At 65.0% G+C, this 56,135-nt stretch carries 52 protein-coding genes and 1 pseudogene (2 of these 53 cut by a window edge); 30 read left to right on the top strand and 23 right to left on the bottom strand.

Translation table 11 applies throughout. From position 1 onward, the window contains the following. Nucleotides 1–1,964: the 5' portion of a c-type heme family protein gene (locus DSAT_RS10115; protein WP_020887416.1), read on the bottom strand. Its footprint begins 481 nt before the window's first position; only the first 1,964 of its 2,445 coding nucleotides appear in the window; the start codon lies at nucleotides 1,962–1,964; its stop codon lies beyond the left edge, outside the window. 288 nt (nucleotides 1,965–2,252) lie between these two features. Here DSAT_RS10115 and DSAT_RS10110 point away from each other — a divergent pair, with 288 nt between their 5' ends. Together DSAT_RS10110 and DSAT_RS10105 are read left to right on the top strand one after the other, a co-directional pair. Beyond that, entirely contained in the window at nucleotides 2,253–2,606 is a 354-nt protein-coding gene (locus DSAT_RS10110; RefSeq protein WP_020887415.1) for a hypothetical protein, read from the top strand. Between the two features lie 175 nt (nucleotides 2,607–2,781). Further along, nucleotides 2,782–3,378, top strand: a complete 597-nt coding sequence (locus DSAT_RS10105) for an NF038143 family protein (protein WP_020887414.1) — start codon at nucleotides 2,782–2,784, stop codon at nucleotides 3,376–3,378. Between the two features lie 341 nt (nucleotides 3,379–3,719). Here the strand turns inward: DSAT_RS10105 and DSAT_RS10100 are convergent, their stop codons facing one another. The 6 genes from DSAT_RS10100 to DSAT_RS10075 form a co-directional block, all read right to left on the bottom strand. Next, entirely contained in the window at nucleotides 3,720–3,992 is a 273-nt protein-coding gene (locus DSAT_RS10100) for a hypothetical protein (protein ID WP_020887413.1), read from the bottom strand. Between the two features lie 10 nt (nucleotides 3,993–4,002). Next, nucleotides 4,003–5,748, bottom strand: coding sequence for a YeiH family protein (locus DSAT_RS10095; protein WP_020887412.1), 1,746 nt, complete (start codon nucleotides 5,746–5,748; stop codon nucleotides 4,003–4,005). Nucleotides 5,749–6,127: 379 nt separating this feature from the next. After that, the gene (locus tag DSAT_RS10090; protein WP_020887411.1) at nucleotides 6,128–6,400 is read right to left on the bottom strand and encodes a hypothetical protein; all 273 of its coding nucleotides are present in this window, start codon (nucleotides 6,398–6,400) and stop codon (nucleotides 6,128–6,130) included. Nucleotides 6,401–6,410: 10 nt separating this feature from the next. Beyond that, complete coding sequence (locus DSAT_RS10085; protein ID WP_020887410.1) at nucleotides 6,411–8,156, bottom strand: YeiH family protein; 1,746 nt, start codon at nucleotides 8,154–8,156, stop codon at nucleotides 6,411–6,413. Between the two features lie 429 nt (nucleotides 8,157–8,585). Further along, nucleotides 8,586–9,263, bottom strand: coding sequence for a DUF47 domain-containing protein (locus tag DSAT_RS10080; protein WP_020887409.1), 678 nt, complete (start codon nucleotides 9,261–9,263; stop codon nucleotides 8,586–8,588). 28 nt (nucleotides 9,264–9,291) lie between these two features. Then, nucleotides 9,292–10,527 (bottom strand): inorganic phosphate transporter, encoded by a 1,236-nt coding sequence (locus DSAT_RS10075; protein ID WP_020887408.1) that lies wholly within the window; start codon nucleotides 10,525–10,527, stop codon nucleotides 9,292–9,294. Between the two features lie 159 nt (nucleotides 10,528–10,686). On the opposite strand from DSAT_RS10075, the gene DSAT_RS10070 reads away from it, so the two are divergent. Next, nucleotides 10,687–12,465 (top strand): HAMP domain-containing sensor histidine kinase, encoded by a 1,779-nt coding sequence (locus tag DSAT_RS10070; RefSeq protein WP_020887407.1) that lies wholly within the window; start codon nucleotides 10,687–10,689, stop codon nucleotides 12,463–12,465. Nucleotides 12,466–12,615: 150 nt separating this feature from the next. Here the strand turns inward: DSAT_RS10070 and DSAT_RS10065 are convergent, their stop codons facing one another. The 3 genes from DSAT_RS10065 to ercA are packed head-to-tail and all read right to left on the bottom strand — an operon-like array spanning nucleotide 12,616 to nucleotide 16,461. Next, complete coding sequence (locus DSAT_RS10065) at nucleotides 12,616–13,914, bottom strand: O-acetylhomoserine aminocarboxypropyltransferase/cysteine synthase family protein (RefSeq protein WP_020887406.1); 1,299 nt, start codon at nucleotides 13,912–13,914, stop codon at nucleotides 12,616–12,618. After that, on the bottom strand, nucleotides 13,911–15,305 hold the full coding sequence (locus DSAT_RS10060; RefSeq protein ID WP_020887405.1) for a PAS domain-containing sensor histidine kinase: 1,395 nt from the start codon (nucleotides 15,303–15,305) through the stop codon (nucleotides 13,911–13,913). Before DSAT_RS10060 ends, DSAT_RS10065 begins: the two co-directional genes overlap by 4 nt. Next, a complete protein-coding gene (gene ercA / locus DSAT_RS10055; protein WP_020887404.1) occupies nucleotides 15,289–16,461 on the bottom strand; it encodes an alcohol dehydrogenase-like regulatory protein ErcA in 1,173 nt (390 codons plus the stop codon). Before ercA ends, DSAT_RS10060 begins: the two co-directional genes overlap by 17 nt. Before the next feature lie 189 nt (nucleotides 16,462–16,650). Between ercA and DSAT_RS10050 the strand changes: the two genes are divergently transcribed. Then, nucleotides 16,651–17,790 (top strand): PAS domain-containing sensor histidine kinase, encoded by a 1,140-nt coding sequence (locus DSAT_RS10050; RefSeq protein WP_020887403.1) that lies wholly within the window; start codon nucleotides 16,651–16,653, stop codon nucleotides 17,788–17,790. A gap of 110 nt (nucleotides 17,791–17,900) precedes the next feature. Here the strand turns inward: DSAT_RS10050 and DSAT_RS10045 are convergent, their stop codons facing one another. Further along, nucleotides 17,901–19,664, bottom strand: coding sequence for a methyl-accepting chemotaxis protein (locus DSAT_RS10045; RefSeq protein WP_020887402.1), 1,764 nt, complete (start codon nucleotides 19,662–19,664; stop codon nucleotides 17,901–17,903). A gap of 626 nt (nucleotides 19,665–20,290) precedes the next feature. Here DSAT_RS10045 and DSAT_RS10040 point away from each other — a divergent pair. From DSAT_RS10040 to DSAT_RS10010, 7 genes are all read left to right on the top strand, one after another. Beyond that, nucleotides 20,291–21,547 carry an amidohydrolase family protein gene (locus DSAT_RS10040; protein ID WP_020887401.1) on the top strand — a complete coding sequence of 419 codons (1,257 nt, stop codon included), beginning with the start codon at nucleotides 20,291–20,293 and terminating at the stop codon, nucleotides 21,545–21,547. A gap of 92 nt (nucleotides 21,548–21,639) precedes the next feature. Further along, nucleotides 21,640–21,927 (top strand): nucleotidyltransferase family protein, encoded by a 288-nt coding sequence (locus tag DSAT_RS10035; protein ID WP_020887400.1) that lies wholly within the window; start codon nucleotides 21,640–21,642, stop codon nucleotides 21,925–21,927. Further along, the gene (locus DSAT_RS10030; protein ID WP_020887399.1) at nucleotides 21,924–22,265 is read left to right on the top strand and encodes a HepT-like ribonuclease domain-containing protein; all 342 of its coding nucleotides are present in this window, start codon (nucleotides 21,924–21,926) and stop codon (nucleotides 22,263–22,265) included. Before DSAT_RS10035 ends, DSAT_RS10030 begins: the two co-directional genes overlap by 4 nt. Before the next feature lie 113 nt (nucleotides 22,266–22,378). Further along, nucleotides 22,379–22,900, top strand: coding sequence for an adenine phosphoribosyltransferase (locus tag DSAT_RS10025; protein ID WP_020887398.1), 522 nt, complete (start codon nucleotides 22,379–22,381; stop codon nucleotides 22,898–22,900). A 168-nt stretch (nucleotides 22,901–23,068) separates the two neighbouring features. Beyond that, nucleotides 23,069–23,815, top strand: a complete 747-nt coding sequence (gene mtnP, locus DSAT_RS10020) for an S-methyl-5'-thioadenosine phosphorylase (RefSeq protein ID WP_020887397.1) — start codon at nucleotides 23,069–23,071, stop codon at nucleotides 23,813–23,815. A 114-nt stretch (nucleotides 23,816–23,929) separates the two neighbouring features. Beyond that, nucleotides 23,930–24,169, top strand: coding sequence for a GlsB/YeaQ/YmgE family stress response membrane protein (locus tag DSAT_RS10015; protein WP_020887396.1), 240 nt, complete (start codon nucleotides 23,930–23,932; stop codon nucleotides 24,167–24,169). 133 nt (nucleotides 24,170–24,302) lie between these two features. Further along, the gene (locus tag DSAT_RS10010; RefSeq protein WP_020887395.1) at nucleotides 24,303–25,298 is read left to right on the top strand and encodes an NAD(P)H-dependent glycerol-3-phosphate dehydrogenase; all 996 of its coding nucleotides are present in this window, start codon (nucleotides 24,303–24,305) and stop codon (nucleotides 25,296–25,298) included. Nucleotides 25,299–25,400: 102 nt separating this feature from the next. Here the strand turns inward: DSAT_RS10010 and DSAT_RS10005 are convergent, their stop codons facing one another. Further along, nucleotides 25,401–26,546 (bottom strand): LeuA family protein, encoded by a 1,146-nt coding sequence (locus tag DSAT_RS10005; protein ID WP_020887394.1) that lies wholly within the window; start codon nucleotides 26,544–26,546, stop codon nucleotides 25,401–25,403. A gap of 298 nt (nucleotides 26,547–26,844) precedes the next feature. On the opposite strand from DSAT_RS10005, the gene nifH reads away from it, so the two are divergent. From nifH to DSAT_RS09965, 8 genes are all read left to right on the top strand, one after another. After that, on the top strand, nucleotides 26,845–27,669 hold the full coding sequence (gene nifH / locus DSAT_RS10000; RefSeq protein WP_020887393.1) for a nitrogenase iron protein: 825 nt from the start codon (nucleotides 26,845–26,847) through the stop codon (nucleotides 27,667–27,669). 60 nt (nucleotides 27,670–27,729) lie between these two features. Beyond that, nucleotides 27,730–28,080: a P-II family nitrogen regulator gene (locus tag DSAT_RS09995; protein WP_020887392.1), complete on the top strand. Its 351-nt coding sequence runs from the start codon at nucleotides 27,730–27,732 to the stop codon at nucleotides 28,078–28,080. 4 nt (nucleotides 28,081–28,084) lie between these two features. After that, the gene (locus tag DSAT_RS09990; protein ID WP_020887391.1) at nucleotides 28,085–28,459 is read left to right on the top strand and encodes a P-II family nitrogen regulator; all 375 of its coding nucleotides are present in this window, start codon (nucleotides 28,085–28,087) and stop codon (nucleotides 28,457–28,459) included. Between the two features lie 52 nt (nucleotides 28,460–28,511). After that, on the top strand, nucleotides 28,512–30,167 hold the full coding sequence (gene nifD, locus DSAT_RS09985; protein WP_020887390.1) for a nitrogenase molybdenum-iron protein alpha chain: 1,656 nt from the start codon (nucleotides 28,512–28,514) through the stop codon (nucleotides 30,165–30,167). Between the two features lie 12 nt (nucleotides 30,168–30,179). Then, entirely contained in the window at nucleotides 30,180–31,565 is a 1,386-nt protein-coding gene (nifK, locus tag DSAT_RS09980) for a nitrogenase molybdenum-iron protein subunit beta (protein WP_020887389.1), read from the top strand. Between the two features lie 67 nt (nucleotides 31,566–31,632). Beyond that, nucleotides 31,633–32,739, top strand: coding sequence for a NifB/NifX family molybdenum-iron cluster-binding protein (locus tag DSAT_RS09975; protein ID WP_020887388.1), 1,107 nt, complete (start codon nucleotides 31,633–31,635; stop codon nucleotides 32,737–32,739). Nucleotides 32,740–32,807: 68 nt separating this feature from the next. Further along, a complete protein-coding gene (locus tag DSAT_RS09970; protein WP_020887387.1) occupies nucleotides 32,808–33,122 on the top strand; it encodes a (2Fe-2S) ferredoxin domain-containing protein in 315 nt (104 codons plus the stop codon). Between the two features lie 222 nt (nucleotides 33,123–33,344). After that, nucleotides 33,345–34,355: a lipid A deacylase LpxR family protein gene (locus DSAT_RS09965; protein WP_020887386.1), complete on the top strand. Its 1,011-nt coding sequence runs from the start codon at nucleotides 33,345–33,347 to the stop codon at nucleotides 34,353–34,355. Nucleotides 34,356–34,419: 64 nt separating this feature from the next. Here the strand turns inward: DSAT_RS09965 and DSAT_RS09960 are convergent, their stop codons facing one another. After that, the gene (locus DSAT_RS09960; RefSeq protein WP_328285316.1) at nucleotides 34,420–36,255 is read right to left on the bottom strand and encodes an N-acetylmuramoyl-L-alanine amidase; all 1,836 of its coding nucleotides are present in this window, start codon (nucleotides 36,253–36,255) and stop codon (nucleotides 34,420–34,422) included. A 201-nt stretch (nucleotides 36,256–36,456) separates the two neighbouring features. Between DSAT_RS09960 and DSAT_RS09955 the strand changes: the two genes are divergently transcribed. Both DSAT_RS09955 and DSAT_RS09950 read left to right on the top strand, forming a co-directional pair. After that, entirely contained in the window at nucleotides 36,457–36,945 is a 489-nt protein-coding gene (locus tag DSAT_RS09955; protein WP_020887384.1) for a Fur family transcriptional regulator, read from the top strand. Between the two features lie 281 nt (nucleotides 36,946–37,226). After that, nucleotides 37,227–38,744: a catalase gene (locus DSAT_RS09950; protein ID WP_020887383.1), complete on the top strand. Its 1,518-nt coding sequence runs from the start codon at nucleotides 37,227–37,229 to the stop codon at nucleotides 38,742–38,744. A gap of 322 nt (nucleotides 38,745–39,066) precedes the next feature. Here the strand turns inward: DSAT_RS09950 and DSAT_RS09945 are convergent, their stop codons facing one another. Further along, nucleotides 39,067–40,728, bottom strand: coding sequence for an FmdE family protein (locus DSAT_RS09945; RefSeq protein WP_020887382.1), 1,662 nt, complete (start codon nucleotides 40,726–40,728; stop codon nucleotides 39,067–39,069). Beyond that, nucleotides 40,725–41,093: a winged helix-turn-helix domain-containing protein gene (locus DSAT_RS09940; RefSeq protein WP_020887381.1), complete on the bottom strand. Its 369-nt coding sequence runs from the start codon at nucleotides 41,091–41,093 to the stop codon at nucleotides 40,725–40,727. Before DSAT_RS09940 ends, DSAT_RS09945 begins: the two co-directional genes overlap by 4 nt. 417 nt (nucleotides 41,094–41,510) lie before the next feature. Here DSAT_RS09940 and DSAT_RS09935 point away from each other — a divergent pair, with 417 nt between their 5' ends. From DSAT_RS09935 to DSAT_RS15780, 5 genes are all read left to right on the top strand, one after another. Then, nucleotides 41,511–42,935 (top strand): MATE family efflux transporter, encoded by a 1,425-nt coding sequence (locus DSAT_RS09935; protein ID WP_020887380.1) that lies wholly within the window; start codon nucleotides 41,511–41,513, stop codon nucleotides 42,933–42,935. Continuing rightward, the gene (locus DSAT_RS09930; RefSeq protein ID WP_020887379.1) at nucleotides 42,925–43,785 is read left to right on the top strand and encodes a DUF2156 domain-containing protein; all 861 of its coding nucleotides are present in this window, start codon (nucleotides 42,925–42,927) and stop codon (nucleotides 43,783–43,785) included. Before DSAT_RS09935 ends, DSAT_RS09930 begins: the two co-directional genes overlap by 11 nt. Nucleotides 43,786–43,846: 61 nt before the next feature. Beyond that, nucleotides 43,847–44,035: a type II toxin-antitoxin system HicA family toxin gene (locus DSAT_RS09925; RefSeq protein ID WP_020887378.1), complete on the top strand. Its 189-nt coding sequence runs from the start codon at nucleotides 43,847–43,849 to the stop codon at nucleotides 44,033–44,035. A gap of 8 nt (nucleotides 44,036–44,043) precedes the next feature. Then, on the top strand, nucleotides 44,044–44,463 hold the full coding sequence (locus DSAT_RS09920) for a type II toxin-antitoxin system HicB family antitoxin (RefSeq protein ID WP_020887377.1): 420 nt from the start codon (nucleotides 44,044–44,046) through the stop codon (nucleotides 44,461–44,463). A gap of 67 nt (nucleotides 44,464–44,530) precedes the next feature. Continuing rightward, nucleotides 44,531–44,704 (top strand): helix-turn-helix domain-containing protein, encoded by a 174-nt coding sequence (locus DSAT_RS15780; RefSeq protein ID WP_268870177.1) that lies wholly within the window; start codon nucleotides 44,531–44,533, stop codon nucleotides 44,702–44,704. 91 nt (nucleotides 44,705–44,795) lie between these two features. Here the strand turns inward: DSAT_RS15780 and DSAT_RS09910 are convergent, their stop codons facing one another. The 4 genes from DSAT_RS09910 to DSAT_RS09895 form a co-directional block, all read right to left on the bottom strand. Beyond that, the gene (locus DSAT_RS09910) at nucleotides 44,796–45,227 is read right to left on the bottom strand and encodes an arsenate reductase ArsC (protein WP_020887375.1); all 432 of its coding nucleotides are present in this window, start codon (nucleotides 45,225–45,227) and stop codon (nucleotides 44,796–44,798) included. A 36-nt stretch (nucleotides 45,228–45,263) separates the two neighbouring features. Next, nucleotides 45,264–45,734 carry an arsenate reductase ArsC gene (locus DSAT_RS09905; protein ID WP_020887374.1) on the bottom strand — a complete coding sequence of 157 codons (471 nt, stop codon included), beginning with the start codon at nucleotides 45,732–45,734 and terminating at the stop codon, nucleotides 45,264–45,266. Between the two features lie 90 nt (nucleotides 45,735–45,824). After that, nucleotides 45,825–46,919, bottom strand: a complete 1,095-nt coding sequence (gene arsB / locus DSAT_RS09900; protein WP_020887373.1) for an ACR3 family arsenite efflux transporter — start codon at nucleotides 46,917–46,919, stop codon at nucleotides 45,825–45,827. Nucleotides 46,920–46,963: 44 nt separating this feature from the next. Further along, on the bottom strand, nucleotides 46,964–47,311 hold the full coding sequence (locus tag DSAT_RS09895; protein ID WP_020887372.1) for an ArsR/SmtB family transcription factor: 348 nt from the start codon (nucleotides 47,309–47,311) through the stop codon (nucleotides 46,964–46,966). Between the two features lie 307 nt (nucleotides 47,312–47,618). On the opposite strand from DSAT_RS09895, the gene sqr reads away from it, so the two are divergent. Next, nucleotides 47,619–48,863: a type III sulfide quinone reductase, selenoprotein subtype gene (gene sqr, locus DSAT_RS09890; protein WP_020887371.1), complete on the top strand. Its 1,245-nt coding sequence runs from the start codon at nucleotides 47,619–47,621 to the stop codon at nucleotides 48,861–48,863. A gap of 13 nt (nucleotides 48,864–48,876) precedes the next feature. Beyond that, nucleotides 48,877–49,554 carry a DUF1641 domain-containing protein gene (locus DSAT_RS09885; protein WP_020887370.1) on the top strand — a complete coding sequence of 226 codons (678 nt, stop codon included), beginning with the start codon at nucleotides 48,877–48,879 and terminating at the stop codon, nucleotides 49,552–49,554. 103 nt (nucleotides 49,555–49,657) lie between these two features. Here DSAT_RS09885 and DSAT_RS09880 read toward each other — a convergent pair whose 3' ends face one another. Next, the gene (locus DSAT_RS09880) at nucleotides 49,658–51,127 is read right to left on the bottom strand and encodes a DEAD/DEAH box helicase (protein ID WP_020887369.1); all 1,470 of its coding nucleotides are present in this window, start codon (nucleotides 51,125–51,127) and stop codon (nucleotides 49,658–49,660) included. Nucleotides 51,128–51,612: 485 nt separating this feature from the next. On the opposite strand from DSAT_RS09880, the gene DSAT_RS14925 reads away from it, so the two are divergent. Continuing rightward, nucleotides 51,613–52,107 carry a hypothetical protein gene (locus DSAT_RS14925; RefSeq protein WP_020887368.1) on the top strand — a complete coding sequence of 165 codons (495 nt, stop codon included), beginning with the start codon at nucleotides 51,613–51,615 and terminating at the stop codon, nucleotides 52,105–52,107. Nucleotides 52,108–52,193: 86 nt separating this feature from the next. Beyond that, complete coding sequence (locus DSAT_RS14920) at nucleotides 52,194–53,732, top strand: PAS domain-containing protein (RefSeq protein ID WP_020887367.1); 1,539 nt, start codon at nucleotides 52,194–52,196, stop codon at nucleotides 53,730–53,732. 45 nt (nucleotides 53,733–53,777) lie between these two features. Here the strand turns inward: DSAT_RS14920 and DSAT_RS14915 are convergent, their stop codons facing one another. The 3 genes and pseudogenes from DSAT_RS14915 to DSAT_RS14910 all read right to left on the bottom strand — a co-directional run. Continuing rightward, nucleotides 53,778–54,344, bottom strand: coding sequence for a response regulator (locus DSAT_RS14915; RefSeq protein WP_020887366.1), 567 nt, complete (start codon nucleotides 54,342–54,344; stop codon nucleotides 53,778–53,780). Between the two features lie 55 nt (nucleotides 54,345–54,399). Then, nucleotides 54,400–54,471, bottom strand: a pseudogene (locus DSAT_RS15940) (hypothetical protein); the annotation flags it as partial. Between the two features lie 28 nt (nucleotides 54,472–54,499). After that, nucleotides 54,500–56,135, bottom strand: the 3' portion of a protein-coding gene (locus DSAT_RS14910; protein ID WP_152490295.1) for a two-component regulator propeller domain-containing protein. It continues 2,102 nt past the right edge of the window; 1,636 of the gene's 3,738 nt are visible here — the last part of the coding sequence; its start codon lies beyond the right edge, outside the window; the stop codon is at nucleotides 54,500–54,502.

Raw genomic sequence — 56,135 nt, 5'->3', positions numbered from 1 at the left:
ATGTCGGTATTCTTGTCCGTGGCGATCTTGGGCCGGGCGAAGTTGAGGAGGTTTTTCAGGACCTCGCGGGCTTGGCGCGTGTGGCGGCTGATGACCTCCAGGTCCTCCTTCTGGCCGTCATCGGCGCTCTTCTTGAGCAGTTCGGAGTAGCAGAGGATGACGCCCAGGGGGTTGTTGATCTCATGGGCCAGACCAGCGGCCAGTTTGCCCACGGTGGCCATCTTCTCGGACTGCGTGACTTGGTCGAGCATCTGCCGTTCGGCCGTGACCTCGCGCACGTGCACGACCACGCGATTGCCGCCGCCGCCCGCCACGGGGTGCAGGCCGAGCACGAAGACCCGGCCGCCTGAAAGACGCACCTCGCGCGCCTCGAAGACGCCCTTGGCGGCGGTCAGCCGGATGTCGCACGAGCCGTCGCCGCCCTGGTTGGCGCACAGCAGCGGGATGACGTTGCCGTCGTCGCGCAGCCCCTCGGAGAGCTCGCGGGTCAGCTTTCTGGCCGCCTCGTTGGTGACGATGGCCGAGCCCTGGTCGTCCATGAGCAGCAGCGGGTCGGAGATGCCCTCGAAGATGGACTGCAGTTTCTCGGAGTGGCGCACGATGTTGTCCAGCGCTCCCAGGTATTCGGCGGCGATGCCCAGGAGGCGGCCCAGGGCGCGCAAGAGTTCGTGCTCGTCGTCGCGGAAGACTTCGCCGGGCGCCCGGGTCAGGAAGAGCAGGCCCTCGGTGTTGCCTTCGGTGGATTCCACGGGGATCACGGCCTCGCTTCCGGTGACCAGCAGGCGCGATTCGGTGAGCAGATTGATCCAGTTGTCGGGCATTTCGGGCCGTGGTGCGCCCTGGGGCCAGACGTGGAAGTTTTGTGAGGAGTAGGTGCAAACGTAGGCCGAGCGGGCCAGGCCGAAGCGTCCCGCGATGAGCGGCAGGGCCCGTCGCCAGAGCTGCTGCCGGGTCTGGCTGCGGTGCAGGCTGCGCAACAGCTTGACGAAAAGGTCCACGTCCGCCTTGCGTTCGCCTGTCTCGCGGGCCAGCTCGGCGGTGCGCGCGCGCACCTTGTCTTCAAGGGTCGCGGCGTACTCTTCGAGCTTGTGCCGTGATTCCGAGATGTGCTGGCCAAGCATCTCCACGCCGTCGATCATTTCGCCCAACTCGTCGCGTGACTGCACGTCGCGCAGAAGTTCGTGCCCCTTGTCGTCGCGCACCTGACCGCGCAGCATGCGGGTCAGCACGCGCACGTTGTTGACCACCACGCGCTTGAAGATCAGGTGGGTGGCCAGGAAGAAGAGGATCGCGGTGAGCGAGAAGATGATCAGGTAGGTCATGACCTTTTGCTGCACCATTCCGGTCTGGGCCGAGATGGGCAGCCCCACGAAGTCCAGGCCACCCACGCTGCCCTCTTCGCGGCCGAAGCCGCGAAATCCGTATTTGGCGATGAGTTCGGGCGGCGCGGTCTCGGGGTCGCCGTGGCAATACATGCAACTCGATTCGAAGCGCACCGGCCGGGCCATGACGAAGTGGTCCGTGCCGCCGATCATAAGGCGTCCCTGCCAGACCTGGATGCTCGGATGCTCGGTGAAGAACTGCATGAGCTCGCGTTCCTTCTCCCTGGCCTCGAAATCCGGGTTTCGGGCGTCCACGGCCACGCGGCGATAGAGCAGGTGCCCTGCGGACTCGGGCGTGCCTTCCATGATGGAGCGCGAGATGAAGGACGAGGACATGGCCTCGATGACGAACTTGTCGGGCATCTCCTGATACATGCGCGGACGAAGGGTCTTGCGCACGTAGTTTTGCACCGACTCCACCTGGAAGAAGATGAGTTCGGCCTTTTCGCGCACCTCTTTTTCCAAGACGCTCTGCATCTGGAAATAGAAGCCAGCGGCGAAGAGCGCGCCGATGACGATGGCGGCCACCGTGAGACCGGCCAGGAACTGGCTTTGAAGAGTATATGGACGGGGTATTCGCATCGTTTCCGTGTCGCCGGGCCGCGTTCGTCCGGCCCCCTGCTGGCATATCTCACTGGGAGGGCAAAGTAAAAAACTTTACGCTCCCGCGATTTCGCCGCTCAAGTCCGTCTTTTTGGGGCCGTATTGATAGCCCGGTGCACCTAGGCACAGCATGGTTTCTGTTCCGGATAATAGGCCCGCGTCCCGCGTTGGCAAGAGAAACGACCCCACGGCTTGCCTAAAATACCCGCCTTGGGTATGTCATGATGCAGAGTACCATCCTCCATCCTTTGCAGCGAGGACTGGCGCATGGAAGCGCTTTTGTTTCTGGCCATTGCCGCGGCACTCGGCGCGGTATCGGTGGACCTCTTCGGTCGGTTCTGGCTGCGCGTGCTCGGCATCATCGCCGCTTGCATCCTGCTCGCCAAAGGAGCGCTCATGGGCCTGCCGTTCTGGAGCAGGATGCACGACCATCTCGCCTGGGGGCTTCTGCACGGGAGCGTGCTCATCCTGTCCTTCAGGGTCGCCCTCGACGTGATCGGGATCGGGACGACGGCCGGGGAATGTCTGGCGTATTTTCTCGGCTGCCTGCCCCGCCAGTGGGCGTTTTTCAAGACCGTCTCGGCGCGCATCGACGCCCTCTTCAAGACAGACAGGAAATGACGTCGGCCCGCAAGGGAACGGCGCACGCCATGGCCCGCGAAATATCGGGGAAAATCAGCTCCCGAGGAGGGCTTTGGAGTGTTTACCCCCAGGGCGGCATGAGGTATCAGTCTTGTCGCGAACGGGCGGCGAAATCGCCTCGCTTGTTCGATCTCACGCACAAGGAGCGCAATACGTGCAAAACGACCTGGACACGAAATTCGAACTTCTCCGCATGAACGCGGAGCATTTCGCCTACGACCTGGGCAAGAGCGTCATCATCAAGCCCAAGGCCTCCATCTGGATCATTTTCATGCCCATCTTCTTCGTCTTCTACGCCCAGAAGCTTCAGAAGTACAAAAAGGACATTCAGGACTTCGCCAGGGGCTACCAGTTCACCAAGACGCTGGCGCTGGGCGCCGCGCGCGAGGAGAAGATCACCGGCGAGCCCGCCGAGATATTCTTCGCCGACCCCCCGAAGGAGGTGGGCACTCCGGAGATATGGGAGGTCGTTCGCGCCGTGCAGCGCGAGGAGGTGGACATCCTCAGGCGGCACTATCTGAAGCTCATGGACAAGGATGGCGAGACTCACGCCGATCTCGTGCGCGCCGCCTACACCACGGCCGGAGCCTACCGCTCCTTCCTGAACCGCCTGCACAAGGCCGAGGAGGCCGTGAACGAGGCGGTGCTCACCCACCTGCAGACGACGCCCGAGGCGCGGGCCACCACCAAGGCCATCGAGAAGCGGGCCGAGGAGATGCGCCTACAGGAAATGGACACGATCTTTTCCTGAACCTTTTTTCGGAGCGGCGTCCGGCTGAACGGGCGTCGCTCCAGCCCTTTTGTTCCGTCCCCATGCCTCCGCATCTTCTTTCCCCTTCGCCTTCGATTTTGGCTTTGCGCCCGCCTTCACTGGCGGTTTCGTTGCGCTGACCCGTCCCCCGAGTCTCCTCTGCTGCATTGCGGCGAAGAGTACATAGCCCTCGCGCAAGCGAGCGTCGCATCGGTATTGGGCTCTTGTTGCGCCGTGCTTCCGAGGCTTTCTGAACGGCCTGCAAAGCGGAAGGTCGGTAAAGAAAAAGCGCCGCCCGGACGAATCCGGACGGCGCTTTTGGGTGAGTGTGGGTCGTCTGGCTACTTGCGCTGTTCCAGGGCGACCAGGGTATTCTTGATGTACATGGCGCCGACAGCCGTCTCCTCGGACTGGGTGTACCAGTACGACCCGGCGTCCACATCCTCGGCGATGAGCACGTCCATCACCGGCTTGACCACGGGCAGCTTTTGCCCGGCTGGCAGAACCACGTAGGTCAGGAGCCAGAAGGCGAAGATGCCGAGGCCGAGACCCATGAGGCCGCGCGCTTTGCTGGATGGGCCATTGGGCGCTTGGGAGATGGTGCCGGTATGCATCGTGTGCTCCTTACTCCATCAGGCCGGCGGTGATTTCCGGGAAGACCAGGAAGAACATCACGTAGGCCATGGTCAGCGTCAGGATCAGGTTCAAGCTCTGGCCGCAGACGTACAGGATGGCAGGCTTGCCGCCCTTGAAGTGGTGGGCCATCTCACGGAAGTTGGAGGACAGGCCGATGCTGGCGAAGGCCAGGATGAAGAACCACTCGCGCAGGGGACGGCTGAAGCCGCGCAGCACGCCCTGGTCGATCATCACGTCGCCCGCGCTGCCCATGGAGGCGATAATCAGCGAGAAGATGATCGAGGCAGCGATGAAGCCGAGCACGAACTTGGGGAAGCGGTACCAGATCTCCATCTTGGAGACCTGCTGGCCCGGGGCGCAATCCACCTTCATGCACCAGAACACGGCCACGCCGAAGGCGATCATGCCGATCATCACGTTCTGGATCATCTTGATGGTCGCGGCCACGAACATGCCGGTCTGGCCCAGGAACGCGCCAGCCGCGACGACCGCGCCGGTGGCGTCGATGGTGCCGCCGATCCAGGCGCCGCCAAGCACCGGGTGCATGCCCACGGAGACGATGAAGGTCGGCAGGGCGATCATCATCACGGCCGTGAAGAGCATGGACAGGCCGATGGCGATGGTCAGTTCTTCCTTGGTGGCGCGGCAGGCGGCGGCCGTGGCGATGGCCGCGGAGACGCCGCACACGGACATGTCGGCCGAGACAGTCATGTTCAGGGTCTTGGACTCCATCTTCAGCACCTTCTGACCGAACATGTAGGTCAGGACAAGCACTGTGGGGGTGACCACCCAGGCCACAAAGATGCCCGGGATACCGATGGCCACGATTTTGCTGAAGAGGATCTCGGCGCCCAGCAGCACGAGGCCGGTCTTGATGAAATACTCGGTTTGCAGGGCGGGCATCACGAACTTAGGCGTGCCCACGGTGTTGGAGATGAGCATGCCGCCGAGGATTGCCCAAATGATGGGGCCGAAACCGTAGCTGCGCAGCGTGCTTTGGCCGCCGATGATTTCGGCGACAATAGCCATGGCGAAGACGAAGACGAAGCCCACCAGGAATTGGCCGGTGTTGATGTTCATGAATTTGGTGCCGATGGCGAAGAACAGGCCCAGGACGACCATCAGGCCGAGCAGCTGGGGAATCTTGTTGTAGGCCTTGACCGAAGCTGCCGTCTTTGCCTTGGATTCGTCGCCGCGCGCTTTGCGCCAGGCGGCGATGGAGGCTTCGGCCTGCTCGTTCAGCGTGGAGCTTTGGAAGTTGGCCTCGGCCGCGGCGGCCTCGGCGGCCTGAGCTTGGGCGAAGGCCGCCTTGGTCTTTTCCTGAGCGGCCGCAAACTTGGGCGCGGCCGCTTCACGACGTTCGGCAGCGACCGATTCGCTCAAGTACAAGGCCGTCAGCGGGTTGTCCTTCCAGCGGGCCGGAGTGGCAAGCCAAGAGGCAAGAGTTTTGCCATGAGGTTCGCTACGCCCGCGCAGGCCGGACTTGGCGTCGTTGGCCTGGTGCCAGGCGATGGTCTGGAAGGGCGCGCGGGCCGCTTCGGAGGACATGGTGGCCTCGGCTTTGGTGAGTCTGGCGTCGAGGTCGGCCGGGGGGCGGGGCAGGAAGATCATGCAGCCCACGGCGAGGATGACGAATCCAAGCCAGATGGCCCACCAGTCTTCCTTTTTCCACATCTCAGACCATTCCCACTTCCCACGATCGACGACAATTTCGCTTTTCGAATCGGCAGCCATGAGGCCCCTCCTGTACGTTTGTTAAGACGTTGACGAATCCTGATCCCGTGCCGGTGAAGCGTCCATGTCGGCGGGCCGCCGGGCCGCTGCCCGGGAACCTTTTGGCCGTGCGGCCGGTCGACATTTCACTTCGCTGTTTCGCGCCTTGCAAGGTAGCGGTCCGAACCGAACTTCGCGGTCGCGCGTGTGGCTGCATGGGGCAAGATGCGTTCCAGATTGGATATTTTTATAACACGCCGAATTATGGTAACTTTTCAGGGAAGGGGGGTGGAAGGTTATGTAAACCTGTGTTGGCCGGCATGTAAACAAAAGTATGCAAAAAGTGAGCGCCGCCCGGACGAATCCGGACGGCGCTCTGGGTGAGTGGCTGGCCGTCTGACTAGTTACGCTTTTCGAGGCTGGCCAGCGTGTTTTTGACGTACATGGCGCCGACAGCCGTCTCTTCGGACTGGGTGTACCAGTAGGCTGCGGAGTTGACCTGCTCCGCGATGAGCACGTCCATGACAGGCTTGGCCAGGGGCAGCTTCTGTCCGGCGGGCAGAATCACGTAGGTCAGTATCCACAGGCACAGGATGCCCAGGCCAAGTCCCGCCAGGCCGCGCGCCTTGCTGCGCGCGCCTTGGGGCATTCGGGAGGCGGTGTCGATGCGCATCGTTCGCTCCTTAGTTCATCAGGCCGGCGGTGATTTCCGGGAAGACCAGGAAGAACATCACGTAGGCCATGGCCAGGGTCAGGATCAGGTTCAGGGTCTGGCCGCAGACGTACAGGATGGCAGGCTTGCCGCCCTTGAAGTGGTGGGCCATCTCACGGAAGTTGGAGGACAGGCCGATGCTGGCGAAGGCCAGGATGAAGAACCACTCGCGCAGCGGACGGCTGAAGCCGCGCAGCACGCCGTGGTCGACCATGGCGTCGCCCGCGCTGCCCATGGAGTTGATCATCAGCGAGAAGATGATCGAGGCGGCGATGAAGCCGAGCACGAACTTGGGGAAGCGGTACCAGATCTCCATCTTGGAGACCTGCTGGCCCGGGGCGCAATCGACCTTGGTGCACCAGTACACGGCCACGCCGAAGGCGATCATGCCGATCATGATGTTCTGGATCATCTTGACGGTCGCGGCCACGAACATGCCGGTCTGGCCCAGGAACGCGCCAGCCGCGACGACCGCGCCGGTGGCGTCGATGGTGCCGCCGATCCAGGCGCCGCCGAGCACCGGGTGCATGCCCACGGAGACGATGAAGGTGGGCAGGGCGATCATCATCACGGCCGTGAAGAGCATGGACAGGCCGATGGCGATGGTCAGTTCTTCCTTGGTGGCGCGGCAGGCGGCGGCCGTGGCGATGGCCGCGGAGACGCCGCACACGGACATGTCGGCCGAGACGGTGATGTTCAGGGTCTTGGACTCCATCTTCAGCACGCGCTGGCCGAACATGAAGGTCAGGACGAGCACGGTGGGGGTGACAACCCAGGCCACGAAGACGCCCGGGATACCGATGGCCACGATCTTGCTGAAGAGGATCTCGGCGCCCAGCAACACCAGGCCGGTCTTGATGAAATACTCGGTCTGCAGGGCGGGCATCATGAACTTGGGCGTGCCCACGGTGTTGGAGATGAGCATGCCGCCGAAAATGGCCCAGATGATGGAGCCGAAGCCGTATTCGGACAGGGTGGATTGTCTGCCGATGACCTCAGCGACGACGGCCAAGGCGAAAACGAAGCCGAAGCCGACCAGGAACTTGCCGGTGTCGATGTTCATGAACAGGGTGCCAATGGCGAAGAACAGGCCCAGGATGACCATCAGGCCGAGAAGGTAGGGGATCTTGTTGTAGGCCTTGACGCTGGCCGCGGTGCGGGCCTTGGATTCGTCGCCGCGCGCCTTGCGCCAGGCGGCGATGGCGGCTTCGGCCTTGTCGTTCAGTTCGGCGCTTTGGAAGTTGGCCTCGGCGGCGGCTTCCTCGGCGGCCTTGGCCTCGGCCAGCGTTGCCTTGGTCTTTTCCTTGGCGGCCTCATGCTTGGGCTCGGCGGCCTCGCGACGCTTGGCGGCATCGGCCTCGCTCAGGTAGAGCGCTTCAACGATGTTGGATTTCCACTTGCTGGGGGTGTCGAGCCACGTCTTCAGGGTCCGGCCGTGCGGCTCGCTGGTGGCGCGGACGCCGGACTTGGAGTCGTTGGCCTGGTGCCAGGCCACGGTCTGGAAGGGCGCACGGCTCGCCTCGGAGGCCATGGTGGCCTCGGCCTTGGCGAGCTTGGCGTCCATGTCGGCCGGGGGACGGGGCAGGAAGATCATGCAGCCCACGGCAAGGATGATGAATCCAAGCCAGATGGCCCACCAGTCTTCCTTCTTCCACATTTCGGACCATTCCCATTTCCCGCGATCGACGACGATCTCTTTGTTCGAATCGGTAGCCATTGGGCCTCCTCCTGATACATGGTTTTTCACGTGTTGCGCCTCGAATGCCTGACGCATTCCGACACCACGATTAAGCAAAGTTCAGGCCAGGGTTTGTTCCGCATTAATTGATTGAATTTAAATATTATTTACATAATTCATTACGGGCTTTCTGCATACTTTTATTAACAACTTGTAAGTTTCTGTTGGCAATGAGTTGGTAAGGAAAACCAGGGCGGGGTATGCGTGCGCTGCCACCGGACCAGGCTGGGCGGCGTTCGACCCTGCGACCGCAGGTCGCGGGCGGCCCGGGCAGGCACGTGAAGGCGGGGGGGGGCGGAAGGCCGCCAGCGCGGAAGAAAAGAAGGCCCCGGTCCTCTGCGCGGCGGAATGCGCAGGGGATCGGGGCCGTTGCGGCGACGACGCGAGCGATGCTTTTGGGGCGGCCTGCTAGCGGGCGATCATGGCCCTGAGGATATCGGCGCAATTCTCCGCGTTGTGGCTCATGGAGTGCATGCCGTCGAAGAAATGCAGGAGCTGGTAGATCGCCTTGAATTCGAGGTCCGATTCGTACACGGCGCGCGACAAGGCGGCCTTGGCGAGGCGGACCTTTTTGTGCTGGTCGCGCACAGCCTGGTAGGTTTCCTTGGTGGCTTTGCGGTCGTAGATGTCCGAATGCACGAGCCTGACCGTGCTCTCCAGCGCGGGCTTGAGCGTTTCCACGGTCTTCACGGCTTCGTCCACGAGGTCCAGCGTCTGGGCGCGAAACTCCTCGGGCACGGACACGGTGCGCATGCTCAGCCAGTCAAGAGCGTCCTGCGCCTCGTCCAGGATGTTGTCCTGAGCGCGCGTGTAGTTCAGGAACAAGGTCTTGTCCACGGCCATGAACAGCCCGCGCGGCAGGTGGTTGCGGATGCGGCGCTTGATCTTGTCGGCCGCCTCCTCGAGTTGGTCCACCTCGGCCTTGAGGGACTGGAAGTCCTTGCAGGCCCTGCCGCCGCCGATATAGCACAGCAGCGACTCCTGGATCAGCGACATGGCCGCCTCGATCTGTCCGTAGTGGTCGAGCAGGCCCGCCATGGGCGAGCGTTCCGCGACGAGTCCGAAAAAGGGTATGCGCATGCGCATGGCTGTATCCTCCCGATGCCTCCGGCCGCTACAGCAGCGTCCACCGGAGCAGTTGGAAAATGACGATGCAAGTGAAGGCCGCGATGGGCACCGTGAGCACCCAGTACATCACGATCTTGCCGAGCACGCGAAAATCAACGGCCGCGAAGCCGCGCGCCAAGCCGACGCCGACCACCGAACCCACGGCCGCGTGGGTCGTGGAGACCGGCATGCCCAGGTTCGAGGCCATGAGCACGGTCGTGGCCGCGCCGAAGTCCACGGCGAAGCCGCGCGTGTTGGTCAGCGTGGTGATCTTCTCGCCCACCGTGGCCATGACCTTGTGGCCGAGGAGGGTGATGCCCGCCGCAATGCCCAGGCCGCCGAAGATGAGCATCCACAGCGGCATCTCGGCCGTGGAGATCAGGGAATGGTCCTGCGCGATGATCCAGATGGCAGCCACCGGGCCGATGGCGTTGGCCACGTCGTTGGCTCCCTGGGCCAGGGCCACGTAGCACGAGGTGCCGATCTGCATGCGGCGGAACAATTCCTCCACGGCCTCGGGGCCGCGCTCCACGTCGGGCAGGAGCCGTCTCGTCACGTAGCGCCCCACGGCCCACACGCCGAGCGCGACCGTGAAGGTCAGGCCGAGCGAGCTTGCCAGCGACAACCCCAGGTTTTTGCCGAAGGGGGTCTTGTAGAGGAACGACAACCCGACCAGGGACACTGTCAGGGCCAGCCAGATGGGAGCCCATTTGCGGGCCTGGGCTATGAAGTGCGGCAGGCCCAGGATATACTTGCGAATGTGAGAGAAGATCAGGAAGGCGATCAGCCCGCCGAAGAAGGGCGAGATGATCCAGGACATGACGATGCCGACCATCTTCACCCAGTTTACCACGTCCGGTCCTCCGGCCACGAAGCCGAATCCCATGATGCTGCCCACGATGGAGTGGGTGGAGGAGACTGGCAAGGCCGTGAGCGTGGCCGTGAGCATCCATAGCCCTGCCGAGATCAGGGCGGCAAGCATGCCGAGCATGAGCACGCGTTCGTCGTGGATCATGTCCGGGTTGATGATCCCGCGCGATATGGTGGCCGTGACGTTGGAACCGAGAAAAACCGCGCCCACGAAGTTGAGCGCGGCCGCGATGAAGACGGCCTGCTTGACCGTGATGGCCTTCGACCCCACGGCCGAGGCCATGGAGTTGGCCACGTCGTTGGCCCCGAGATTGAAGGCCATGAGCAGCCCGCCGCCAAGGGCGAGAATCAGGACAAGGGTGGAAAGTTCCATGTATTGTGCCGGGTTACAGGGTTGCCGGGTTGCCCTCCCGCCGGGCGAGCCCGGCGGTCGGCCTTCTCTAGAGACTTTTCACGCGACTGTCAAAATCGTAACCTGATCGTAACAAATGACTTGTACTCATCGTTACTTTAACCGTTCCAGGTGCGAACCATGCCCACGATGTCCTTGCGTCTTCGCCTCCTGCTCTGGTTCTGGGGCCTCCTTCTGGCCGGTCTGGCACCGCTGTATCTGTCCATGGGCGGAGCCATCCAGTCCGACTTGCACAAGAACGCGCGCGAGCGCGCCCTGCTCCTGCTCGACGCCTCCTGCTGGCTTGTGGAGACACAGCCGTCCTTTTCTTCCGAGGACCGGTTCGACGAATGGCTGACGGGCCTGGGCGGCCGACTGGGCGTCCGCCTGACCTATGTCGCGCAGGGTCGCGTGGTCGCGGACAGCGAAGTGGTCTTTTCCGATTTGCCGTCCCTGGAGCATCACGGCTCCCGGCCCGAAATACTGGCCGCGACGCGCGGCGAAACCGGCGAGGACACCCGCCGCAGCGCCACAGTAGCCCGCGACCTGATCTACGTGGCCCGCGCCTGCGCCGTGCCTGGCGTGGCCGAGGGCGGCACCCTGCGCGTGGCCCTGCCCGTGGCCGAACTCTCGGACCGCGTGGCCGCGCTCAAACAGCGCCTGTTGCTCATCCTTTTTGGCGGGCTCGTGATTTCGGCCCTGCTCGCGCTGCTGGCCACGCGCGGTCTCATGGTCTCCATCCGTGAGCTTTCGGACATGGTCACGGCCATCGGGCGCGGGGCCTATGATCGTCGTGTGCGCGTCTACTCGGGCCGCGAGTTCGCGCCCCTGGTCGAGGCGGTCAACGCCATGGCAGCCGACATCGAGCGCCATGTCGGGGTTGTGGAGGAGCAGGGCGCGCAGTTGCAGGCGCTCTTCAACGGCCTCTCCGAGGGCGTGATGACCGTGGACGCCAAGGGCCGGGTGGTTTCCGTGAATCCGGCCTTCCTGCAGATGTTTCCCGAGGCGCGGGAGGCCCAGGGCAAGGCCGTGATCGAGGTCACGCTGCAGGCCGAACTCGGCCGTGCCGTGACCAATATCCTGGCCCGCGAGCCTGGCGGCAGGCCTGCGCGTCTTCTCATGAACGTGAACAGCCGCGAACTGGAGGCGCGCATCGAGGCCTACGTCGACGCACGGGGCGAGCGCCGAGCCGTGGTCGTGGTCCAGGACCAAAGCCGCCTGCGCCGCCTGGAGCAGATGCGCCGCGACTTCGTGGCCAACGTCAGCCACGAGTTGCGTACTCCCCTGACCTCGATCAGGGGCTACGCCGAGACCCTTGCGGACCTCCCGCCCGAGCGGGAGGCCGAGCGCGGACGTTTTCTGTCCATCATCCAGAAGAACGCGGACCACATGAGCCGCATGGTGGAGAGCCTGCTGGCCCTGGCGCGCTGGGAAAACAGCCAGCCCGGCGCGCGCGCTGTGCCCGTGGATGCGCGGACCCTGATCGACGAGGCGTTGGCCATGCTCAGGCCCGAGGCCGAGAAGAAGGGCGTGCGGCTGCTGGCCGACGTGCCCGCCGACCTGCCCCGGCCGCTGGCCGACGCGGCAGGGCTGGCCGACGTGCTGCGAAACGTCCTGGACAACGCGGTCAAGTACAGTCCCAGGGACGGCGAGGTCCGCATCTCGGCGCGCGGCTCCGAGGACCGTGTGGTCTTCCGTGTCGAGGACCAGGGGCCGGGCATCCCCGCCCATGCCAGGGACAGGGTTTTTGAACGATTCTACCGCGTGGGCGACGGGCCGGGGAAAAAGGATGGCGGCGCGGGTCTGGGGCTGGCCATCTGCCGCAACATCCTGGCGGCGCTTGGCGGAACCATCCGCGCGGAGAGCCCCCTGTCCGACGGCAAGGGCACGGCCTTCGTCTTCGACTTGCCGCGCGCCTAGCCAAACTGGGCGTGCGCGGCGTGAAAATTCCGCGATGGCGGCGTTGCCGCGAAGAATCCAGATCCTCGCGTATTTCAAATACTCGAGGATCCGGCGCTTTCGCGGTAACGCGGCAGATGACGTCTTTTCAGCGGTCCAAAGTCCCCCGAATCAGGCTTTCAGCGCCTGATCGAGATCAGCCAGGATGTCGTCCACGCTCTCAAGCCCCACGGAGATGCGGATCATGTCCGCTGACACGCCCGCCTTGGCCAGTTCGGCCTCGTTGAGTTGCGAGTGCGTGGTGCTGGCCGGATGAATGACCAGGGTCTTGGCGTCCAGGATGTTGGCCAGGTGCGAACAGAGCTTGACCGACTCGATGAAGCGCACGCCCGCCTCGCGGCCGCCCGAAAGCCCGAAGCCGAAGACCGCGCCCGGACCGAGCGGAAAATACCGCCCGGCGCGCTCGAAATCCGGATGCGAGGGCAGCCCCGCGTAGCGCACCCAGGACACGGCCGGGTGCTTCTCCAGAAATTCAGCGACCTTCTGGGCGTTTGCCGTGTGCGTGCGGGCACGCATGGGCAGGGTCTCCACCCCTTGCAACACCAGGAAGCTGTTCATGGGCGCGATGCACGCGCCCACGTCGCGCAGCATGCTGGTGCGCAGCTTGAGGATGAAGGCCGGGCAGCCCGTTGAGCCGTCGGGCAGATCGCAGAAGGTCGTGGTGAAGACCAGCCCGTGGTAGGCGGGATCGGGTTCGCTCAACTCCGGGTAGCGGCCCGAGGTCCAGTCGAAGCGGCCCGAATCGACGACCACGCCGCCGATCGCCGTGCCGTGGCCGCCGATCATCTTGGTCAACGAATAGACCGCGATGTCCGCGCCGTGCTCGAAGGGATTGAAGAGCGGCGGCGGGCTCACGGTGTTGTCCACCATGAAGGGCAGCCCGTGGTCGTGGGCCACGGCCGCGATGGCCGCGAGGTCGTCCACGTTGCAACTCGGGTTGCCGATGGATTCGGTGTAGAGGAAGCGTGTCTTGTCGTCGATGGCCTTGGCGAAATTCGCCGGGTCCGAGGAGTCCACGAAACGGGCCTCGATGCCGAAACGCCTGAGCGTGTTGGCGAAGAGAGTGTGCGTGCCGCCGTAGAGGTTCGAGCCGGTGACGAAATTCTGGCCCGAGGCGGCGATGGTGCACACGGCGTTGAAGATCGCGGCCATGCCCGAGGAGGCGCAGCAGGCTCCTGCCGCGCCGTGCATGGCTGATAGCCGGTTCTCCAAGACCTCGGTGGTCGGGTTCATGATCCGCGTATAGATGTATCCCGGCGTCTTCAGGGCGAACAGGTCCGCCGCGTGGGCCGCCGAGTCGAATGTGTAGGACGTCGTCTGGTAGATGGGCACGGCGCGCGAACGAGTGGCGCAATCGGGCGTGTGCCCGGCGTGCAGGGCCAGGGTTTCCGGGGCTTGAGCGTTTTTCATGATTCTCTCCCGTGGTCGCATTTCAGACTACTTTGGTCTGATATGGTGGGTATATTGAAATAAAACGTGCTCCCTTGTCCAGCCCGACTTTCGGCCCAGATGTGCCCGCCGTGCCGCTCCACGATCTGGCGGCTGATGGCCAGGCCGAGGCCGGTTCCCTTGGGACGCCCGGTGAGCGGGTCGCCCGCCTGCACGAACTTGTCGAATATCCGTTCCAAAAATTCCTCGGGGATTCCCTCGCCCGTATCGCTCACGCTGATGAGCACATGTTCGCTGCCTGCCCAGGCCTCGCAGCTCACCTTGCCCCCCTTGCCCGTGAACTTCACGGCGTTGGAGAGCAGGTTGACCACGACCTGCATGAGCCGGTCCGCATCGCCCGCCACCCGCGGCAGGTCGGAAGGCACGAAGATGTCGAGGGGCACGTCCGCCTCGTGGAAGAGCGACTCCGTAGCCTGAACCGCTCTGGTCAGGACGTTCCCGAGGTCCACGGCTTCGCAGACGAAATCCACGCGGCCGCTCTCCAGCCTGGAGAAGTCGAGCAGATCGTCGATGAGCCCGGAAAGACGATGGCTCTCCAGGATGATGATGTCCAGGTTCTCCAGTATCTGCCCAAGGGAACGCGCGGCCGCCTGGTTTTCCTGGGCCAGGGGCGCGACGTTTCGCCCGAGCTGCTTGACGATGATCTGGGCGAAGCCGCGCACGGCCGTGAGCGGAGTGCGCAACTCGTGCGAGACCACGGACAGGAATTCGGTCTTGGCGCGGCTGGCCTCCTCGGCCAGATCCCTGGCCGCGCGGAAGCGCTGCTCGGCGTCCTTGTGTTCGCGCACGGCCTCCTGCAAGAGAGCGTTGGCCGCGGTCAGTTCCATCGTGCGTTCCTGTACGCGGCGTTCAAGCTCCGCCTTGGCTTTCTCCACCTCGCGCCGCGCTTCCACCTGGGCGGTCACGTCGCGGCAGGCCACGATGGCATACTTGCGGTCGCCGAAATTGACCACGCGCACATTGGCTTCGAGCGGCGGCGCAGGGCGGCCATCGATGACCAGGCGCGAAGCCTCAGTGTCCAGAGGGACCAACCCCCGGCCCTTGACCAGGGCCCGACGCAGCCGCGAGGCGCCTTTCGGCGTCAGCAGTGAATCCACGAGTCGGCCCACGAGCCTCTCGCGCCGCGCGCCCAGCGTGTCCGCCGCACCCGAGACGTCCACCACATGGCCGGTCTTGCCGTCCACGAGCAGGATGGTGTCGCTGCTCTGGTCGAGCAGGGCGCGGAAGCGCTCCAATTCGGCCAGCCTGCTTTGCAACTCGGGATAGTAGCTCTTGCGGCCCGAAGTCTCGCCCAGGCCCATGAGCCTGGCCCGGGCAGTGGCCCTTTCGTCCTCGTCAGAGAGCCTTGGCATATATCTCCGCCAGTTCCTTTTCGCCCATGGCGCGGGGGTTGGTGAGCAGGCAGGGGTCGGCCGCGGCCTTGGCCGCCAGGGCGGGCAGATCCTCGGCGCGCACGCCAAGCGACCCGAGCGTCTCCGTCGCCCCCACCTTGCTCTTGAGCGCGCGTATGGCCGCGACCATGTGTTCCCTGGCCTCGTCCTGAAGCGCGCCCTCGGGGATTTCGGCCCCCATGGCCCGGCCGATGGCCGTATAGCGATCCGGCGCGGCCTCGAAATTGTAGGCCATGACATGATCGAGCAAAATGGCGTTGCAGCGGCCGTGCGGCAGGTCCAGAAAGCCGCCCAGGGAATGGGCCATGGCGTGCACCGCGCCCAGGATGGCGTTGGAAAAGGCCAGACCGGCGAAAAGGCTGCCGAGCATCATCTTGCCGCGCAGGGGGATGTTCGTGAGGTCGTCCGTCACCTTTGGCAGATATTTCGCGATCAGGCGCACGGCCTCGATGGCATGCAGATCGGTCATGGGCGAGGCCGCGTTGGAGACGTAGGCCTCGATGGCGTGCGTCAGGGCGTCCAGGCCGGTGTCCACGCTCAGGTCGCGGGGCATGGTGGTCGTCAGCACCGGATCCACCAGGGAGACGTCAGGCACCGTGGATTTGCTAACGATGGCTATCTTCACCTGCCGGGCCGTGTCGTTGATGATGGCGAACTGCGAGACGTCGGCCGAAGTTCCGGCCGTGGTGGGGATGCAGATCAGGGGCGGGCAGGGCCGGTCCACCTTGTCCACGCCCTCGAATTCCAGGATGTGCCTGCCCGTGGCGGCCACGATGCCGATGCCCTTGGCGCAGTCCATGGGGCTTCCGCCGCCGACCACCACGATGGCGTCGCAGCCCTCGTCCGCGTAGATGGCCGCGCCGCGCATGACCTCGCTTTCGCGGGGGTTGGGCGTCACGCCGAGAAACGTCACGGGCGCGATTCCCGATTCGGCCAGGGTCTCCTCCACGCGCGTGGTCCAGCCCGCCTCGTCCACGCCGGGGTCGCTGACCAGCATCACCCGGCGCGCGCCCAGGTTGGAGGCGTAACGCCCGGCGAGCCAGGCCGCGCCGGAACCGAAAACGTATTCCGGGGCCAGGAACTTGCGCAGTTCGAGAAACCCTTCGTCTCGTGACATGGCGTACCTCCTTGGCTTTTTTCGGGACGCGCGCGGACCGTATTTTCACATAATGGCTCCACACAGCGACAAAATCAATAATTTTGCCAGACTGCCCAGCCTCCCCCGGCCTTTCGGCCTTGGCCTTGACAACAAAATCGCGTACAGGAAAACAGCGTTTCTCACGACAGTTTCTCACGACAGGCACCCATGGACGACACCTTCCCCACCTTGTTCGCACCGGCCCGCCGCGCCGACTCGACCGACCTGCTCCGTCAGTACGAGGCATTCAAGGACTACCACTGCACGGAGATGGTCAACTCCTTGCCTTCGCTCGTGGTGGTGCTGAACGCCACGCGCCAGATCGTCTTCGCCAACAAGAGCCTGCTCGACCTCGTGGGCGCGACCGACGTGAAGGACATCCTCGGCCAACGGCCGGGCGAGGTTTTGGGCTGCGTGCACGCCAAAGACACGGATGGCGGCTGCGGCACGTCGAGCTTCTGCCAGGAGTGCGGGGCCGTGCGGGCCATCCTGAAGAGCCTGGACGGCGTGCGCGAGACGCAGGAATGCAGCATGCTGCGCACGAACAGGGGGATATTCGAGGCGCTCGACCTTTTGGTCACGGCCGTGCCATTCTCCCTCTCGGGCGAAAACTTTACGGTCTTCTCGGTCATCGACATCAGCCACCAGAACCGCCGCCGCGCCCTGGAGCGCATCTTTTTCCACGACATCATGAACACGGCCGGGGGGCTGAAGGGGCTCTTGGAGATGCTGCGCGACGAGGTGCCGCCGCACCTGCGCGAGGACGTGGGCGTTTTGCACGTCTCCTTCGAGCGCATGCTCGACGAGATCGCCAGCCAACGCGAACTGATGGCCGCGGAATCGGGCGAGCTGGTGGTCCGCTCTATGATGCTCAAGTCCACGGACGTGCTGCAGTCGCTCGCGGGCGTCTACGCCCGGCACGACTCGGGCCGGGGCAAGCGGCTCGGGCTTTCGCCGGACACGGACGTGGTCTGGCTGGAGACCGACTACACGCTTCTTTCGCGGGTTATGGGCAACATGGTCAAGAACGCGCTGGAGGCCACGGATGCGGGCGGGCTGGTGGAACTCGGCTGCACGGACGAGGGCGAGCGGGTGGCCTTCTGGGTCAGGAACGCGCAGATCATGGACGACTCCACGCGGCTGAACGTGTTCAAGCGCTCTTTCTCCACCAAGGGCACGGGCCGGGGCCTTGGCACCTACTCCATGAAACTTCTGGGCGAGCGTTATCTGGGCGGCGAGGTTTCCTTCCTCTCCGAGCATGGCAAGGGCACGGTCTTCACCCTGCGCCTGCCCCTGCGTCGCGAGTAGCGTCCAGCGCTGCACGGCAAGCGCGCCGCGCGGCAGGTTGCCTGGCCGCGCGGCGCGCTTTCGTTTCAAGCCCCCTGGAGCTTTCGGCAAGCTCCTTTCTCGACTGCCTACTAGGCCTGCTTCATTTCACGGATCAGCTTGCGCAATTCCGACGCCTGACGCGCCAAGTCCGAAACGGCCTGGGCCGACTGCCCCATGGCGTCGGACGTCTCGATGGAGATGCGGTTGATGTCTTCCACGGCGCGGTTGATTTCCTCGCTGGCCGAGGATTGCTCCTCGGAGGCGGTGGCGATGGCCCGTACCTGATCCGCCGAGGTCTCTACCAGGCTCACTATCTCGACCAACGCCTCGCCCGAAGTGCGCGCCAGGGCCGTGGCCTGCTCGATGGCGTCCGCGGCCTGCTCCACGCTGGAGATGCTCTGCCTCGTGCCCTGCTGGATGCCGTTGATGGCCTCGCCCACTTCCTTGGTCGCGGCCATGGTTTTCTCGGCGAGCTTGCGCACCTCGTCCGCGACCACGGCGAAACCGCGCCCGGCATCTCCCGCGCGGGCGGCTTCGATGGCCGCATTCAGGGCCAACAGGTTGGTCTGGTCGGCGATGTCCGAAATCACGTTCATGATCTGGCCGATGCCCTCGGCCTGTTTGCCAAGTCCCGACATGTTTCCCTTGAGCCGGGCGGCTTGCTCCTCCACCTGACCGATGGCCGACACGACCTGCGTGACCACCTCGGACCCGCTTTGGGCCTGCTCGCGCGCCTGATCGGCGCTTTCGGCCGCCTGGGCCGCGCTCTTGGCAACCTCCAAAACCGTCGCGTTCATCTCCTCCATGGCCGTGGCCGTCTCCCCGGCGCGATCCTTCTGCATCTCCGCGCCCCGGCTGGATTGCTCCACCTGCGCCGAAAGCTGCTCCGAGGACGAGGTCACGATCTCGACCACTTCCTCAAGGCGCGCGGCGGCCTCCAGGATGGCCGCGCGGCCCTCCTCGGCCCGCTGCGACGCCTCCTCGGCCTCGCGCATGGCCGCGGCCGCGCGCTCCGCCTCGGCGGCTGCCTCGCGGCTTTTTCTGTCCGCCTCGCGGATTTTCTCCTTGAGGGAATCGACCATGGCGCGCAGTCCATCGGCCAGCTTGCCGATCTCGTCCTTCTGGCGGATGTCGAGCGTCGCGTCGTAGTCGCCATCCTGCACGCGCTGCGAGAACTCAAGGGTCTTGGCCATGGGCCGCACGATGGAGATGCCGATGGCGAAGGCCACGAGCAGTCCCAATCCCACGGTGGCGCCGCCGCCGTAGGCGATGATCGACTCGGCGAGCTTTTCCTGGCGCTGCACCTCGGACGTACGTGAATCGAGCCTCGCGTTTTCGTCCGCGATGATGTCCACCAGGAGCGAACGCATCTCGTCCATGAGATGCTTGCCTGTCGCCCGGGCAACCACGGACGCCAGGCTCTCGAACATCATGGAGCCCTCGTTGACCTGGCGGCGCATGGCGATCTGGGACTCGGCGGTGTTGGCGATCCATTGCTCGGCGTCGCGCTCCAGAACAGCCAGCCGGTCTTGGTGCTCCGGGTAGTTCGCCGTGAGCCGCTTGATCTCGGCCAGGGCTATCTGATAGTCGCGCCGCCCCGCGACGTAGGGTTCGAGGAAGGCCTCGTTGCCGGTGATGACGAACCCCCGGACGCCAGACTCCTTGCTCAGGAGGGCGGTGACGATGTTCTCGGCCTGGTTGAGCACCCTGACCGAACGCATGTTCATGTCCGTGGCCCTACCCAGGCGATCGAGGCTCTGATAGCTGACGACCATGATGATCGAAAACAGAACGAAGATGACGCCGAACCCCACGCCGAGCTTGGTCCTGAATCGCAGATCGCCTATGTTCATGTTCAACCCCCTGTCGTGATGACGTTTTTCCGTTCTCCCGCAGGACGTCCCCCCACGCGAAGCCCCCAACTCCGCCCGGCGCAGATTTCCTCTGCTTTTTCCACCGCCCGCCTTGCCTGCGCGGCAACACGGCGCTGCGAAATGAACATGAGATGTAAAAATCAAGTCATTTAATGCACATAATGTTGCGTTTGTGCAATCAACCCCAGAAACGGCCCCCGCCGGACCGCAGAGGCCCCCAACTCGTTTTAATAGTTTACATAATCCAAGTCGTATCCAATATTTCCGGTCATTTCGGGGCGTTGTCGTTTAAGGTGATTTTCATGTGTTTTCCCTGATAATCCCACCGGTTCAGAGCCGTTTTGTAAAAACACTGAAGTTTATATTAATTTTTTGTAACCAACTTGGAAATGAGCTTGGCTGACACGCGGATACGTTCATTTGACTTTAAGGTGTTCCGTCTCGCCCCCTTGTCCCCACGGCTTACGAAGCCTTGAGCTTGTTCATGAATTGTTCAACCAACAAAGTATTTGTATCTTCACCCTGTGCCTGCCCCTGCGCCGCGAGTAACCAGCGCCCTTGCGGCCCGCTGTCGCGGCGGCTATTGTCGCGATGGAGGAACCGCGATGGCCGAATCCTGCGACCTTCTCGTCCGTGCCGATTTCGTCCTGACCCAGGACGACGAGCGCACGGTGCTGCCCGGCGCGGCCCTGGCCGTCAGGGACGGGCTCGTGGCGGCACTCGGCCCTGCCGAGCGCCTGGAAGAATCCTTTGCGCCCGCGCGGCGCATCGACCTCGGCGCGGCCCTGGTCATGCCTGGGCTCGTCAACGCCTGCACGAACGCGGGTATGACCGTGTTCCGGGGGTTGCCCGGCAACGACGCAAAAAACCCCGCGACGAGCATTCTTCACGATCCCAGGGCCGCGACGATCGCCGCGCGCATCGCCTGCGCCGAGATGATCCGTACCGGAACGACCTGCTTCGCCGACGTTTTTGCTCCAGCCGAGGTCGTGCTCGTTGCGGCCGACGAATCGGGGCTTCGCTGCGTGGCGGGCGGACTTCTCGATCCCGACGCGAATGGCGACATGGAAGGCGCAATGGAGCACCCACGCCTGCGCCGTCTTGTCACGGCCCCGGACATGGCGATGGCCGCGCCCGGCGAGTTGGAGGCTGCCTTCGCCCTTTCGCGCGAATGCGGTTGTCTTTTCGTCGTCCGCACGGCCGTAAGCGCGCGTGCAACGACCGCCTTCGCGGCCCGGCACGGCGTGCGGCCCCTGGAGTTCTTGCGTAGGCAGGGAATGCTGGCCGCGAACACGCTGCTCACGCACTGTGCGGATATCTTGCCTGAGGAGATCGAAATCCTGGCCGCAAGCGGCGCGGCCGTGGTCCACTGCCCCAGGGCCGACGCCAGGCGCGCCGTCGGCTTCGCTCCGGTGAGGAGCATGCTCGAAGCGGGAGCGCGGCTGGCGCTTGGTACGGGCTCCCCGCGCGATGCGGGCGACCTGAACATGTTCGGCGAGATGAACGCGGCCGCGCTCATGCACAAGGCTCACCTGCACGACCCCATGGCCGTGCGCGCGGACATGGCCCTGGACATGGCCACGCGCGGCGGCGCGGACGCGCTCGGTTGGCCGGGGCTTGGCCGCCTCGCGCCCGGCTCTCCCGCCGACTTCATGGCCCTGGATCTGACGCGGCCCGGCCTCATGCCGCTGCTCAATCCCGTCTCGCAGGCCGTCTACGCGGCCACGGGCCACGAGAACGTGCTCACGGTCTGCGCGGGCCGCGTGCTCTTCGAGCGCGGACGTTTCACGACCATCGATCATGCCGCCCTGGCCGCCGAGGCGGCGGAACTGGCGGCCCTGGCGCGCTCGCACGCGGGCTGAGGCGCATGGAACCCGGCGTTTAGCGCTTGCCTTGTGCGCTCGGATTGCCCCTCGACCCGTTTTATGCCAATGAACCAGGGAAGGAAGCCGCCATGTCCGTCGAAACCCGTCGTCTGATCGCCGCAATCACGCCCATCTTGCAGCGCAACCGCGTGGTTTCGGCTGCGCTCTTCGGCTCCGTTGCGCGCGGCGAGGCGCGGCCGGACAGCGACCTCGACCTGCTGGTGGAGTTCGCGCCGGATGTTGATCTGCTCGACGCGGCCGGCCTCAAGCTGGAGTTGGAGGAACGGCTGGGTCGCCCCGTGGACCTCGTCTCTCGCCGCTCGCTCAAGCCCCGTCTTGCCCCAAACATCCTGGCGGATTGCGTGCCCATCCTATGATCCGCGACCGGCACGTCCATCTCCAGGACATCCTCGACAGCATCGACGCCATCGCCGACTACACGAACGGTATCTCCCACGCGGACTTCCTGGCCGACGCCAAAACTCAGGACGCGGTCTTGCGCCGCATCGAAATCATCGGCGAGGCCACGGGGCGCCTGATGCACGACGGACATGCCGAAAGCCATCCCGAAATTCCCTGGGCGCGGATGAAGGCCATGCGGAATCTGATCATCCACGACTACGATTCCGTCGACCTCGAGCTCGTCTGGAACCTCGTCGAAAAAAGACTTCCCGAGCTACGCGCACAGATCGTTTCGCTGTTCGAGGACGATTGACGAGACCACTATTGCAACCCGCCTTTCTGGCGCGTTCGCACGCGGGCTGAACGGCTTTTCTTCCTCGCGATTCGCGGCTATACACCCCAAAGCAGAATTCAGGAGGGAACGCGATGAACCTGCGCGAACATATCCGTGACATTCCCAACTACCCCAAGGAAGGCATCGTCTTCTTCGACATCACGCCGCTGCTTTCCAGCCCCAAGGCCTTCCGTTTCGCCGTGGACCAACTCGCCGAGAAGTTCGGCAGCCGGGGCGCCACCAAGATCGCGGCCGCCGAGGCGCGCGGCTTCATCTTCGCCGCGCCGCTGGCCTACACCATGGGCCTGCCCTTCGTGCCCATGCGCAAGCCTGGCAAGCTGCCTTACCGCACCATGTCCGTGACCTACGACCTGGAATACGGCACCGACACGCTGTGCATGCACGTGGACGCCATCGAGCGCGACGACAAGGTGCTGATCATCGACGACCTGCTCGCCACCGGCGGCACGGTCAACGGCATGATAAAAATCGTGGAGCAGGCCGGAGCATCGGTGGCGGGCCTGGGCTTCGTCATCGAACTCGGCTTTCTGCCCGGCGGTCAGATCCTGCGCGAGGCGGGTTTCGATCATACCTGCCTTTTGAACATTACGTAACAGACCGCCCCAAGAGCACCATCTGCTGCGTTGCCGCGGAAAGTTCAAATCCTCGCGTACTTTGGAGTACGCGTCGGCCTTGAACTTTCCTTGCGCCTTGCATCTGGCGCTCTTTGAACGGCCTGTGAAGTGGAGTCCATCAACTACCTTCCAGGGGAGAGACACGGCATGTCCATCATCGGCATCATCGGCGGCAGCGGCCTGGACGACCCGGACATCCTGAAGAACACGCGCGACATCGAGGCGCACACACCCTACGGCCAGCCCAACTCCACCCTGCGCAAGGGCGAGATCGAGGGCCGCGAGGTCATCCTTTTAGCCCGCCACGGACGCACGCACACACATCCGCCGAGCCAGGTCAACTACCGCGCCAACATCTGGGCTCTCAAGGAGGCCGGTTGCACAGCGATCCTGGCGACCACGGCCGTGGGCTCGCTGCGCGAGGAGATCGACCGCGGCCACTTGGTGATCCTGGACCAGTTCATCGACTTCACGCGACGGCGCGAGTTGACTTTCCACGACCGCTTCGAGCCGCACGCGCCCATCCACACGCCCATGGCCGACCCCTTCGACGCGCGCCTGCGTGGGCTCTTGAATCTGGCCTGCCGCAAGCTCGGCTATCCCTACCACGAGAAAGGCACGGTGGTGACCATCGAGGGACCGCGCTTCTCCACGCGCGCGGAGTCAAACGTCTTCCGGCTGTGGGGGGCGGACGTGATCAACATGTCCATCGCCCCGGAATGCGCCCTGGCCAACGAGGCGGGCATTCCCTACGCGGCCGTGGCCATGTCCACGGATTACGACTGCTGGAAGACCGACGAGGAGCCCGTGACCTGGGACGAGATCCTGCGCATCTTCCGCCAGAACGCCGATCGCGTGACCTCGGTGCTGCAGGAGGCCATCCGAGGCCTCTAGCAGACGGTCCCAAAAGCGCCATCTGCGGCGTTGCAGCCTCTCTCCCGTGCGCGCTTCTCTCCATTGCCTTTGCAGCCGGGCGTGCTACAAAGACGAAAACCGTGGAGGACAATCATGGGCATCGTCTGGTTTTTGCTGATCGGCCTGTGCGCCGGGTGGCTGGCTGGCAAGATCATGCGCGGCGGCGGTTTCGGGCTTTTCGGTAACCTCGCCGTGGGCGTGGTGGGCGCGCTTTTGGGTGGTTTTCTCTTCTCCTTGCTCGGCATCACAGCCTACGGTCTGCTCGGCAGCCTCGTCACGGCCACAGCCGGAGCAGTGGTCCTGATCTGGCTGGTGAGCAAAATCAAGGCCTGAGTCCGGGCTCTGACGAGGCGCTGCGCGACGCGGATTTCGTGCCTTCCGCTTCCGTCGGCCAGCGGTGTGGCCGCTTGCCAAGGGCTGGCACGGCGCGTATCCTTTATGTCTTATTTCTCGCTAAGGAGTTGCCATGCGATTTGCCGTCATCGGCGCCGGAAGCTGGGGCACGACCCTGGCCGATCATCTCGCCAAAAACGGACACGAAGTCCGGCTGTGGGTACGCGAGGCAGAGCTTCTGGCCGCCATCCGCTCCACCGGGGAAAACACCTGGTACATGCCGGGCGTGAAACTCAACGAAAACGTCCACGCCTCGCAGGACGCCTCGCAGGTCGCTTCGGGAGCCGAACACTTCCTCTTCGCCGTGCCGAGCCAGTTCTTCCGGGGCGTGCTCCAGAACATCAAGCCCCTGTTGCCCAAAAAGCCCGTCATCGTCTGCGCCTCCAAGGGCATCGAGCTGGGCACCCTGGCCACCATGTCCATGGTCGTGGAAGAGACTCTCGCCTCCATCAAGCCCCGCTTCGCCATGCTCTCCGGGCCGAGCTTCGCCTTCGAGGTCATGCGTGAGATGCCCACGGCCGTGGCGCTTGGCTGCGGCAGCAAGAAGCTCGGCAAGGAGCTTCAGGCCGAGCTCTCCAGCCCCACCTTCCGCGTCTACATGAACGAGGATTACCGGGGCGTGGAACTGGGTGGCGCGATCAAAAACGTCATCGCCATCGCGGCGGGCATCTCGGACGGCCTGGGCTTCGGTTCCAACGCCCGCGCCGCGCTCATCACGCGCGGCCTGGCCGAGATGACGCGCCTGGGCCTGGCCATGGGCGCCAAGCCCCAGACTTTCATGGGTCTCTCGGGCATGGGCGATCTGGTGCTGACCTGCACCGGCGAGCTCTCGCGCAACCGCCAGGTGGGCCTGCGCCTGGGTAAGGGCCAGAAGCTCCTGGACATCCTCGACTCCATGAAGATGGTCGCCGAGGGCGTGAAAACCACCGAGGCCGTGTACCAACTCGGCCAGCGTCACGACGTGGAACTGCCCATCACGGACATGGTCTACAAGGTGCTCAACGAGAATAAGGATCCCTCCGAGGCCGTGCGTGAACTCATGACACGGGCGCTCAAGGAAGAAGCGTAGAAACGCCAGGAGGAGGCGCTGCCTCCTCCTGATCTCCTTCACCAGGGGGCTCTTCAGCCCCCTGGCCTCCACGATTCACTTTAAAGCCATCGTCGACAGGGCCTACGCCGGTGCGGCGGGGTGCGGGCTAAGCCCCGCTTCAGCGTCAACGGAGGCGAGTTCGGGAATCTCGGCGTCGTCGAGGGCGTCGCCCTTGGTTCCGGCGGCGGCGCGGATGGTCCGGGTCAGGCGGTCGAGGTCGGCGGGCTCGGCGACGCCAAGCTCGGCCAGCTTGGCGCGCACGGCCGCGTTGCCGCTCTTCTTGCCCAGGGCGATGCGTCGGGTCAGGCCGAGCGTTTCGGGCGGAAAAGGCTCGTAGAGCGAGGAGCATTTGTACTGGGCGTCGGCGTGCAGCCCGGACTCCACCCAGAACAGGCGCTCGCCGACCACGGGCGCATGGGGCGGGACGCGCTCGCCGAGCGTTTCGGCCACTGTCGCGCACAGCGGCGCGAGGGCGGCGAGGTCGTAGCCCGCGCCGCGCCTGAGCGAGAGGTAGGCGGCGAGCCGCTCCGTGGCCGCGATGCCCGCGCGCTCGCCGATGCCGAGCGCCGCGCAGTCGGCAAAGGCCGCGCCCGCGTCGAGCGCGGCCAGGGCGTTGGCCGTGGCCAGGCCGAAATCGTCGTGGCAGTGCACGGCCACGGGGATGCAAAGCGCGTTTACGAAGCGCCCGACGAGCGCGGTCGTCTCGCCCGGCGAGAGGATGCCCACGGTGTCGGACAGGCGCACCCGCGCCGCGCCCTCGTCCTGCGCCAGCCTGGCCACGTCGAGCGCGAAATCCGGATCGGCGCGGCTCGCGTCCTCAAGGCCCACGGAGATATAGGCCGCGCCGAGCGCGCGGGCATGGCGCAAGAGCCCGGTCAGTCGGTTCAGGATGTCGGCGCGCGTGGTTTTAAGGCGCTTTTCGATGTGCGCGTCGGACACGGGCAGCCCCAGGCAGACCCGGTGCGGCCGCATGGACAGGGCGAGTTCGAGGTCTGGCTTTCGCGCGGCGCACCACACGGACACGGCCCGGCCGCGCCCCTCGGCGTCGAACATGGCGCGGGCGCGCGCCACGAGCGCGGGCGTGTCGGGACAGCGCCCCGCGCAGCCCGCCTCGATCTCCTCCACGCCCACGGCCGCGACGCGGTCGAGCACGGCGTGCTTGGCCTGGGCGCTGAAATACGCGCCGAAGCGCTGTTCGCCCTCGCGCAGGGTCGAGTCGATGAGCATGCGTCCTCCTGGCGCGCGGATGCGCGTACGACGAACGGCTGCAAAATACATTCCTGCCAATTTATAGCCGAAAACAGGGTGTCGAAAAACTTCACTTCTTCACTTTTGTAAACTTTTCCCTTCACAATTGTAGGCCTCGTACGTCGTGGCCACGTTGCCGCCAGCACGAAAATCCCTTTTGTTTCGCTGCCTTGCTCCGCCGAGAAGGGTTTGGCACGGCCATTGCCCTATGGCCTTCAGAACGCAACCACACAAACCTTTTCACGGTTGACTGTTCCATACCCGAAGGAGGGATCACATGCGCAAGGTGGCTATTTACGGAAAGGGCGGCATCGGCAAGTCCACAACGACACAAAACACCGTGGCGGGCTTGGCCGAGATGGGCAAGAACGTCATGGTCGTGGGCTGCGACCCCAAGGCCGACTCCACGCGACTTCTCCTGGGCGGCCTGTCCCAGGCCACGGTGCTCGACACCCTGCGCGAGGAAGGCGAGGACGTCGAACTCGAAGACGTGTGTCTGCAGGGCTACGCGGGCACCACGTGCGTGGAGTCCGGCGGCCCCGAGCCGGGCGTGGGCTGCGCCGGACGCGGCATCATCACCTCCATCAACCTTCTTGAGCAGCTCGGCGCCTACAAGCAGGAAAAGGAACTGGACTACGTCTTTTACGACGTGCTCGGCGACGTTGTCTGCGGCGGTTTCGCCATGCCCATCCGCGAAGGCAAGGCCCAGGAGATCTACATCGTGGTCTCCGGCGAGATGATGGCCATGTATGCGGCCAACAACATCTGCAAGGGCATCGTCAAGTACGCGGACGCGGGCGGCGTGCGCCTGGGCGGACTGATCTGTAACTCGCGCAACGTGGACAACGAAAGGCAGATGATCGAGGAGCTGGCCAAGCGCCTGGGCACCCAGATGATCCACTTCGTGCCGCGCGAAAACCAGGTCCAGCGCGCCGAGATCAACAGAAAGACGGTCATCGACTTCTCGCCCGAACACCCCCAGGCCGACGAATACCGCACCCTGGCCAAGAAGGTCGATGAAAACAAGATGTTCGTCATCCCCACTCCCCTGGCCATCGAGGAGTTGGAGAAGCTGCTCATCGAATACGGCATCGCCAACTAGCGGCCGCGCGCGGACGCAACGGCGATCAACCATACGACAACGAACCTACGGAGAGAAGCGATGTTGAGCATGATTCGCGCCATCGTGCGCCCCGAGAAAGTGGACAATGTCCTGGCCTCCCTCATGGACGCGGGATTCCCGGCCGTGACCAAGTATGCCGTGGCGGGCCGCGGCAAGCAGCGCGGCATCAAGATCGGCGAAGTGACCTACGACGAGATCCCCAAGGTCATGCTGATGATCGTGGTGGACGACGCGGACAAGGAGTTCGTCATCAAGACCATCATGGGCACGGCGCGCTCCGGCGAGAAGGGCGCGTTTGGCGACGGCAAGATCTTCGTCTCGGGCGTGGAGTCCATGTACACCGTGTCCTCGGGCCTCATGGAGACGGCTTCGAGCAAGGTCGGAGTGTAAGGCCATGAAGGAAGTCGTCGCGGTCATCCGCATGAACATGATGAACGTCACCAAGCAGGCCCTGACCGAGGCGGGCGTGGACGCCTTTTTCGCGCAGGAAGCCCAGGGACGCGGCAAGGGACTCATCAACTCCGCGCTGCTCACGGGCGCCAAGCAGGGATACGAGGAAGCCGCCGAGATGCTCGGCGAGAAGGGCCGCCTCTACGCCAAGCGCGTGGTCACCGTGGTGGTGCCCGACGAGGACGTCGAGGACGTGGTCCAGGCCATCATGGCCGTGAACAGGACCGGCAAGCCCGGCGACGGCAAGGTCTTCGTCCTGCCCATGGCCGACGCCGTGCGCGTGCGCACGGCCGAGAAGGGCGAAAAGGCCATCCAGTAGGCCCGCCGGGACGACCAGACACCAATCTTTCAGACGCAGACGAGGGACATCCATGGCGACCAAGAGCAAAAAGCAAAAGAGCCTGACCCCCGACGAGGTGCGGCAGGAACTCATCAAGAAGTACCCGCCCAAGGTCGCGCGCAAGCGGGCCAAGCAGATCCAGGCCAACACCGGGGACGAGGCGAGCACGCCCGAGATACTCTCCAACGTGCGCACCATTCCCGGCATCATGACCATGCGCGGCTGCTCCTACGCGGGCTGCAAGGGCGTGGTGCTCGGCCCCACGCGCGACATCGTGAACATCACCCACGGCCCCATCGGCTGCGGATTCTACTCCTGGCTCACGCGGCGCAACCAGACCGAGCCGCCCACGCCCGAGTCCGAAAACTACATGACGTACTGCTTCTCCACGGACATGAACGAGAACGACATCGTGTTCGGCGGCGAGAACAAGCTCAAGCAGGCCATCCGCGAGGCCTACGACCTCTTCAAGCCGCGCGCCATCGCCATCTTCTCCACCTGTCCGGTGGGGCTCATCGGCGACGACGTGCACGCCGTGGCGCGCGAGATGAAGGAGACCCTGAACAAGGAGAACCCCGACCACTTCATCAACATCTTCGGCTTCTCCTGCGAAGGCTACAAGGGCGTCTCGCAAAGCGCGGGCCACCACATCGCCAACAACCAGATATTCACGCACGTCATCGGCCTCACCGACAAGCCCAAGGAAGGCAAGTACAAGATCAACATGCTCGGCGAGTACAACATCGGCGGCGACGCCTTCGTCATCGACGATCTGCTCGAACGCTGCGGCATCACGCTGGTCTCCACCTTCTCGGGCAACTCGTCGATCCACGATTTCGAGCGCGCCCACACCGCCGACCTGAACACCATCATGTGCCACCGGTCCATCAACTACGTAGCCGAAATGATGGAGATCAAATACGGCATCCCCTGGATCAAGGTGAACTTCATCGGCGCCAAGGAAAGCGCCAAGTCGCTGCGCAAGATCGCCCAGTACTTCGGCGACAAGGAGCTCATGGACCGCGTGGAGCAGGTCATCGCCGAGGAGATGCCCGCCGTGGAGGCCGCTCTGGCCTCCATCAAGCCCCGCACCGAAGGCAAGACCGCCATGCTCTTCGTGGGCGGATCGCGCGCCCACCACTATCAGGATCTCTTCTCCGAGATGGGCATGAAGACCCTGGCCGCGGGCTACGAGTTCGCCCACCGCGACGACTACGAAGGCCGCCGGGTCATCCCCTCCATCCAGGTGGACGCGGACTCGCGCAACATCGAGGAACTCGAGGTCTGTCCCGATCCCACGCGCTACGACAAGGAACTCGAAGCCAAGAAGAAGGCCCTTGAGGCCCAGGGCTACGAGTTCTCCGACTACAAAGGCATGATGCCAGAGATGGAGCAGGGCACCCTGTCCATCGACGACCTGAACCAGCACGAGGCCGACAAGCTCATCGAACTCTACAAGCCCGACATCTTCTGCGCGGGCATCAAGGAGAAGTTCGGCATCCAGAAGTGCGGCGTGCCCATGAAGCAGCTGCACTCCTACGACTCCGGCGGCCCCTACGCCGGGTTCAAGGGCGCGGTCAACTTCTACAAGGAAATCGACCGGCTGGTGAACTCCAAGGTCTGGAGCTTCGTGAAGGCTCCCTGGAACAAGAATCCCGAACTCACGGCCACCTACAACTGGGAATAAGGGAGAGCGACCATGACCCTGCTTCGGCACACTCCCACGGAGATCAAGGAGCGCAGCGCGCTCGCCATCAACCCGGCCAAGACCTGTCAGCCCATCGGCGCCATGTACGCGGCCCTGGGCGTGCGCGGCTGCATGCCGCACTCCCACGGCTCCCAGGGCTGCTGCGCCTACCACCGCAGCACCCTGACCCGCCACTACAAGGATCCCATCAGCGCGGGCACCTCCTCGTTCACAGAGGGAGCGTCCGTGTTCGGCGGCCAGGCCAACCTGCTGCAGGCCATCCAGAACATCTTCACCATCTACGAGCCCGACGTCATCGCCGTGCACACCACCTGTCTCTCCGAGACCATCGGCGACGACCTGCCCCAGATCGCGGACAAGGCGCGCCAGGAAGGCAAGATTCCGGAAGGCAAGTACATCCTCACCGCATCCACGCCGTCCTACGTGGGCTCGCACGTCACCGGCTTCTCCAACATGTGCATGGGCATCGCCAAGGGCTTCGGCTCCAAGGACACCAAGAAAACCGGCAAGGTGAACATCCTGCCCGGCTTCGTGGAGCCAGCGGACATGGAGGAGACCAAGCGCCTGGCCACGATGATGGGCATCAAGCACATCCTCTTCCCGGACACCTCGGGCGTGGTCAACGCGCCGCTTCTGGGCGAGTACCACATGTTCCCCGACGCCGGAGCCAGGATCGAGGATCTGGTGCAGATCGGCGGCTCCAAGGGGACCATCGCGCTTGGTGAATGGGCCTCGGCCCAGGCCGCGCGCTTCATGGACGCCGAATTCAAGGTGCCCTGCATGGTGCTCGACCTGCCGTTTGGCCTTCGCGCCACGGACCGCTACGTGGACGCCCTGCGCAAGATCGCCGGAACCAGCGTGCCCTATGAGATCGACAAGGAACGCGGCCTGGTCGTGGACCTGCTCTCGGACATGCACCAGTACTTCCACCACAAGAAGGTGGCCCTGTGGGGCGATCCCGACCAGCTCATTCCGCTGGTGGAATTCCTGCGCGACCTGGACATGCTGCCCGTGCACATCGTCACCGGCACGCCGGGCAAGAAGTTCGAGAAGCGCATCGAGGAGATCATGACGGAAACGGCCATGCCCGTGCCCTACAACGTCAAGGTCGGCGGCGACATGTTCCTCATGCACCAGTGGATCAAGAACGAGCCCGTGGACCTGCTCATCGGCAACACCTACGGCAAGTACATCGCCCGCGACGAGGACATCCCGCTCGTGCGGCACGGCTTCCCCATCCTCGACCGCCAGGGGCACCAGTACTTCCCCACGGTCGGCTACCGGGGCGCGCTGCGCCTGATGGAGAAGATCCTCGACGCCTTCTTGTCCCGCAAGGACCGCGACGAGCCCGAGGCTTCATTCGAACTCGTGTACTAGCCCACATCCCCCGGGGGCGGGCCTTCCGCCCCCGGGACAATCCCGTACCGGCAATCCAGGAGTCCACATGGCCAGCGCCTGCTCTCCCGTCTCGCCCATGCGTCTTGCGGCCGCGCCCAGGCATCTGGCCATGTGCCGCTTCACGAGCCAGAACGGGCAGCCGGACGAGGCCCTTTCCCCGGCCCAGTGCGTGGCCGCCCTGCAAAAGGCCCTGGCCGAAGGCAAGGCCCCGCCCGAGATCGTCGTCTCCGGGCCGGGCGACCCCCTGGCCGAGGCGCGGCGCACCATGGATCTGCTCGAAGCCGTGCGCGCCGTCGCGCCGGGCATTCCCGTGCGGCTCGTCACGGCCGGACTCGGGCTTGCGGCCGTGATCGACGAATTGCGCGACCTGGGTGTTGAACTCGTCACCGTGCAGGTCAACGCCGTGAACGCAGAGATGGCCCAGGCGCTTTACGCCTGGGTCAGGCCAGGCGTGCTCACCCTGCGCGCGGCCGAGGCCGCCGGGGCGTTGCTCGCGGGCCAGCGCGAGGCCATGGAAGCCCTGCGCGACATCGACATGGCGACCGAGGTCGAATTCCTGCTCGTGCCGGACGTGAACGGCGCGCACGTGGCCGAGGTGGCCGCCTGGGCGGCCGGGTTCGGCGCGCAGGGGCTCTCGATCCTGCCCGCGCGAAGCTCTGCCGTGCCTCACACCGACAACCCGCGCGAGCCGGGCGACGCCGAGATGCTCGCGGCCGTGGCCACGGCGCAGGAGTTTCTGCCCGCCATGGACGGCCGCTCGTGCATGGCCCAGGAGGAGAGCGGCCTCGACGACTCCGCGCTCTACGACGCCACCAAGCCCTTCGTGGCCGTGGCCACGAGCGACGGCGTGAACGTGGACGCGCACCTTGGCAAGGCCGAACGGCTGCTTGTCTACGAGATCAGGCAGGGCGAGGTGGCCTTGGCCGGATCGCGCCCCTGTCCGCCCAAGGGCGGCGGCGAGGCCCGCTGGCAGACCCTGGCCGAAACCCTGGCCGACTGCCGCGCCCTGATCGCGGCCAGCGCGGGCGAAAGTCCGCGCCAGGCGTTGCTCGAACACGGCCTGCCCGTGGTCACGGGCTCGTCCACGGTGGAAGAAGCCGTGGCGCGCGTCTTCGGCGTGGCCCCGAACATGGGCATCGTGCGCGGCCGCTAGCGGCCGGAACCACAAATTTCCCCCTCCCGCACGGGAGGCCCAATCACGAACGCAAAGGAGAGCGACCCATGGCGACCAAACCCACCTATCACATCCTGGTCTGCGCGAGCTTTCGGGCCAAGGGAGAACCAAAGGGCATGTGCCACCAGAAGGGCAGCATCGGCCTGTCCCAATACCTGGAGCAGGAAATCCTGGACCGTGGCCTGGACTGTCTTTTGACCACCACGAGCTGCCTCAAGCAGTGCGAGCAGGGGCCGATCCTGGTGGTGCACCCCAACAACTGGTGGTACCGCGGAGTGGACTCCGAGGAGGCCATCGACGAAATCCTCGACGCCCTCGAAGACGGCTCCCCGGCCGAGGGGCGGCTTCTGTTCCCGGCGTAACGCCTGGGCGAGGAGTGGATATCCCGGGTGCCGCGTTGCTTCGAGCCGGGCAAGCCCCCTCGCGTATCACGGGTACGTAAAGGGTTTGCCCGGCTCTCGCGCTTTACCCGCACGGTTTATGGCGCCTTACTCTGGTTGCCGAAGTGGGGGCTTGGTCCCGCATTTTTCAAAGCCCCGCCGACACCGTTGCCGCGAACGCCGTTTACGGCTATGGAGGCGCGCATGTGCGTCCGCGTCGTCATCGCGCTCTGCCTTGCGCTCCTACTGCCGACCCCACTCGCTGCCGGAACCTTCCAGGCGCAGTGGGAGAACGACATCTGGGCCGGGACGGACAAGCACTACACCAATGCCGTGCGGCTCGTCTGGCTCTCCAACGATCTCAAGAGTTACGCCGATGACTCGCGTCTGCCGCAAGGATTCCGCAACTGGCTGTCCTCGCTGCCCTACATCAACCGTCCCGACAAGAAATTCAACGTGGGTCTGGCCATCGGCCAGGACATGTTCACGCCCGACGACATCACCGTCAAAGACCCGCCCGAGGGCGACCACCCCTACGCGGGATGGCTCTACGGCTCGTTGATCCTGAACCAGAAAGACGACGAGTGGCTGGACACAGTGGTGCTCTCCCTGGGCATGGTCGGGCCGTCGTCACAGGCGGAATTCACGCAGACCGAGGTGCACAAGCTCATCGACTCGCCCCGCCCTCAGGGCTGGAACACCCAGCTACGCGACGAGTTCGGGGCCATGCTCACCTATCTGGGCACCTGGCGGGCCTATGAGACGACCTTTGCGGGCCGCTTCGGCCTGGACTTCATGCCGCACGTGGGGGCTACCGTGGGCAACGTGCACACCTACGCCAACACCGGCCTGGAGGTGCGCCTGGGCTGGAATTTGCCCAAGAATTTCGGAACCACGCTCATCAGCCCGGCCGGCGGCGTGACCGCCGACACCACTCCAGACGCGGACAATCACAAAACGCCGCCTTTCTCCCTGTACACGTTTCTCTACATGGACGGCCGGGCCGTGGCACGCAACATCTTCCTCGACGGCAACACCTTCCGCCAGAGCCGCCGCGTGCCCAAGAACGCCTTTGTCGCGGACGTGGCGTTGGGCGTGGGCGTGCACCTCTACAATGTCTTCGTGTCCGTCAGCCAGTGCTACCGCACCCCGGAATTCGCAGGGCAGGGCAAGGGCCAGCGCTACGGCTCGATCAACTTTGGCATCGTGTTCTAGGGTGTGGAGCGCGGGGCAGGCGCTTTCGCGGCAACGCCGCAGATGACGCCTTTTCAGCGCCCTGTCAGCGGCTGGCGTAGCGTTCGATGGTAGTCTTGTAAGCCACCACCCCGTTCACGATGCCGTCAGCCATGCGTGCCAGATATTCCTGGTTGCTCAGGCGCTTGGCCTCTTCGGGGTTGGTCAGATAGCCGAGCTCGATGAGGATGGCGGGCATTTTCGCGCCCATCAGGACGTAGAACGGCGCCTCGCGCTGCTTGCGGTCGCGCAGGGGGTACTTGGGGCGCACGCTCTTGAGGATGTTGCCTTGCACCTGCCCGGCCAGATCCTTGGATTCCTTGACCTTTGAGTTGAGCATCAGGTCGGTGAGGATGATCTGCAGATCGCTGATGCGCTTGGCCGAAACCGCGTTCTCGCGCGCGGCCACGCGCACGGCGTCCTGGGTGCGGGCAAGGTTCAGGCTGTAGACTTCGAGTCCGTTGGCGGCGGGGTCTTCCACGGCGTTGCAGTGGATGGAGAGAAAAAGATCTGCCTTGCGCACGTTGGCCATGGCCGTGCGCTCCTCCAGCGGGATGAAGACGTCGGTGGTCCGGGTATAGAGGACGCGAAAACCGCGGGCTTCGAGCTTCGCACCGATGATCTTGGCCGCGCGCAGCACGATGTCTTTCTCGTAGAGGCCGTTGGCAGCCGCGCCCACGTCCTTTCCGCCGTGGCCGGGGTCGATCATGATGGTCTTCACGGTCAGCCCGAGTTGCTCGATGAGGCTGCTGGCCTGTTGGCGCTGGGCCGCATCGGGTTTCATGGAATCGGACTTCTTGGCCGTGGAGCTCTTTTGTGCGGCGCTCTTTTGCACGGGTGCGGCCTTTGGCGCAGCCTGAGCCGGTTGCGCGGGAGCGGGTTTTGCCGCCACGACCTGGGGCGCGCCCGGACCGTACACGTCCACCACCACGCGGAACGGCTCGTGAAGCTGAAAGACCTTGTAGTCCTTGAAGGCGTTGAAATCGAGCACCACGCGCGCAGAGGTGGGTGTGTTCTGGCCGGTGCGGATCTGCTTGAGGATACCGTCCTTGACCGTCTGGTCCCGGGCGGCCTCGCTCGACAGTTCGGTGTTCATGAGGTCCACGTAAAGGCGCGTAGGCAGTTCGCCCTTCTTGTCCGCCTCCAGGAGCTGCCATTTGAACCCGGCCTCGCCGCTCATGTCGATGACCACGCGGGTATAGTCGTCGGTGCTGTGGTAGCGCACTTGGTTGAGCAGCGCGGGTTGGCCGGGCGAGCGGGTCTGCGACTGGGCTGCCTGCGCCTGGGCGGACGAGGCGGGTGGAGCGAGGGAGGGCGAAGGAGCAACGGCGGCAGGCGCTGGCGCGGCCCTGGCAGGCGCGGAGGTGGCGTTTTGGGCATCCATCTTGCGCAACAAGGCCACGGCCTTGTCGTACATGTCGCCGTCCTTGTGGTTGTGCTCGATGTTCAGAAGATCCACGTAGGCGCGATCGGGCCGCTTGAGGCGTTCAAGCTGGATCACGGCCCGGCGATACAGACAGTCGTCGGCCCAGGGGTGCTTCGGAAAACGCGTGGCCATGCGCTGGTAGTAGTCGCAGGACGTCTCGAAGTCTGCCGCGAGAAAGGAGCGCTGTCCCAGTTCCTCATGCACTCGACCCAGGTAGTAAAGGGCCTTGGGGGCGAGGGAGCCGTTGGTATTGGCCTTGTAGATGTCGAGGAACCGCTTTTCCACGTCCAGCCAGTGGGAGCGGAATTGCCCCCGCTTGGCGTCTTTGGCCAGGGCGTGGAACTCGGAATAAGCGGTGTTGAATTGGCGTTGCAGATTCGAGGCGACAGCATCCGGAGCCCATGCAAAAAGCAGGGCGAGCCACAAGAGCAGGGGGATTATGCGTCGTTCATGCATTCGCATTGCAGTCGCCAGGGTCGAACAATACATCTTTCGACCACCGTAGCTTTAAGCCCCAAGCCAAGGCCGGTCAAGGCCGAAATCGTCAAAAACCCTTGCTTTCCGCCAATTCCCGCCGATTCTTCCCTTGTCTCCCCTTTCCGGCGCAACAAACCGTTGCACCGCACCGGCATTGACACCGTCTGTCCGAGGGCATAGGTGCAAAGCTACCCGAATTCTTCATGGAAATACACGGTGCCTAAACTTTCCTCGTTCGAAGAACGTCAAGCGGACATGGCGGCGCGCCTCAAGGCCGCCGGACACAAGCTCACGCCGCAGCGACTGGCCATCCTCAAAGTGCTCGCGGCCAGCGAAGGGCACCCGTCGGCCGAGCAGGTCCACGCCCGCCTGCAACCCGAGCACCCTTCCATGAGCCTGGCCACGGTCTATAAGACCATTGCCCTGCTCAAGCAGGCGGGCGAGGTGCTGGAACTGCAGTTCAGCGACCGCGACAACCGCTACGACGGCCACAGGCCCGATCCCCATCCGCACCTGATCTGCACCGCCTGCGGTGCGATCGTCGATCCGGACCTGCCCGGCCTGGACAATCTCGCCGAGGAGCTTTCCCGCCGCACCGGCTTCGCCGTCTCCTCGCACCGGCTCGATTTCTACGGGCTGTGCCCGGTCTGTCGCGCCAAGCAATCCTGACGCCCCAGCCCCGGCCCAGGGTTAGTTCCCTGGCGCACCGGACTCGATCCCCAGACCCGTAAACGCCGTTCGATCCGCTCGGTCCAGCAGCTTCCTGCGAATCGTCGCAGGCGGTCCGCGAAAGAAATTTTCCCTTGCCATGGAGAATCATTCTCCGTACAGAATGAGACAGTCTCCATCCCCTCCGGGGTATCCGGGGGAAATCGAGCGCCTCGCGGCGCACCCCGGCGCGCTTCGCCGGACGTTCGGACCAAGGAACAGCAAACAGCAAGGAGGAATCCATGGCCAAGAAAATGAAGCCCCTGACCACGGCCTTCGGCATCCCCGTGGGCGACGACCAGAACAGCATGACCGCGGGCAATCGGGGCCCGGTGCTGATGCAGGACGCGCACCTGCTGGAGAAGCTCGCCCACTTCGACCGCGAGCGCATCCCCGAACGCGTGGTGCACGCCAAGGGCGCGGGCGCGGGCGGCTACTTCGAGGTCACGGCCGACGTGACCCGCTACACCAAGGCCAAGTTCCTCTCCAAGGTCGGCAAGCGCACCGAGGTCTTCGCCCGCTTCTCCACCGTGGGCGGCGAGAAGGGCTCGGCCGACGCCGAGCGCGACCCGCGCGGCTTCGCGGTCAAATTCTACACCGAGGACGGCAACTACGACTTCGTGGGCAACAACACGCCCGTCTTCTTCATCCGCGATCCCCTCAAGTTCCCGGACTTCATCCACACCCAGAAGCGCAACCCGGCCACCAACCTGAAGGACCCGGACATGTTCTGGGATTTCCTCTCCCTGACGCCGGAATCCATCCATCAGGTGACGATCCTCTTCTCCGATCGAGGCACCCCGGCCACCTATCGCCACATGAACGGCTACAGCAGCCACACCTACAAGTGGTACAACGCCAAGGGCGAACAGTTCTGGGTCAAGTACCACTTCAAGACCGACCAGAAGATCAAGAACCTGACCCGCCAGGAGGCGGAGAAGCTCAAGGGCTCGGACCCGGACCACGCCACGCGCGACCTCTTCGAGGCCATTGCCCGGGGCGAGAATCCGTCCTGGACGCTGGAGATGCAGATCATGCCCTATGAGCAGGGCCTGGACTACCGCTTCGACATCTTCGACATCACCAAGGTCTGGCCGCACGCCGACGTGCCGCCCATCACCGTGGGCAAGCTGGTCCTGAACCGGAATCCGGTGAACTACTTCGCCGAGGTCGAGCAGGCGGCGTTCGGCCCCAGCAACATGGTGCCCGGCATCGCCATCTCGCCGGACAAGATGCTGCAGGCGCGCGTCTTCTCCTACCACGATACGCACATCCACCGCCTGGGGCCCAACTACCACCTCATCCCGGTCAACCAGCCCAAGGCCGCGCCCGAGATGAGCTACCAGCGCGACGGCTTCATGCGCACGGACGACGGCGGGGGCAGCGGCCCCAACTACTGGCCCAACAGCTTTGGCGGACCCGCGCCCCACGCCTCGGCCAAGGAGCCGGGATTCCCGGTCCACGACCATGCCGGGCGTTTCGCCTACACCCATCCCAACGACGATTTCGTGCAGGCGGGCGACCTCTACCGCAAGGTCATGAGCAAGAAGGACCGCGACAACCTCGTGGGCAACCTCGTTGACCATTTGGGCAACGCGCAAAAGCGCATCCAGTTGCGCCAATGCGCGCTGTTCTATAAGGCCGACAAGGAGTACGGAACCCGCGTGGCCCAGGGCCTGGGTCTTGATCCGGCCGAGGTGGCGAAGCTCGCGGCCATGAGTCAGGAGGAGCGCGAGACTGCCACGGCGGCAGGCCGCTGAAAAAGCGCCGTCTGCGGCGTTGCTTCGAGCCGGTCAAACCCTCGCGTATTCTTTGATACGCGTCGGTCTTGACCGGCTCTCGCGCCTTGCGTCCAACGCCTTTTCAGCGGCCTGCGGGGGATGTTTGTCAGCAGCTTTGGGCAGCCATCGATCGGGAGTACAGCGTATGTAGCTCTGCGCTCCTTTGGCTTCGCCGCCAAAGGTACTGATTCTCCGGGGCAAGAGAGCATTGCGCATCTTGCGCTCTGGGGACGAACCGAAAAGCCCGGCGCGGATCATTCTCCGCGCCGGGCTTTTCTCGTGGCAGGAAGGGTCTGTGCGCCTACTTCCCGAACGGGCAGTGCGGGAAGGCGCACTCCGGGCAGTCGCGGCAAAGCCCGCCGTGGCCCATGCGCGCCAGATCGCGGCGGGTGATGGGCAGGCCCGAGAGCAAGCGCGGCAGGAGCAGGTCCAGGGCCGTGGTCTTGAAGTACAGGGCGCAGGCGGGCACGCCCAAAAGCCTGGCCGGACCGATGCGGCCGACGAGACTCATGGCCCCGGGAATGACCGGCATGCCGTAAAGCATGTCCTCGGCCCCGGCGTCCATGAGCCCCTGGCGGGTCACGTCGTCGGGGTCCACGGAGAGCCCGGCCGTGGTGATGACCAGGTCCGCGCCCGCGTCCAGCAGGGCGCGCGCGCCGTCGCGGATCAGGGCCGCGTCGTCGGGCGCGAACACGGTCTTGACCACGCTGCCACCGTAACCCGCGATCTTCTCGCGCAGGATGGGCTCGAAGCGGTCCTTGATGGCCCCGGTGAAGACCTCTGTGCCGGTAATGAGCAGCCCAGCGCGCGGCGGCTTGACGGCCACGACGCGAAGCGGCGGCGCGGCGTCGAGCAGGGCGCAGGCCTTGCGGAAGTCCTCGCGCGGCAGATAGAGCGGAATGGCGCGCGTGGCGGCCACGGCCTGGCCCTCGGTGACGCGCGAGAAACCGTGCAGGCTTGCGGCCATGACGCCGGGCACGAGGTTGAAGCGCTCCAGCGCCTCCTCATCCACCACGAGTAGCCCGTCCTGGGTGGCCGCGAGGGTGATCTTGCCCTCGCGTGGCGGGCCCTTGGCCGCGAGCGAACCGTCGGCCGAGAGGCCGTGGGCGAAGGCCTTGGCCGCCTCGTCCTCGTGCACCCAGTCGTGGCCGGGCTCGTTGTCCTCCATGAGATAGACGCGCATGCGGCCCATGGCCTGCAGGCGGCAGACGTCGCCCGCGGTCAGGGTCTGGCCGCTGACGAACTCCGCGCCCTTGCTCTCGCCCGGCTCGATGCGCGTCATGTCGTGCAAAACCGTCTTGCCCACGGCCTCTTCCACGGGCACGGCCGTGAGGTTCGGCTTTGCCTGGGCCTCGTTTCTCGCGATCGCCCCGGCCGCCCTGGTTGGAGCCTCACCCTGGCAGCCCCGGCAGATGCCGCCGTGCCGCCGGGGATAGGCCTCGCGGCACAAGGGGCAGACCGCGATGGCGCCCTTGCTGGTCTTGCCCACGTAGGCGGGCTCCACCTGCGCCTCGGCAACGGCCAGGATGGATTCGCCCGCAAGCCGCATCTCCTCGCGCAGCCGGTCGGAATCCTGTTCTTTCTTGGTCTTCAGCTTCATCAGCCAGCCCTTGAGCTCGGGCCAGGCGTCGAGCTTTTCCGGGTCAACCGAGGCGCGCACGCCCTCGCCCGTGTACTTGTTGTAGAGCGTCACGGCGTAGCGCCCCAGGTCCACAACCCGAAGCCAGCCGTTGCCCGCGGTGCAGGGCGTGAGCAACTGCACCGCGTCGGGCAGACAGGACGACGTCTCGGCCAGTGCCTCGAAGAGCACGCCCTCGGGGATGCGACGCTTGCAGGCCTGGACCATGATGCCGCCAAGGATCAGGCCGGGCGCGGGGTAGCTGTGGAACTTGCGGCATTCCTCCACGTAGTCCTCGAAGGACCAGGGGCCGATGAAGGTCACTGCGGTGTCGGGCGCGGTCATGATTCCTCGCTCGCGTACGGGGTTACGGGGAAAGGAAAACGGGCCGTGGCCGTCTTCAGGGCATAGGTTTCCACGTCATCGTACCAGGCCTGGAACGTGTCCACGAGCTCGCGCGCCTGCGGCGTGAGGGTGAAACCGCGCCCTTTTTCCTGCTCGGCCACCAGGGACACGCCCATGACCTCCTCGGTCTTCTTCAGCCGTCCCCAGGCCGCCCGATACGACATGCCAAGGGCCTTGGCCGCCTTGTTCAGCGAGCCTTGCCGCTCGATTTCACTCAGCAGGATGGCCCGGCCAAGGCCCAGGGCCTGCTCGCCGTCCATCTCCAGCCACATGCGCAGGCGAAGCCTGGCCTTCATCGACGTCATGCGTACCTCCCTCGCGGCCGGAGGGCGGAGGGGAGACCTCCGCAAAGCCGCGCCCCGCCCTGACGGGCGACTTGTGTTTCAACAAACATCTGTTTCAGATAACATCTGTTACGCTTAACATCTGCTAAAATTAGCATATCCATTTGGGTACGATTTAGCCCAGAACGACCAGACCAGCAAGGGAAAAATCGTCGCCAAACCGGGCATGTCCCCATGCGCCCCGCACAAAACGCGAAGCCGTCCGGCGGCGGCCTTCGTTCGAACGTGGTCCCCTTTTCCGCCGGGCTGCACAAAAAGCCGCGAATGGGCTTTCGCGCAGCCTGGTTTGCTTTTCCGCAGACGCTGGGATAGGACGGACTGCCGCGATTCCCCGCACCGGACACGCGACCGGATTTCACCTTTCGAGACACAACGCACATGACCGCAGCACTCCGGAAAAAGACCGTCCCATCGCAGGCCACGCCCGCGCCCGCGCCGGGCGCGAAAGGCGCGCTGGCCGACATCTGGGGCCTGGCCTGGCCGCAGATGCTGATGATGCTCTTCCATTTCTGCATCGGCTTCGTGGACGTGCTGGTGGCGGGCCGCATCGGCAGCGAGGTGCAGGCGGCCATGGGCATGGTCAACTCGCTGCTCTTCTTCTTCCTGGTGGTGGCCGTGGCCGTGGCCAACGGCGCGGTGGCCGCCGTCGCGCAGTCCATGGGCGCGGGGCTCATGCACCGCGTCAGGCGCTACGTGGGACTGGTGCTGCTCACGGGCGTTTTTTCGGGCGCGCTGATCCTGCTCGTCTGCCTGCCCTTCAAGGGGCCGGTACTGGACATTCTCCAGGTTCCGCCCGCCGTGCGTCCGGTCATGGAGACCTACTACGACATCTTCGTGCTGCTCCTGCCGGTCTACTACATCTTCATTCTGGTCAACGCCCTGTTCCGGGCCCAGAAGAAGGTCATGCAGCCGCTGTACGCCATGATCCTGGTCATGATCGTCAACACCGTGGGCGACTTCGGCCTGGGCCTTGGCATGTGGGGATTTCCCGATCTGGGCTACAAAGGTCTGGCCTGGGCCACGTTCGGCTCGATCACGGCGGGCGCGGCCCTGAACCTGTGGATGCTCCGTCGCGACGGCCTGCTCGCCCTCGGCTCGTTCCCCCCCTGGCGCTGGGCCCGGCGCGCACTGCCTTACATCGTCAGGGTGGCCTGGCCCGGCGGGCTCATGCAGGTCGTGTGGCACGGCGCGTATCTGGTGCTCTTCGCCATCGTGGCCTCCCTGCCCAAAGAGAGCGTGGCCGCCCTGGCAGGCATGAGCGCCGGGCTTCGCGTGGAGTCGATCCTCTTCCTGCCCGGCTTCGCCTTCAACATGACCGCCTCAATCCTCGTGGGGCAATACCTGGGGCAGGGCAGGCCGGACTTGGCCAAGTCCTACGTCCTGCGCCTGCTCGGGCTGGCCGTGGCCGTGATCTCGCTCCTGGCCGTGGGGCTTTGGGCCGTGGTCGAGCCGGTGGCCGCGCTGGTGGCCCCGGACGCGGCCGTACAAATTCAGACCATCGACTATCTGGCCTACAACCTGCTGGCCATCCCCTTCACCCTGACGACCATGACGCTCGCGGGCGCGATGACCGGGGCCGGGGCCACGCTGTACAACCTGCTGGTCTTCGGCGCGGTCTCCTGGGGCGTGCGCCTGCCCCTGGCCTGGCTGCTCGGCCACGTGCTCATGGAGCGGGCCGAGGGCGTGTGGCTGGCCATGCTGCTTTCGCAGGCATTGCAGGCGCTGATCGTCCTCTATATCTTCACGTGCAAGGATTGGAGCCGATTTGCGCTCGTCAAACGCAGGAAACGAAATGGCCCTTGAATTCATGCCCATCCGCCGCGACAGGCTGGACGAATACCAGGCCCTGCTCGCGGCCACGCCCGTGAAATCCGCAGACTACAGCTTCATCAACCTCTGGGGCTGGTCCGGTGTCTACGGCCTGCGCTGGGCCTTCGCCCACGGCCACTGCCTGATCCGCCAGGAGTCGCCCTTTCCCGCCCTGTGGGCGCCGGTGGGGCCGTGGCAAGGCGTCTCCTGGACGCGCGAGCTGTTCCCCCTTTCGCGCATCATCCGCGTGCCCGAGGCCCTGGCCCGCGAACTCGGTCCCGCGCTGGACGCACAGGTTCTCGAATCGCGCGAACATTGGGATTACCTCTATTCCGTGCCCGAACTGATCAAGCTTTCGGGCAACCGTTTCCACAAGAAGAAGAACCTGCTCAACCAGTTCAACAAGCTGTATGGCGGCGAGTACGCGCCGCTCACGGCCGACTGCATCGAAGAGGCGCTGAACCTGCAGGAGTCATGGTGCATGTGGCGGGACTGCGAGTCCGACGGCACGCTCGTGCAGGAGAACGAGGCCATCGTGCGGGTGCTCACGCACTGGGACGGGCTGCCGAGCCTGATGGGCGGGGCCATCCGTGTGAAGGGGAAAATGGTGGCCTATACCGTGGCCGACGCCCTGGACGCGGACACGCTGGTCATCCACTTCGAAAAGGGCCACCCCGATTACAAGGGCGCGTACCAGGCCATCAACCAGGCCTTTTTGGCCCACGAGGGGCTGGGCTTCTCGCTGGTCAACCGCGAACAGGATCTTGGCGATGCGGGGCTGCGCAAGGCCAAGCTCTCGTACAACCCGGTCGACTTCGTGAAGAAGTGCGAAGTGCGCTGGTGACGCGGCCAAAGGCGCAAGCCTGCCCATTGACGCCCGCCAGAACAACACTTATGTTGCATCCATGACGGCCAAGGAGTTCAAGCGCTGGCTGCGCAAGATGGGCTGCACCTTTCAAAGTCACAAAGGCGGCAGCGGACACCTGACCGTCATGCTCGGCGAGCGCCGTTCCCAGTTGCCCATGCATGGGCAGGGCAAGGAGTTGGGCACGGGACTTGTCGAAAAGATCAAGAAAGACCTTGGCTTGAAGTAGGAGGTCGCATGTTGGCCTACCCCATCGAACTCACCCCGGACGACAACGGGACGCTGCTCGTCACCTGCCCCGACCTGCCCGAGGTCGTCACCTTCGGCGAGGACGAGGCGGACGCGTTGATGCGGGCCGTTTCCGCCGTCGAAGAGGCATTGGCGGCCAGGATCGCCATGAGGGACGAAATCCCGCTGCCCTCGCCCCCTGCTGGCCGCCCCGTGGCGGCTCTCCCGGCCCTCACGGCCCTCAAGACGGCGCTGTACCAGGCGATGCGGGAATCCGGGACGCGAAAGGCCGATCTCGCCCGCAGGCTCTCGGCCCACGGGCCGCAGGTGGACAGGCTGCTCGATCTGCGGCACGCCTCGCGCCTGGACCAGATCGAGGCCGCCTTCCGCGCCCTTGGAAAACGAATTGACTTTCAGGTCAGGCAGTAACACCGCTGCCGTCGTCAAGGTCGGGATCCCCGCTCACCACGTATTTCCCGATTCCACGCCTGGGACCGTGCTGCGTGGGGCGAGAGGACTTCGGGGCATGACCCAGGCCCGGCTTGCCGTCGCCATCGGCGTTCATGTGACGAACATTTCCGAGATGGAGCGTGGACTGCGTCCCATCGGCAAGGAGATGGCCAAACGTCTCGCCAAGGCGCTGGACATGCCCTACAAGGCGTTCCTGTAGCCTCACCCGCCGTCTGGAAAGGCCGGTGACCTGCACCGGGTCGGCGAACGATTCAAAAACCAGGAAGTGCGGAGGGCCCCTAGGAGCTGCCTCAGTCCTCCAGGCTGTCCGGCAGGGCCTCGACAAAGGCCCTGATCTCGTCGCGCACGCGGCGGTAGTGGACCAAGGCCTCCTCCTCGCTGGCCGCGCCCTTGGCCAGGGTAGGGGGGTCGTCGAAGCCCCGGTGCGCACGTCTGGCCTGGCCCGGAAAATAGGGGCAGTTCTCGGCCGCGTGGCCGCACAGGGTCACGATCCAGTCAAATTCGCGCAGCGGCAGTTCATCCAGCGTCTTGGAGGCCTGGCCCGAGATGTCCACTCCTGCCTCGGCCATGACCTTCACCGCCAGCGGGTTCAGGCCGTGCTTGACCACGCCCGCCGAATACGCCTCCACCACGCCCGGCTTCAACGCACGCGCAAAACCCTCGGCCATCTGGCTGCGGCAGGAATTGCCCGTACACAGAAACAAGATGCGCAATTTGCTCACGATACCGTCCCGTATCCTTTCATGTTTTCCTGGCGCCTAGGCAGGCTTCGAACCTATCCAGGCGTCGCCCAGGGGGCCTTCGCAGTCGTCCCTGCACCAGGCGACGAACTCGCTCACCTTCTTCTTCACCGCGTCGCGCACCTCGCGCGTGCGGGCCAGAATCTCCTCGCGGCTGCCGGTGAACGAGGCCGGGTCCGGGAAGGGTAGATGCAACCGGTGTGTCACGCCCGGAAAAATCGGGCACTGCGACTCGGCCTCGGCGCAGACCGTGATCACATAATGGTATAACTTGCCCTGGCGGAACTTGTCGAACACGGCGTGCGTCTCCTTGTTCGACAGGTCGATGCCTTCTTCCTTCATGACCTCGACCACGTAGGGGTTGACCTGGGTCGGCGCGAGCCCCGCACTCTCGGCCTCGAACTTCCCGCCCCCGAGCTTGTTCAGGAACGCCTCGGCCATTTGGCTGCGGGCGCTGTTGTGCGTGCAGATGAACAGGACTCGTTGCATGTTAAGGCCTCCATCCTTGAGAAAATTCCGACCACTTTAGCTGGCCAATGTTGCCGCCCGGTGACGGCAAGCGGGCGGATCCCGCATCTGCTAAGGTTTGCACGAGACATGGCAGACCCCGCCCGGCGTCTCTACCGCGAAGGGGAAGAAGCGCCGCCTGAAGTACAGGGCCACGTGCACCAGGCCGATGAGCACCGGCACCTCCACCAGCGGGCCGATGACCGCGGCGAAGGCCACTCCCGAGTCGATGCCGAAGACCGCGATGGCCACGGCGATGGCCAGCTCGAAATTGTTGGAAGCCGCAGTGAAGGAAAGGGTCGTGGACTGCTCGTAGTTGGCCCCCACCTTGCGCGAGAGGAAGAAGGAGACCACGAACATGGCCACGAAGTAGATCAGGAGCGGCACTGCGATGAGCAGCACGTCGAAGGGCAGGGTCACGATGCGGTCGCCCTTGAAGGAGAACATGACCACGATGGTGAAGAGCAGGAAGACGAGCGTGAAGGGGCTGATGGCCGGGATGAAGACCTTCTCGTACCATTCCCTGCCCCTGGTGCGCAGGCCGATGAAGCGCGAGGCCATGCCCGCCAGGAAGGGGATGCCAAGGTAGATGAAGACCGACTCCGCGATCTGGCCCATGGAGATGTCCAACTCCAGCCCCTGAAGCCCGAAGACCCCCGGCAGGATTCCCAGGAACAGCCACGCGTAGAGCGAGAAGAAGAGCACCTGGAAGACCGAGTTGAAGGCCACGAGCCCGGCGCAGTACTCGCAGTCGCCCCCGGCCAGGTCGTTCCAGACGATGACCATGGCGATGCAGCGCGCAAGGCCGATGAGGATCAGCCCGACCATGTATTCGTGATGGCCCGAGAGGAAGGTAATGGCCAGGCCGAACATGAGCACAGGGCCGATGACCCAGTTCTGCACGAGGGAGAGCGAAAGCACCCTGAAGTTCCGAAAGACGCGGCCAAGCTCCTCGTAGCGCACCTTGGCCAAGGGCGGATACATCATCAGGATCAGGCCGATGGCGATGGGCACGTTGGTCGTGCCCACGTTGAAGGAATTGATGAGATCCTTCACTCCCGGGTGGAAATATCCCGCGGCCACGCCCAGGCCCATGGCCAGGAATATCCACAGGGTCAGGAAGCGGTCCAGGAACGAAAGCTGTTTGGCTGCCGGTTCGGCGTTCATCGCATCTCCTTGGCGTTCAGCGAAATTCGATTTTCGGCGGCTTGTCAGGCGCAGCGCCCGTCTTCCTTGGCTCGCAGCCGTTCGGCCAGGGCCTCGCGGTCGCGCGCCGCCTCGGGCGTGGCGGCGAGAAGCCCGAGCAGCGGATCGAGGAGCGCCGCCCCGGCCGCCCCAGGCTCGCGGGCCAGGCTGTAGTAGGTCCAGGAGCCGCCCTTGCGGCCCCGTATCCAGCCCGCCGTCCTGAGCACGGCCAGGTGGCGCGAGACCGTGGATTGCGGCAGCGCCAGGGTCTCGGTCAAGTCGCAGACGCACAGCTCCCCGTCCTTCAGCAAGGCCAGGATGCGCAGGCGGATGGGCTCGGCCAGGGCCTTGAAGAGCGTGGCGGCGTTTTCCATGCTGGCAACATATCCGCATATCCGGATTTGTCAATGTCGATCCCGTGAAATTTTTGCGTCGCAATGGTCACGGGCATGGCGCGGCCCCCCGCGAACGCGCTCCGCCGCACGCCTTTTGACGGTGTAACCAGCAGGAATTCAATCGTTTCATGGCCCCGGACAGATCGCCGCCGTTCACCGGACCACGAGGTCCGTTCGCCGAATTAACCGACCGAATGAGTAGCCAAAGTTTCCCGTTCTGCTATCGCTACGCTAAGGCCCCAGAACCCTTTCCTCTCCTGGGGCTCAAAAGCCACGGGAGGCGCACATGCGAAGGATCGTGATCATCGGGTCGGGGGCCGGCGGCACCATCGTCGCCAACCAGCTTCGGGGACAGTTGCCGGAAGAAGAGTGGGAGATCGTGATCATCGATCGCGACGAGCAGCACCACTACCAGCCGGGCTATCTCTTCATCCCCTTCGGCATCTACTCGCGCGAGGACATTCTCCAGCCCAAGAAGATGTTCATCCCCAGGGGCGTGGAGTTCGTGCTCGACGAGGTGGTGCGCGTGGACACGGAGAGCCGCCGCGTCGAGTGCCTGCGCGGGTCCTGGGAGTACGACTGGCTGGTCGTGGCCACGGGCGCGCGGGTCAAGCCCGACGAGGTGGAGGGCATGGCCGAGATCTTCCAGACCGACGTCCAGAACTTCTACACCCTGGAGGGGGCGGAGCGCCTGCGCAAGGCGCTCAAGTACTTCACCTGCGGCAAGGTGGTGCTGAACATCGCGGAACTGCCCTTCAAGTGCCCCATCGCGCCGCTGGAATTCCTGTTCATGGCCGACTGGTTCTTCACCACCTCGGGCGTGCGCAAGCAGGTCGAACTCGAACTGGTCACACCCCTTGGCGGCGTCTTCACCAAGCCCATCGCCTCCAAGGCCCTGGACGTGATCGCCGAGAAGAAGGGCATAAACGTGACCCCGAACTTCAGCATCGCGCGGGTCAACGCCAAGGACAAGACCATCGAGTCGCACGACGGCCGCACAGTGGGCTACGATATGCTGGTCAGCGTGCCGCCCAACTTCGGCGAGAGCTGCATCGGCGAATCCGGCCTGGCCGATCCCATGGGCTACGCGCTGACCAACAAGAACACCCTGAAGGCGGAGAAGGCCGACCGCGTCTTCGTGCTCGGCGACGCCACCAACGTGCCCACCTCCAAGGCGGGCTCCGTGGCCCACTACCAGGCCTACACGCTGGTCGAGAACCTCTTGCGCGAGATCGACGGCCACGAGCCGCTGCCGACCTTCGACGGCCACGCCACCTGCTTCCTGGAGTCGGGCTTCGGCAAGGCCATCCTGCTCGACTTCAACTACGAGGTGGAGCCGCTCGCGGGCAAGTTCCCCTTCCCCGGCGTGGGGCCGTTCAGCCTGCTGCGCGAGAGCCTGGCCAACCACTGGGGCAAGATGATGTTCCGCTGGGTCTACTGGGAACTGATGATGCGCGGCAAGGACCTGCCCCTGGAGAACCAGATGAACCTCGCGGGCAAGGTGCGCCAAGGCGCGGTCTGCAAGGTCTAGGGAGGGCCGAGAGATGACCGAGGAACAAAGGATTCTCGATGCGGTCGAGGCGTTGCGCGCCGAGGTTGCGCCCCTGGTGGGCACGGCGCGCTCCATGGAGAGCCTGAAGAAGGATCTGGCGCCGCGAGTGGAGGAGGCGGTGCGCGCCCTGATCATCGAACTGGCCGACGTGGAGGGCGACTTCCAGATGGAGGATCTCCTCTTCCTGCTCAAGAAGTCCATGCGCAACGTGCGCAACTTCAGCAAGGCCCTGGATCAGTTGCGCAGCGTGATCGCCTTTGCCGAAAACTTGGAGCCGCTGATCCACGACAGCGTGCCCGCCTGGATCGCGCGCCTGGACGAACTGGAGCAGCGCGGCGTCTTCGCGGTGGCGAACAGCCTGATCGGCGTCATGGAGAAGGTCTCCGCAGCCTACGGCCCGGAAGACATGGAGAGAATCGGGGACGGGCTGGTGCACATGATGGGGCTGGCCAGGAGTTTCGCCGATCCCAAGGCCCAGGCGCTCGTGGCTAGGCTGGCCGAGGCTCCCGCGCGGGTGGACCTTGGTGCGGTCAAGCCTGCCGGGCCCATGGCCTTGCTCGGCGCGATGAGCGATCCGGGCATGCGCAAGGGGCTTGGGCTGATGCTGGAGCTGACGCGCGCCCTGGGCGCGGATGCGCCCGCGCCCGCAAGCGAGGCCAAGACGCCGTAGCTGGCTTTCGAAAAAAAACCGGGCAGACGCGAGGCCTGCCCGGGCGGATGTATCAGTTCAAGACACGCGGCGCGAGGGGCGCGCGCATGGCGATGCCTTTGGGCTAGCGGGCGCCAGCGCCAGCGGGACGGCGGCCGCGATTGCCGCTTCCGCGGCCCTCGCCCGAACGCTCATTGCGAAAGCTCGGCTCGTCCATGAAGATGCGGCCCGAGGCGGGCTTGCCAGCCGATCCGCCGTTGCCGGACGCGGCCTTGGCCGGGGCGGGCTTGCCGCCGCCGTGGGATTTGGCCTGGGGCTTGGCTCCCTGGCCGTTGCTCCGGCCAGAGCCCTGCCCGTTGCCGCGGCCGTTGCCACGGCCATTGCCACGTCCGAATCCGCGCGCCTGCGGCTTGCGGCCGAAGTCGTCGCGGTCGCGCGCGTCGCGCACGGCCTCGGCGGGCTTCTCCTGGCCGTAGGGGAAGCCTTCCAGGGTGCGGCGCTCAAGCGTCGTGCGCAGGGCGTGCTCAATGGCGCGCACGTCCTTCAGATCCTCGTCCGTGACCAGGGTCATGGCCTCGCCGGTGCGCTCCGCGCGGCCGGTGCGGCCGATGCGGTGGGTGTAGGTCTCGGCCGTGTCCGGCAGATCGTAGTTGACGACGTGGCTGATGCGGGCGCAGTCGATGCCGCGCGCCGCGATGTCCGTGGCCACCATGACCGTGTATTTACCGCAGCGAAAGCCGTCCAGGGCCTCCTGGCGGCGGCTCTGCGAGAGGTTGCCCTGCAGCGAGGTGGCGGAGAATCCCTGGCGCGTCAGACGCTGGGCCAGGGATTTGGCGCGGTGCTTGGTGCGCGTGAAGACGAGCACGGACTCGTGCTCGGTGGCGCGCAAGAGCGCCTCCAGGAAGTCGGCCTTCTGGTGCGAGGGCACCGGGTACAGCGCGTGGCTGATGCCAGATGCGGGCGCGGTGTTGGCCACCTGGACCACGACCGGGTCGCGCAGGAGCTCGGCGGACAGGCCGCGGATCTCCTGGGGCATGGTGGCCGAGAAGAGCAGGTTCTGCCGCTCCCTGGGGAGCTTGGCCATGATCTTCTTCATGTCGGGCAGAAAGCCCATGTCCAGCATGCGGTCGGCCTCGTCGAGCACCAGGGTGTCCACGCGCGAAAGATCGGCCTGGCCCTGGTTCAACAGGTCGAGCAGCCGTCCGGGGCAGGCCACGCACACGGTCGCCTGGCGCAGGGCCTTGATCTGGGGCTGAAGCCCCACGCCGCCGAACACGGCCGCGTTGCGGATGCCGGTCTGGCGGCCGAGTTCCACGAAGGTCTCGTGGATCTGCAGGGCCAGTTCGCGGGTCGGGGCCAGCACGAGCACGCGCACGGGGCCGCGCGGAGCGGCCTCGGCCTTCAGCAGGCGCTGCAGGATGGGCAGCGCGAAGGCCGCGGTCTTGCCGGTGCCGGTCTGGGCCAGGCCGAGCACGTCGCGGCCCGCGAGCACGTCGGGCATGGCCTTGGTCTGGATGGGCGTGGGTGTGGTGTAGCCGGCCTGCTTGATGCCGGCAGAAATGCGCTGGTCGAAACCAAAAGAGTCGAAAGTCACAAAAAATCCTTGTGTTCGGGGAGAGGTCCGCGGCAGGGCGTGATGCCTGGCCGCGTCGCCGGTCATGTCCGGCGGGCGTATCTGGCGGGGCTCGTGGAAACGCGGCGTCTGGCTGGCGTCCGGCCGACCGGAGATATCCGGCGGGGGTGGAGCGCCGTGCGTCCGCATATGGAGAAAAGACGGACGGAGGCGAGGGCTCGTATCCTCATCACGCTGAGCACGGGAACAGTTATCCATCCGTCCGGGTTTGTAAAGGACAAATTTTCAACTTTCAGGTTGCTGATAAACGCAGCGTCGCTTTACGCGCTTCGCGGGTTGACGTAGAAGGGCAGGATGAACGCCCTTCGCCATGCTTCCTGCCGCGCGTTTCAGCAGGCCGCGCCTATACTCCCCGCGCCAGGGCGGCGGGCGGCGAAGCGACGGGCGGCGCGCGTATGGCGGTCCGCCGAAGTCCGCCAAACGGCCGTGCCCTCCGGAGGCCGCGCATGATCCTCGGTCACGGCGCGCTGGCCGTCCTCGCCCGCGACCTGAACACCGGCGCGCCGTGGTGGCTGCTCTTCGCCGCCTCCTTCGGTCCGGATCTGCTCGACAAGCCTCTGGCCATCGCCTTCGACCTCACGGACCGGGGAGTCGGCCACAGCTTTTTCTCTCTCGCGGGGGTCGCGCTGCTGCTCCTCCTCGTCTGGCGCTTCGGTCTCCTGCCCGGGCGTCAGGCCGCCCTGGCGCTTGCCCTTTGGGTGCTGCACCTGATCACGGACTTTCCCACGGCCATGACCTTCTGGTGGCCGCTGTACGGCATGCCCAGCGGGGAGTACCTGCTCGACAGGGAGTTCGCCCACTGGACCGCGTTCTATCTCTCCCCCAAGCTGACCCCGGTGTTCGTCCTCGACGCCTGCCTGTGCGCCCTGGCCCTGACGCGCCTGGGAGTGCTCCTTGTGGCGCGGCAACGCCGCAAGGCCTCCAATACTCTTTATTTATAAGTGTTTTCATGTTGCCGATTATTGTTTGATGGCAAGCTGCCTCGCCCTGTTGCCCTCGATACCCGGCTCCGGGTATATGGCAGGCCATGCCCCTGCACGGAAAGTTCAGGAAAACCAAGGGAGTCAAGCGTCCGCGCCGTCTCCCGGGGCGACGAGCCGCGCGATACCGCCCCACGGTACGCGATCGCGACACGGCACGCTCGGGCCCCGCTCCTCTGCCGGGCGACCTCGACCGCCTGACCTCGCTCATCCTCTCCAACATGCGCAACGTGGTGGTCTTCTGCCTGACCCCGGATCTGCGCATCGCCTGGGCCAGCCCCTCCCTCGAATTCTATTCCGGCCAGTCGTGCGAGAAGGCCGTGGGCCGTTTCTGCCACGACGTGCTGCACGAGCGCGAAACCTCCTGCCCCGGCTGCCCCGCCCGCGAGGCGATACGCACCGGCCACACCCGGGAAAGCGAGATGCGCACTCCCGACGGCCGGACCTGGCGGCTCACCAGCAACCCGGTCACCGACGCGGGGGGCCGGGTTTCGGCCGTGGTGCACGTGGCCACGGACGTCTCGCAACTGGCGTTGGCAAAGGAGGAACTGCGCCAGAGCGAAGAACGGCTGCGGCTCTTGGTGGACAACATGCCCGTGCTCGTTCACGCCCACGACGAGAACCTGAACTACATATACTGGAACAAAGAGGCCGAACGGGTCACCGGCTGGAGCGCCGAGCAGATCGTGGGCAACCCCGATGCCGCCAGAATGCTCCACCCTGACGCGCGCGTCCGCGAGGACGTGATCCGCGCCGCGCACCGCTCTGGAAACTATCTGAACATGGAGGCCGAAATCGCCTGCGCCGACGGATCGACCCGGATCATCTCCTGGAGCAACGTCTCCGCGACGACGCCCATCCTGGGCTGGAGCATTTGGGAGGTGGGCGTGGACGTGACCGAGAAGCGGCGGGCCGAGGCGCTCCGCGAGAGGGTGGAGCGCATCATGCGCCACGACGTGCGCCGCCCCTTGTGTCAGGCCGTGGAGATGGCCACGCTGCTGCGCGACATGGGAGGGCTCTCGCCTGAACAGATGGAGTTGGTGCGCGACCTGGAGCAGTCCGGCCGGGCCGGGCTGGCACTGATTGATGCCACATTGAAGCTCGAACGGCTGGAGACTGGGTGCGGCCTTTCGGAGGCGCTCCGCGTGGATCTGCGCAATCTGACGCGACGAGGGATGGAGCGGGCCCGGACATGGGAGGCGGCAAACGGGGTGCGCCTGCTCCTCGACGAGTCCTGCCCGGACGTCGCGCCCCTTGAAGTGCTCGGCGAGCCCGTGCTGCTCGGGTCGATGTTCGAGAACATCTTGCTGAACGCGGTGCAGGCCTCGCCCAAGGGCGCGCCCGTCCAGGTTGAAATTGGGCAGGACAACGGGCAGGTCCGCATCGAGGTGCGCAACAAGGGAGTCATCCCGTTGGCCATCCGGCCCCGCTTCTTCGAAAAATACGCGACCTGGGGCAAGGCCGGCGGCACGGGGCTTGGGGCCTACGCGGCCCGGCTCGTGGCCCGCGCGCACGGCGGCGAGATCACGGCCGAAAGTCGGCACGGCGGTACGTCCGTGGTCATCCGCCTGCCCCTGGCCCCCTGAAGGCCGTCACTTTCATGGCCTCGCCACTTCGGAGCGAACCCGCGTTCAGTCGGCTCGTGCTCCGTCCCTGAGAATCTTCACATCGTCAAGCAGCGCTGTCAGACGTTTCGCCAGTTCGTGCGCCTGATCCGCCCCGGCCCGCGTGTCTCCCGACTTGGCCGTCTCGTTCAGGGCCTCGGCCAGGGCCAGCGCCTCCGACGCGCCGAAGATGACGAGCGACGTCCTGAGCTTGTGGATGATGCCCCTGATCTCGGACAGATCGAGCTTCTCGGCGGCCGCGTCGAGCTGTTCCGCATACTGGGGCAGCGCCTTGATGAACGCATCGCACAACCTCACCATGGTCTCGGGGTCGTCGCCCGCATATTCGCGGATGGTCCCGAGTCCAAGCGAACCGGTTGCCTCCAATTTTCTGGACAATGCTGCTCCCTCCTCGGTCTGAACCGCCTTTTCGCGCCTTGCAAGCCTTTGCAGCGTGGCCAGGAACGCTTCCGGATCGGGCGGCTTGACGAAGAACGCGTCGATGCCCGCCTGCATGAACCGCTCGCGGTATTCGGGCAGGGCGTGCGCCGTGAGGCCCACCAGGGGCAGTCGCGAAAGCCCGGGATCGGGCAAGGGCGCGGATGCGCCGCGCCGTCTCGATGCCGTCCATGCCGGGCATCTGGCCGTCCAGCACCACCACATCAAACAGCCCGGGGACCAGCGCGGAAAGCGCGGCCTGTCCACTCTCCGCCAATACCACTTTGTGCCCCTTTCGGGCCAGCAAATGTTTAAGGAGAATACGGTTCGGCGTGGTCCTCCACGACGAGAACAGAGAGCGGACGCGCAGAGACAGCCGGGCCGTCGGCAGCTTCGCCGGGCTCCTCGGACGGCAGTTCGGCCGCGTCGGCCAGCGGGAACGGCAACTCGGCCGTGAAGACGCTGCCCTCGCCCACGCGGCTTTGCACGGCGATGTCGCCGCCCATCAACGTCGCCAGGTGCCGACTGATGGCCAGCCCCAGGCCCGAGCCGCCGTAGCGCCTGGTGGTCGAGCCGTCGGCCTGGGTGAAGCTCTCGAAGATGGCCCCCAGCTTTTCCTCGGGGATGCCGATGCCCGTGTCGCGCACGGAAAACGCGATCCGTGCCGCGCCATCGTCCTGGCCCGTGGCCGAGACAACGACGCGCACCTCTCCCTTCTCGGTGAATTTGACCGCGTTGGACAAGAGGTTGTTCAACACCTGCCGCAGCCGCACAGGATCGCCGCGCACGGCTCTCGGCAGGTCGTCCGCCATCTCCACCTCGAAGGAGAGCCCCTTTTGCCCTGCCATGATCTGCGCCAGGGAAAGCGCGGAGCGCATGGCCTCGCGGGGATTGAAGGGGATGGACTCCATGTCCAGCCTGCCGGCCTCGATCTTGGAGAGGTCCAAAACGTCGTTGATGATTTCGAGCAGCATGTCGCTCGATTCGCGGATGAGCCTCAGCCCGTCTCGTGTGGGGCCGTCCGCGGCCTGCTCGAAGAGGATGCGGGTGACGCCGATGATGCCCGCCACGGGCGTGCGAAGCTCGTGGCTCATGTTGGCCAGGAACTCGCTCTTGGCCCGGTTGGCGTCCTCGGCGCGCTTTCGCGCCTCGTGCAGTTCGGCCTCCAGCCGCTTGCGCACGGTGATGTCGGTGACGATGGTCAGGATGCACTTGCGGCCGAAGGCCTCGATGGACGCGGCCGAAAGCAGGCAGTCGAGCGGCCTCTCGTTCACCCGCAGGGTCACTTCGCGGTTCAGGACCACGCCGCGCTCGGCCACGTCGCGGACGAAGTTCTCGCGCTCGCTCGCGCTTGGCCAGACGCCGAGTTCCGTGGAGGTCCGGCCGAGCACCTCCTCGGGCCGCGCCCGGAACAGTTCGAAGATGGCCGGGTTGGCCTGCAGGATGGTGCCGGTGGCCATGTCGCTGATGGTCACGCCCAAAGGGGTGTGCTCGAATATCTTGGTAAAGCTGTCGCGGCTTTGCCTGAGCCGTTTCTCGGCCAGGGCGCGCTCCTCGATCTCGGCCCGCAGCGAGGCGGTCTGGGCCTGCACCGTCTCTTCCAACTCGCGGCGGCGGCGCACGAGTCCGGCCGCGCGCTGGCGGTGGGCGGCGTAGATCGAGAGGGCCAAAAGCGCCGTGACCAGGGACATGAACCACCATGTGCGCCAGAATGGCGGGGCCACGACGACCACCAGGCGACGCTCCTCGGGGCTCCAGACGTTGTTGTTGGCCGCCCTGACTCTGAAGACGTAGCGACCCGGATCGAGGTTGGTGTAGGTGGCGTAGCGCCCTTGCCGGGCGAGAACGAAATCCTCGTCAAAGCCTTCGAGCATGTAGGCGCACTGGTTACGGCGCGGGTCGGCGAAGTCGAGCGCCCCGAAACGGAAGGTGACAACCCTGTCGTCG

It is taken from the genome of Alkalidesulfovibrio alkalitolerans DSM 16529, assembly GCF_000422245.1.
GTDB lineage: Bacteria > Desulfobacterota > Desulfovibrionia > Desulfovibrionales > Desulfovibrionaceae > Alkalidesulfovibrio > Alkalidesulfovibrio alkalitolerans.
This window is presented reverse-complemented; position numbering and strand designations above follow the sequence as displayed.

Bases quoted from the DNA above. Each gene is read 5' to 3' on its own strand.
- DSAT_RS10110 (WP_020887415.1), top strand. From the start codon at position 2,253: ATGGAAGCGCTTTTGTTTCTGGCCATTGCCGCGGCACTCGGCGCGGTA.
- DSAT_RS10100 (WP_020887413.1), bottom strand. From the start codon at position 3,992: ATGCATACCGGCACCATCTCCCAAGCGCCCAATGGCCCATCCAGCAAA.
- DSAT_RS10095 (WP_020887412.1), bottom strand. From the start codon at position 5,748: ATGGCTGCCGATTCGAAAAGCGAAATTGTCGTCGATCGTGGGAAGTGG.
- DSAT_RS10090 (WP_020887411.1), bottom strand. From the start codon at position 6,400: ATGCGCATCGACACCGCCTCCCGAATGCCCCAAGGCGCGCGCAGCAAG.
- DSAT_RS10085 (WP_020887410.1), bottom strand. From the start codon at position 8,156: ATGGCTACCGATTCGAACAAAGAGATCGTCGTCGATCGCGGGAAATGG.
- DSAT_RS10080 (WP_020887409.1), bottom strand. From the start codon at position 9,263: ATGCGCATGCGCATACCCTTTTTCGGACTCGTCGCGGAACGCTCGCCC.
- DSAT_RS10075 (WP_020887408.1), bottom strand. From the start codon at position 10,527: ATGGAACTTTCCACCCTTGTCCTGATTCTCGCCCTTGGCGGCGGGCTG.
- DSAT_RS10070 (WP_020887407.1), top strand. From the start codon at position 10,687: ATGCCCACGATGTCCTTGCGTCTTCGCCTCCTGCTCTGGTTCTGGGGC.
- DSAT_RS10065 (WP_020887406.1), bottom strand. From the start codon at position 13,914: ATGAAAAACGCTCAAGCCCCGGAAACCCTGGCCCTGCACGCCGGGCAC.
- DSAT_RS10060 (WP_020887405.1), bottom strand. From the start codon at position 15,305: ATGCCAAGGCTCTCTGACGAGGACGAAAGGGCCACTGCCCGGGCCAGG.
- ercA (WP_020887404.1), bottom strand. From the start codon at position 16,461: ATGTCACGAGACGAAGGGTTTCTCGAACTGCGCAAGTTCCTGGCCCCG.
- DSAT_RS10050 (WP_020887403.1), top strand. From the start codon at position 16,651: ATGGACGACACCTTCCCCACCTTGTTCGCACCGGCCCGCCGCGCCGAC.
- DSAT_RS10045 (WP_020887402.1), bottom strand. From the start codon at position 19,664: ATGAACATAGGCGATCTGCGATTCAGGACCAAGCTCGGCGTGGGGTTC.
- DSAT_RS10040 (WP_020887401.1), top strand. From the start codon at position 20,291: ATGGCCGAATCCTGCGACCTTCTCGTCCGTGCCGATTTCGTCCTGACC.
- DSAT_RS10035 (WP_020887400.1), top strand. From the start codon at position 21,640: ATGTCCGTCGAAACCCGTCGTCTGATCGCCGCAATCACGCCCATCTTG.
- DSAT_RS10030 (WP_020887399.1), top strand. From the start codon at position 21,924: ATGATCCGCGACCGGCACGTCCATCTCCAGGACATCCTCGACAGCATC.
- DSAT_RS10025 (WP_020887398.1), top strand. From the start codon at position 22,379: ATGAACCTGCGCGAACATATCCGTGACATTCCCAACTACCCCAAGGAA.
- mtnP (WP_020887397.1), top strand. From the start codon at position 23,069: ATGTCCATCATCGGCATCATCGGCGGCAGCGGCCTGGACGACCCGGAC.
- DSAT_RS10015 (WP_020887396.1), top strand. From the start codon at position 23,930: ATGGGCATCGTCTGGTTTTTGCTGATCGGCCTGTGCGCCGGGTGGCTG.
- DSAT_RS10010 (WP_020887395.1), top strand. From the start codon at position 24,303: ATGCGATTTGCCGTCATCGGCGCCGGAAGCTGGGGCACGACCCTGGCC.
- DSAT_RS10005 (WP_020887394.1), bottom strand. From the start codon at position 26,546: ATGCTCATCGACTCGACCCTGCGCGAGGGCGAACAGCGCTTCGGCGCG.
- nifH (WP_020887393.1), top strand. From the start codon at position 26,845: ATGCGCAAGGTGGCTATTTACGGAAAGGGCGGCATCGGCAAGTCCACA.
- DSAT_RS09995 (WP_020887392.1), top strand. From the start codon at position 27,730: ATGTTGAGCATGATTCGCGCCATCGTGCGCCCCGAGAAAGTGGACAAT.
- DSAT_RS09990 (WP_020887391.1), top strand. From the start codon at position 28,085: ATGAAGGAAGTCGTCGCGGTCATCCGCATGAACATGATGAACGTCACC.
- nifD (WP_020887390.1), top strand. From the start codon at position 28,512: ATGGCGACCAAGAGCAAAAAGCAAAAGAGCCTGACCCCCGACGAGGTG.
- nifK (WP_020887389.1), top strand. From the start codon at position 30,180: ATGACCCTGCTTCGGCACACTCCCACGGAGATCAAGGAGCGCAGCGCG.
- DSAT_RS09975 (WP_020887388.1), top strand. From the start codon at position 31,633: ATGGCCAGCGCCTGCTCTCCCGTCTCGCCCATGCGTCTTGCGGCCGCG.
- DSAT_RS09970 (WP_020887387.1), top strand. From the start codon at position 32,808: ATGGCGACCAAACCCACCTATCACATCCTGGTCTGCGCGAGCTTTCGG.
- DSAT_RS09965 (WP_020887386.1), top strand. From the start codon at position 33,345: ATGTGCGTCCGCGTCGTCATCGCGCTCTGCCTTGCGCTCCTACTGCCG.
- DSAT_RS09960 (WP_328285316.1), bottom strand. From the start codon at position 36,255: ATGCATGAACGACGCATAATCCCCCTGCTCTTGTGGCTCGCCCTGCTT.
- DSAT_RS09950 (WP_020887383.1), top strand. From the start codon at position 37,227: ATGGCCAAGAAAATGAAGCCCCTGACCACGGCCTTCGGCATCCCCGTG.
- DSAT_RS09945 (WP_020887382.1), bottom strand. From the start codon at position 40,728: ATGACCGCGCCCGACACCGCAGTGACCTTCATCGGCCCCTGGTCCTTC.
- DSAT_RS09940 (WP_020887381.1), bottom strand. From the start codon at position 41,093: ATGACGTCGATGAAGGCCAGGCTTCGCCTGCGCATGTGGCTGGAGATG.
- DSAT_RS09935 (WP_020887380.1), top strand. From the start codon at position 41,511: ATGACCGCAGCACTCCGGAAAAAGACCGTCCCATCGCAGGCCACGCCC.
- DSAT_RS09930 (WP_020887379.1), top strand. From the start codon at position 42,925: ATGGCCCTTGAATTCATGCCCATCCGCCGCGACAGGCTGGACGAATAC.
- DSAT_RS09925 (WP_020887378.1), top strand. From the start codon at position 43,847: ATGACGGCCAAGGAGTTCAAGCGCTGGCTGCGCAAGATGGGCTGCACC.
- DSAT_RS09920 (WP_020887377.1), top strand. From the start codon at position 44,044: ATGTTGGCCTACCCCATCGAACTCACCCCGGACGACAACGGGACGCTG.
- DSAT_RS09905 (WP_020887374.1), bottom strand. From the start codon at position 45,734: ATGCAACGAGTCCTGTTCATCTGCACGCACAACAGCGCCCGCAGCCAA.
- arsB (WP_020887373.1), bottom strand. From the start codon at position 46,919: ATGAACGCCGAACCGGCAGCCAAACAGCTTTCGTTCCTGGACCGCTTC.
- DSAT_RS09895 (WP_020887372.1), bottom strand. From the start codon at position 47,311: ATGGAAAACGCCGCCACGCTCTTCAAGGCCCTGGCCGAGCCCATCCGC.
- sqr (WP_020887371.1), top strand. From the start codon at position 47,619: ATGCGAAGGATCGTGATCATCGGGTCGGGGGCCGGCGGCACCATCGTC.
- DSAT_RS09885 (WP_020887370.1), top strand. From the start codon at position 48,877: ATGACCGAGGAACAAAGGATTCTCGATGCGGTCGAGGCGTTGCGCGCC.
- DSAT_RS14925 (WP_020887368.1), top strand. From the start codon at position 51,613: ATGATCCTCGGTCACGGCGCGCTGGCCGTCCTCGCCCGCGACCTGAAC.
- DSAT_RS14920 (WP_020887367.1), top strand. From the start codon at position 52,194: ATGCCCCTGCACGGAAAGTTCAGGAAAACCAAGGGAGTCAAGCGTCCG.